This is a genomic window from Paraburkholderia atlantica (assembly GCF_000092885.1).
In the GTDB taxonomy this organism is placed as follows: Bacteria; Pseudomonadota; Gammaproteobacteria; order Burkholderiales; family Burkholderiaceae; genus Paraburkholderia; species Paraburkholderia atlantica.
Map to the genome: position 1 here is coordinate 1,999,542 of NC_014118.1, position 54,750 is coordinate 2,054,291.

57 protein-coding genes and 1 pseudogene (2 of these 58 running past the window's edge) are annotated in these 54,750 nt (G+C 63.1%); 34 read left to right on the forward strand and 24 right to left on the reverse strand.

The window, feature by feature from the left end; all coding sequences use genetic code 11:
- From BC1002_RS25030 to BC1002_RS25040, 3 genes are all read left to right on the forward strand, one after another.
- A protein-coding gene (locus tag BC1002_RS25030; protein ID WP_013092791.1) for a TAXI family TRAP transporter solute-binding subunit crosses the window boundary here: on the forward strand, window positions 1–93 show its final stretch. It extends 1,206 nt beyond the left edge of the window; 93 of the gene's 1,299 nt are visible here — the last part of the coding sequence; its start codon lies off the left edge, out of view; it ends in the stop codon at window positions 91–93.
- A gap of 237 nt (window positions 94–330) precedes the next feature.
- On the forward strand, window positions 331–534 hold the full coding sequence (locus BC1002_RS25035) for a DUF3562 domain-containing protein (protein ID WP_013092792.1): 204 nt from the start codon (window positions 331–333) through the stop codon (window positions 532–534).
- Between the two features lie 142 nt (window positions 535–676).
- Entirely contained in the window at window positions 677–1,138 is a 462-nt protein-coding gene (locus BC1002_RS25040; RefSeq protein ID WP_013092793.1) for a GNAT family N-acetyltransferase, read from the forward strand.
- 70 nt (window positions 1,139–1,208) lie between these two features.
- Here BC1002_RS25040 and BC1002_RS36680 read toward each other — a convergent pair.
- A pseudogene (locus BC1002_RS36680) lies at window positions 1,209–1,707 on the reverse strand (IclR family transcriptional regulator domain-containing protein); the annotation flags it as partial.
- A gap of 111 nt (window positions 1,708–1,818) precedes the next feature.
- Between BC1002_RS36680 and BC1002_RS25050 the strand changes: the two are divergent.
- The 9 genes from BC1002_RS25050 to BC1002_RS25090 all read left to right on the forward strand — a co-directional run bounded on the left by BC1002_RS25050 (window position 1,819) and on the right by BC1002_RS25090 (window position 8,972).
- On the forward strand, window positions 1,819–2,115 hold the full coding sequence (locus tag BC1002_RS25050) for a hypothetical protein (RefSeq protein ID WP_013092794.1): 297 nt from the start codon (window positions 1,819–1,821) through the stop codon (window positions 2,113–2,115).
- Between the two features lie 101 nt (window positions 2,116–2,216).
- Window positions 2,217–3,929 (forward strand): acid phosphatase, encoded by a 1,713-nt coding sequence (locus BC1002_RS25055; protein ID WP_013092795.1) that lies wholly within the window; start codon window positions 2,217–2,219, stop codon window positions 3,927–3,929.
- Window positions 3,930–4,146: 217 nt separating this feature from the next.
- Window positions 4,147–4,506 carry a DUF3564 domain-containing protein gene (locus BC1002_RS25060; protein WP_013092796.1) on the forward strand — a complete coding sequence of 120 codons (360 nt, stop codon included), beginning with the start codon at window positions 4,147–4,149 and terminating at the stop codon, window positions 4,504–4,506.
- Between the two features lie 319 nt (window positions 4,507–4,825).
- Window positions 4,826–5,575, forward strand: a complete 750-nt coding sequence (locus BC1002_RS25065) for a DNA/RNA non-specific endonuclease (protein ID WP_013092797.1) — start codon at window positions 4,826–4,828, stop codon at window positions 5,573–5,575.
- A complete protein-coding gene (locus tag BC1002_RS25070; RefSeq protein ID WP_013092798.1) occupies window positions 5,568–5,828 on the forward strand; it encodes a hypothetical protein in 261 nt (86 codons plus the stop codon). The genes BC1002_RS25065 and BC1002_RS25070 overlap by 8 nt, the downstream gene beginning before the upstream one ends.
- Before the next feature lie 310 nt (window positions 5,829–6,138).
- Window positions 6,139–7,254 carry a SpoIIE family protein phosphatase gene (locus BC1002_RS25075; protein ID WP_041735200.1) on the forward strand — a complete coding sequence of 372 codons (1,116 nt, stop codon included), beginning with the start codon at window positions 6,139–6,141 and terminating at the stop codon, window positions 7,252–7,254.
- A gap of 12 nt (window positions 7,255–7,266) precedes the next feature.
- Window positions 7,267–7,830, forward strand: coding sequence for a SiaB family protein kinase (locus BC1002_RS25080; protein WP_013092800.1), 564 nt, complete (start codon window positions 7,267–7,269; stop codon window positions 7,828–7,830).
- A gap of 19 nt (window positions 7,831–7,849) precedes the next feature.
- A complete protein-coding gene (locus BC1002_RS25085; protein ID WP_013092801.1) occupies window positions 7,850–8,245 on the forward strand; it encodes a DUF1987 domain-containing protein in 396 nt (131 codons plus the stop codon).
- A 1-nt stretch (window position 8,246) separates the two neighbouring features.
- Window positions 8,247–8,972 carry a GGDEF domain-containing protein gene (locus BC1002_RS25090; protein WP_013092802.1) on the forward strand — a complete coding sequence of 242 codons (726 nt, stop codon included), beginning with the start codon at window positions 8,247–8,249 and terminating at the stop codon, window positions 8,970–8,972.
- 83 nt (window positions 8,973–9,055) lie between these two features.
- Here the strand turns inward: BC1002_RS25090 and BC1002_RS39060 are convergent, their stop codons facing one another.
- Window positions 9,056–9,301 (reverse strand): hypothetical protein, encoded by a 246-nt coding sequence (locus BC1002_RS39060; protein ID WP_238537968.1) that lies wholly within the window; start codon window positions 9,299–9,301, stop codon window positions 9,056–9,058.
- Here BC1002_RS39060 and BC1002_RS25095 point away from each other — a divergent pair.
- The 4 genes from BC1002_RS25095 (at window position 9,287) to BC1002_RS25110 (ending at window position 12,864) form a co-directional block, all read left to right on the forward strand.
- On the forward strand, window positions 9,287–11,104 hold the full coding sequence (locus BC1002_RS25095) for a putative bifunctional diguanylate cyclase/phosphodiesterase (protein ID WP_238537969.1): 1,818 nt from the start codon (window positions 9,287–9,289) through the stop codon (window positions 11,102–11,104). The two genes, BC1002_RS39060 and BC1002_RS25095, sit on opposite strands and share 15 nt — an antisense overlap.
- A 148-nt stretch (window positions 11,105–11,252) precedes the next feature.
- Window positions 11,253–11,639, forward strand: a complete 387-nt coding sequence (locus BC1002_RS25100) for a hypothetical protein (RefSeq protein ID WP_013092804.1) — start codon at window positions 11,253–11,255, stop codon at window positions 11,637–11,639.
- A 241-nt stretch (window positions 11,640–11,880) separates the two neighbouring features.
- Window positions 11,881–12,195, forward strand: a complete 315-nt coding sequence (locus BC1002_RS25105; protein ID WP_013092805.1) for a hypothetical protein — start codon at window positions 11,881–11,883, stop codon at window positions 12,193–12,195.
- 129 nt (window positions 12,196–12,324) lie between these two features.
- A complete protein-coding gene (locus tag BC1002_RS25110; protein WP_013092806.1) occupies window positions 12,325–12,864 on the forward strand; it encodes an Mpo1 family 2-hydroxy fatty acid dioxygenase in 540 nt (179 codons plus the stop codon).
- Window positions 12,865–12,878: 14 nt separating this feature from the next.
- On the opposite strand, the gene rarD is transcribed toward BC1002_RS25110, so the two are convergent.
- Complete coding sequence (gene rarD / locus BC1002_RS25115) at window positions 12,879–13,775, reverse strand: EamA family transporter RarD (protein ID WP_013092807.1); 897 nt, start codon at window positions 13,773–13,775, stop codon at window positions 12,879–12,881.
- A 557-nt stretch (window positions 13,776–14,332) separates the two neighbouring features.
- On the opposite strand from rarD, the gene egtD reads away from it, so the two are divergent.
- Window positions 14,333–15,316, forward strand: a complete 984-nt coding sequence (gene egtD, locus BC1002_RS25120; RefSeq protein WP_013092808.1) for an L-histidine N(alpha)-methyltransferase — start codon at window positions 14,333–14,335, stop codon at window positions 15,314–15,316.
- A gap of 103 nt (window positions 15,317–15,419) precedes the next feature.
- Here the strand turns inward: egtD and BC1002_RS25125 are convergent, their stop codons facing one another.
- Complete coding sequence (locus BC1002_RS25125; protein ID WP_013092809.1) at window positions 15,420–15,713, reverse strand: acylphosphatase; 294 nt, start codon at window positions 15,711–15,713, stop codon at window positions 15,420–15,422.
- Window positions 15,714–15,851: 138 nt separating this feature from the next.
- On the opposite strand from BC1002_RS25125, the gene hpnA reads away from it, so the two are divergent.
- Window positions 15,852–16,862, forward strand: coding sequence for a hopanoid-associated sugar epimerase (gene hpnA, locus BC1002_RS25130; protein WP_013092810.1), 1,011 nt, complete (start codon window positions 15,852–15,854; stop codon window positions 16,860–16,862).
- Window positions 16,863–16,961: 99 nt separating this feature from the next.
- Complete coding sequence (locus BC1002_RS25135; protein WP_013092811.1) at window positions 16,962–17,537, forward strand: hypothetical protein; 576 nt, start codon at window positions 16,962–16,964, stop codon at window positions 17,535–17,537.
- Window positions 17,538–17,628: 91 nt separating this feature from the next.
- On the opposite strand, the gene BC1002_RS25140 is transcribed toward BC1002_RS25135, so the two are convergent.
- Both BC1002_RS25140 and hpnC read right to left on the reverse strand, forming a co-directional pair.
- Window positions 17,629–18,801 (reverse strand): glycosyltransferase, encoded by a 1,173-nt coding sequence (locus BC1002_RS25140; protein ID WP_013092812.1) that lies wholly within the window; start codon window positions 18,799–18,801, stop codon window positions 17,629–17,631.
- Window positions 18,801–19,667 (reverse strand): squalene synthase HpnC, encoded by an 867-nt coding sequence (hpnC, locus tag BC1002_RS25145; protein WP_013092813.1) that lies wholly within the window; start codon window positions 19,665–19,667, stop codon window positions 18,801–18,803. Before hpnC ends, BC1002_RS25140 begins: the two co-directional genes overlap by 1 nt.
- A gap of 379 nt (window positions 19,668–20,046) precedes the next feature.
- On the opposite strand from hpnC, the gene ispH reads away from it, so the two are divergent.
- Both ispH and hpnH read left to right on the forward strand, forming a co-directional pair.
- Entirely contained in the window at window positions 20,047–20,991 is a 945-nt protein-coding gene (gene ispH, locus BC1002_RS25150) for a 4-hydroxy-3-methylbut-2-enyl diphosphate reductase (protein ID WP_013092814.1), read from the forward strand.
- Between the two features lie 10 nt (window positions 20,992–21,001).
- Window positions 21,002–22,156: an adenosyl-hopene transferase HpnH gene (hpnH, locus tag BC1002_RS25155; RefSeq protein ID WP_013092815.1), complete on the forward strand. Its 1,155-nt coding sequence runs from the start codon at window positions 21,002–21,004 to the stop codon at window positions 22,154–22,156.
- A 115-nt stretch (window positions 22,157–22,271) separates the two neighbouring features.
- On the opposite strand, the gene BC1002_RS25160 is transcribed toward hpnH, so the two are convergent.
- Entirely contained in the window at window positions 22,272–22,874 is a 603-nt protein-coding gene (locus BC1002_RS25160; protein WP_013092816.1) for an MlaC/ttg2D family ABC transporter substrate-binding protein, read from the reverse strand.
- Window positions 22,875–23,084: 210 nt separating this feature from the next.
- Between BC1002_RS25160 and hpnN the strand changes: the two genes are divergently transcribed.
- Both hpnN and BC1002_RS25170 read left to right on the forward strand, forming a co-directional pair.
- Complete coding sequence (hpnN, locus tag BC1002_RS25165) at window positions 23,085–25,700, forward strand: hopanoid transporter HpnN (RefSeq protein ID WP_013092817.1); 2,616 nt, start codon at window positions 23,085–23,087, stop codon at window positions 25,698–25,700.
- Between the two features lie 2 nt (window positions 25,701–25,702).
- Entirely contained in the window at window positions 25,703–26,722 is a 1,020-nt protein-coding gene (locus BC1002_RS25170; RefSeq protein WP_013092818.1) for an MlaA family lipoprotein, read from the forward strand.
- 96 nt (window positions 26,723–26,818) lie between these two features.
- On the opposite strand, the gene BC1002_RS25175 is transcribed toward BC1002_RS25170, so the two are convergent.
- Entirely contained in the window at window positions 26,819–27,304 is a 486-nt protein-coding gene (locus tag BC1002_RS25175; RefSeq protein ID WP_041735413.1) for an acyl-CoA thioesterase, read from the reverse strand.
- A 262-nt stretch (window positions 27,305–27,566) separates the two neighbouring features.
- Window positions 27,567–28,043, reverse strand: coding sequence for a DUF3828 domain-containing protein (locus tag BC1002_RS25180; RefSeq protein ID WP_013092820.1), 477 nt, complete (start codon window positions 28,041–28,043; stop codon window positions 27,567–27,569).
- Between the two features lie 583 nt (window positions 28,044–28,626).
- On the opposite strand from BC1002_RS25180, the gene BC1002_RS25190 reads away from it, so the two are divergent.
- The gene (locus tag BC1002_RS25190) at window positions 28,627–28,809 is read left to right on the forward strand and encodes a hypothetical protein (RefSeq protein ID WP_013092821.1); all 183 of its coding nucleotides are present in this window, start codon (window positions 28,627–28,629) and stop codon (window positions 28,807–28,809) included.
- A 53-nt stretch (window positions 28,810–28,862) separates the two neighbouring features.
- Here the strand turns inward: BC1002_RS25190 and BC1002_RS25195 are convergent, their stop codons facing one another.
- The 7 genes from BC1002_RS25195 to BC1002_RS25225 all read right to left on the reverse strand — a co-directional run bounded on the left by BC1002_RS25195 (window position 28,863) and on the right by BC1002_RS25225 (window position 35,997).
- On the reverse strand, window positions 28,863–29,621 hold the full coding sequence (locus tag BC1002_RS25195) for a phosphorylase (RefSeq protein ID WP_013092822.1): 759 nt from the start codon (window positions 29,619–29,621) through the stop codon (window positions 28,863–28,865).
- Window positions 29,622–29,624: 3 nt separating this feature from the next.
- Complete coding sequence (gene shc / locus BC1002_RS25200; RefSeq protein WP_013092823.1) at window positions 29,625–31,709, reverse strand: squalene--hopene cyclase; 2,085 nt, start codon at window positions 31,707–31,709, stop codon at window positions 29,625–29,627.
- Window positions 31,706–32,974: a hydroxysqualene dehydroxylase HpnE gene (gene hpnE, locus BC1002_RS25205; RefSeq protein WP_013092824.1), complete on the reverse strand. Its 1,269-nt coding sequence runs from the start codon at window positions 32,972–32,974 to the stop codon at window positions 31,706–31,708. Before hpnE ends, shc begins: the two co-directional genes overlap by 4 nt.
- A gap of 4 nt (window positions 32,975–32,978) precedes the next feature.
- Window positions 32,979–33,827, reverse strand: a complete 849-nt coding sequence (hpnD, locus tag BC1002_RS25210) for a presqualene diphosphate synthase HpnD (protein ID WP_013092825.1) — start codon at window positions 33,825–33,827, stop codon at window positions 32,979–32,981.
- Between the two features lie 241 nt (window positions 33,828–34,068).
- On the reverse strand, window positions 34,069–35,019 hold the full coding sequence (locus tag BC1002_RS25215) for a sensor domain-containing diguanylate cyclase (RefSeq protein ID WP_013092826.1): 951 nt from the start codon (window positions 35,017–35,019) through the stop codon (window positions 34,069–34,071).
- Window positions 35,016–35,639: a chemotaxis protein CheC gene (locus BC1002_RS25220; protein WP_013092827.1), complete on the reverse strand. Its 624-nt coding sequence runs from the start codon at window positions 35,637–35,639 to the stop codon at window positions 35,016–35,018. Before BC1002_RS25220 ends, BC1002_RS25215 begins: the two co-directional genes overlap by 4 nt.
- The gene (locus tag BC1002_RS25225; RefSeq protein WP_013092828.1) at window positions 35,632–35,997 is read right to left on the reverse strand and encodes a response regulator; all 366 of its coding nucleotides are present in this window, start codon (window positions 35,995–35,997) and stop codon (window positions 35,632–35,634) included. Before BC1002_RS25225 ends, BC1002_RS25220 begins: the two co-directional genes overlap by 8 nt.
- A gap of 607 nt (window positions 35,998–36,604) precedes the next feature.
- Between BC1002_RS25225 and BC1002_RS25230 the strand changes: the two genes are divergently transcribed.
- On the forward strand, window positions 36,605–38,899 hold the full coding sequence (locus BC1002_RS25230) for a hybrid sensor histidine kinase/response regulator (protein ID WP_013092830.1): 2,295 nt from the start codon (window positions 36,605–36,607) through the stop codon (window positions 38,897–38,899).
- 237 nt (window positions 38,900–39,136) lie between these two features.
- The gene (locus tag BC1002_RS25235) at window positions 39,137–40,309 is read left to right on the forward strand and encodes a hypothetical protein (protein WP_013092831.1); all 1,173 of its coding nucleotides are present in this window, start codon (window positions 39,137–39,139) and stop codon (window positions 40,307–40,309) included.
- 104 nt (window positions 40,310–40,413) lie between these two features.
- On the opposite strand, the gene BC1002_RS25240 is transcribed toward BC1002_RS25235, so the two are convergent.
- Complete coding sequence (locus BC1002_RS25240) at window positions 40,414–40,971, reverse strand: NADPH-dependent FMN reductase (protein ID WP_013092832.1); 558 nt, start codon at window positions 40,969–40,971, stop codon at window positions 40,414–40,416.
- Window positions 40,972–41,260: 289 nt separating this feature from the next.
- Here BC1002_RS25240 and BC1002_RS25245 point away from each other — a divergent pair, with 289 nt between their 5' ends.
- Window positions 41,261–41,476 (forward strand): hypothetical protein, encoded by a 216-nt coding sequence (locus BC1002_RS25245; RefSeq protein WP_013092833.1) that lies wholly within the window; start codon window positions 41,261–41,263, stop codon window positions 41,474–41,476.
- Between the two features lie 82 nt (window positions 41,477–41,558).
- Here BC1002_RS25245 and BC1002_RS39420 read toward each other — a convergent pair whose 3' ends face one another.
- Entirely contained in the window at window positions 41,559–41,693 is a 135-nt protein-coding gene (locus BC1002_RS39420; protein WP_013092834.1) for a hypothetical protein, read from the reverse strand.
- A gap of 453 nt (window positions 41,694–42,146) precedes the next feature.
- On the opposite strand from BC1002_RS39420, the gene BC1002_RS25250 reads away from it, so the two are divergent.
- The gene (locus BC1002_RS25250) at window positions 42,147–42,755 is read left to right on the forward strand and encodes an RNA polymerase factor sigma-70 (RefSeq protein ID WP_013092835.1); all 609 of its coding nucleotides are present in this window, start codon (window positions 42,147–42,149) and stop codon (window positions 42,753–42,755) included.
- Window positions 42,736–42,948 carry a zf-HC2 domain-containing protein gene (locus BC1002_RS25255; protein WP_193373048.1) on the forward strand — a complete coding sequence of 71 codons (213 nt, stop codon included), beginning with the start codon at window positions 42,736–42,738 and terminating at the stop codon, window positions 42,946–42,948. The genes BC1002_RS25250 and BC1002_RS25255 overlap by 20 nt, the downstream gene beginning before the upstream one ends.
- 24 nt (window positions 42,949–42,972) lie before the next feature.
- On the opposite strand, the gene BC1002_RS25260 is transcribed toward BC1002_RS25255, so the two are convergent.
- Window positions 42,973–43,263 (reverse strand): DUF1272 domain-containing protein, encoded by a 291-nt coding sequence (locus BC1002_RS25260; protein WP_013092837.1) that lies wholly within the window; start codon window positions 43,261–43,263, stop codon window positions 42,973–42,975.
- Window positions 43,264–43,552: 289 nt separating this feature from the next.
- On the opposite strand from BC1002_RS25260, the gene BC1002_RS25265 reads away from it, so the two are divergent.
- A complete protein-coding gene (locus tag BC1002_RS25265; protein WP_013092838.1) occupies window positions 43,553–44,536 on the forward strand; it encodes a sulfonate ABC transporter substrate-binding protein in 984 nt (327 codons plus the stop codon).
- A gap of 54 nt (window positions 44,537–44,590) precedes the next feature.
- Here the strand turns inward: BC1002_RS25265 and arsC are convergent, their stop codons facing one another.
- Window positions 44,591–44,950: an arsenate reductase (glutaredoxin) gene (gene arsC / locus BC1002_RS25270; RefSeq protein WP_013092839.1), complete on the reverse strand. Its 360-nt coding sequence runs from the start codon at window positions 44,948–44,950 to the stop codon at window positions 44,591–44,593.
- A 727-nt stretch (window positions 44,951–45,677) separates the two neighbouring features.
- Here arsC and parA point away from each other — a divergent pair.
- Together parA and BC1002_RS25285 are read left to right on the forward strand one after the other, a co-directional pair.
- Entirely contained in the window at window positions 45,678–46,340 is a 663-nt protein-coding gene (gene parA, locus BC1002_RS25280; RefSeq protein WP_013092840.1) for a ParA family partition ATPase, read from the forward strand.
- 24 nt (window positions 46,341–46,364) lie between these two features.
- Window positions 46,365–47,420: a ParB/RepB/Spo0J family partition protein gene (locus BC1002_RS25285; protein WP_013092841.1), complete on the forward strand. Its 1,056-nt coding sequence runs from the start codon at window positions 46,365–46,367 to the stop codon at window positions 47,418–47,420.
- Window positions 47,421–47,479: 59 nt separating this feature from the next.
- Here the strand turns inward: BC1002_RS25285 and BC1002_RS25290 are convergent, their stop codons facing one another.
- Window positions 47,480–48,829 (reverse strand): replication initiation protein, encoded by a 1,350-nt coding sequence (locus BC1002_RS25290; RefSeq protein ID WP_013092842.1) that lies wholly within the window; start codon window positions 48,827–48,829, stop codon window positions 47,480–47,482.
- Between the two features lie 1,978 nt (window positions 48,830–50,807).
- Here BC1002_RS25290 and BC1002_RS25295 point away from each other — a divergent pair.
- A complete protein-coding gene (locus BC1002_RS25295; protein ID WP_013092843.1) occupies window positions 50,808–52,037 on the forward strand; it encodes a DNA-binding protein in 1,230 nt (409 codons plus the stop codon).
- A 70-nt stretch (window positions 52,038–52,107) separates the two neighbouring features.
- Here the strand turns inward: BC1002_RS25295 and BC1002_RS25300 are convergent, their stop codons facing one another.
- From BC1002_RS25300 to BC1002_RS25310, 3 genes are all read right to left on the reverse strand, one after another.
- Complete coding sequence (locus tag BC1002_RS25300; protein WP_013092844.1) at window positions 52,108–53,190, reverse strand: tyrosine-type recombinase/integrase; 1,083 nt, start codon at window positions 53,188–53,190, stop codon at window positions 52,108–52,110.
- 117 nt (window positions 53,191–53,307) lie between these two features.
- Window positions 53,308–53,706 (reverse strand): DUF2471 family protein, encoded by a 399-nt coding sequence (locus BC1002_RS25305; RefSeq protein ID WP_013092845.1) that lies wholly within the window; start codon window positions 53,704–53,706, stop codon window positions 53,308–53,310.
- Between the two features lie 67 nt (window positions 53,707–53,773).
- Window positions 53,774–54,421 (reverse strand): helix-turn-helix domain-containing protein, encoded by a 648-nt coding sequence (locus BC1002_RS25310; protein ID WP_013092846.1) that lies wholly within the window; start codon window positions 54,419–54,421, stop codon window positions 53,774–53,776.
- A 137-nt stretch (window positions 54,422–54,558) separates the two neighbouring features.
- Between BC1002_RS25310 and BC1002_RS25315 the strand changes: the two genes are divergently transcribed.
- Window positions 54,559–54,750 carry the start of a glycine C-acetyltransferase gene (locus BC1002_RS25315; protein WP_013092847.1) on the forward strand. It continues 1,014 nt past the right edge of the window, so only the first 192 of its 1,206 coding nucleotides appear in the window; the start codon lies at window positions 54,559–54,561; its stop codon lies beyond the right edge, outside the window.

The following is a 54,750-nucleotide window of genomic DNA, read 5'->3' on the forward strand; positions in this document are numbered from 1 at the left end:
TACCGCTACTTTCAGGACGTTTACGCGCTGAAGCAGGCAATCGGCGTCGTGCGCGACCGGATCGCCCATGTGGCGCAGAAGGTGGAGAAGTAAAGACGCCGTTCGCTTAGCCCTGCGCGTTTCCCGGGTATTCACCACCGCCGTACCGGTTGATTTTCCGCGCGCCCTCGCCGCAGCGTCGCTTGCCGTAGGGCAAGAAGAAAATCTCTGTGAAATCGGTCGAACGATAGGTCGATTCAATTGGCGTGCTCGCGAATCACATCCTGTAATGGACTCCTGCCGCGCGCGTACCGTCCATCCAGTCGGCCGCGGACTATCCGGAGAGCGCCCATGTCGCAGCCTGAGCCGAATGTAGACGAAGTAGTCCGCAGCATCGCCGAAGAAACCGACACGCCGACCGAAACGGTGTCCCGCATGTACGCCGATTCGCTCGCCGAATTCCGGAACGAGGCTCGCGTGTTCGACTACGTTCCGCTGTTCGCCGCGAAGAAGGTCCGTAACGAGCTTCGCCAGAAGCATCCTCGCAAGCACTGACTCGCGACAGGCGGTGATGCATCGGCTCACCGCACTGTCGCACGCGTCGTGGCTCCAGATTTTGCGATCATGGTGGAGCTAACAATCGCGTCGCAAATTTTTTATGCTGGCGGTTCCACAGCTTTCAAAAGGAGCCGCCCACATGTCCGCCCCGCTGCAGATTCGCGCCGTCACCCGTGACGATTTCGATGCATGGCTGCCGCTATGGGATGCCTACAACGCGTTTTATGGCCGCTCGGGCGAGACCGCGTTGCCGCGCGAGATCACGCAAATCACGTGGAATCGCTTTTTCGATGGCTACGAGCCGATGCATGCGTTCGTCGCCGAACGCGCCGGGCAATTGCAGGGCATCGTGCATTTTCTGTATCACCGCCATACGACGATGGCGGGACCGATCTGCTATCTGCAGGACCTGTACACGCTCGATAGCGAGCGCGGCAAGGGCGTCGGCCGTGCACTGATCGAGGCCGTCTATGCGCGGGCAAAAGCCGACGGCGCGCAACGCGTCTACTGGCAAACGCACGAGACGAATCACACCGGGATGCAGCTCTATGACAAGGTCGCGGAAAAGTCCGGCTTCGTGGTTTATCGCAAAACGCTTTAGCGCACAGCGCTTCGTCAGGGCCCATCGAAGACAAAAGGCGCGCCAACCGGTGCGCCTTTCGTTTCACTGTTCAAGCGGTCACGGCGAGTCCTGCCGCGCAATGCAGCAGCACTCGCCGACAGATATGAAATAAGTATTTGAAGTAGTCGCGCCGTGAAGTCAGCGCGCGGTCAATGTGCGGCAAGGCGATGATCAGGAGCTCGCGCTCGCCGGTCTCGCCGGTCTCCGAACGCACGCGGCGCTCTTGCCGCTCTGCTCGCGCACCGGTGCGTTCACCACCGAAATCCCCCGCTCGAACGACATCTCGCTGGCCGCATAGCCGGCGTGCGCTCGGTGAAGCGTTCGAACTGCGGCTCCGGATACGGCTGGCGCAACTCCTCGAAGCTCAGATCGCCCATCAGCACCTGGCCATGCATCGTTGCATGCGCGGGCAGGCGCGTGCCGACGTGCACCTTGACCGAGCTGTACATCGGCTCGGGGGTCTGCGCCTTCGCGACGAACACGACGTCGCGCTAAACGCGGATCAGCAGATGCATGCCGCGCCCGGTCGCGTCACGCAGGCGTTCGATAGCGCGAAGCATGCGGCGAATCGGCTACGCGGTGCTATGCTTTGATCCGGTCCAGCGGCGCGGTGTGTCCCAGCCGCGCGCTCGCGCCGTCCAAGCGTAGGAGGCCACGTCATGTCCAACGCGATCCAGATTCAGGTTGCCGACTCGCATCTTTATCCGGGCTGCGCGGTGCGCATCGCCGATCTTCCCGAACCGGCCGGCACGCCGAACCTCGCCGAGGCACGCGTCGAGTTCGCGGATGGCTCCGGCGCGCACGCCACCTGTCATCGGCGCGCGCATGACGAACTTGAATTGACCGTCGATCGTTACGCGACGCAAAAACGTCATCCGATCGACGCAAGGCACTGGCTACTATTGGCTGTCGATGCCACGCATCACAGCTGGCGCGTCAAGCGTCGGCTGCCGTAAAGCCGCGAGGCCTGCCGGCCTCGGCGGACCCGTAACCGGTGTCGCGCGCGCCGCCTCCAGCGGCGCCGATGCGACCGTCACGTCTCCTTCGGAACTCACCGATGACCGACCACGATCCTCACCTGCTGCCGAAACTGGACAACCCCGATTCAATCGACAACACCAACGACGCCCCCGACGATCCCGAACGCCGGCGCGTCCTGACCGGTCTCGCGGCGGTCGGCCTCGGCTTCGCGTTGACCGGCTGCAAAACGGGCGAGGGACTCGCGGGCAACGGCCCGCCGCGGAGCGCCGCCGACTTGCGCCTCGACGCCGCGCTGCACGATCAGGTGAAGAACATCGTGGTGATTTACGCGGAGAACCGCAGCTTCGCGAACCTGTACGGCAACTACCCGGGTGTCCAGCATCCGCTCGACGCCGTCACCGCCGAGCAGTACGTCCAGCTCGACCGCGATGGCAAGACGCCGCTGCCGCGGCTGCCGGCGATCTGGGGCGGGCTGGTGCCGCAGGCCCAGGAAGTGGACGGCAAGCGCTACATGATCGGCGAAAAGGATCTCGATCATCTGCGCAACCGGCCGTTCCAGATCGTCGATGCGCGCGGCGCGCCGCTGCCGACCGGCGTGATCACCCGCGACCTCATTCATCGCTTCTATCAGAACCAGATGCAGATCAACGCGGGGCGCAACAACCAGTTCGCCGCGTGGGGCGATTCGGGCGGCCTCGTGATGGGGCACTACCGCAATTCCGCCGACACGCTGCGTCTGTGGAATCTGGCGCAGCAGTACACGCTGTGCGACAACTTCTTCATGGCCGCTTTCGGCGGCTCGTGGCTGAACCACATCTTCCTGATCTCGGCGCAGGCGCCGTATTACCCGGACATCCATAACAGTCCGGCGAAGAAGATGGTGTCGGTCCTGGAAGGCGACGATCCGACCGGCACCCGTTTGAAGCTCGCGCCCAATTCGCCCGCGTCGGCGCTCGACGGTCCGCCGAAGTTCGTCAATGACGGCGCTTTCACCGCCGACGGCTACGCGGTCAACACGATGGCGCCGCCGTATCAGCCGAGCAGCGTGCGTCCGGCCGAAGGCGGCGACCCGGCTTTCGCCGATCCGTCGGACCCGCGCGTGATGCCGCCGCAGAATTACGCGACGATCGGCGACCGGCTGACCGCCAAGGGCATCGACTGGGCGTGGTACAGCGGCGCGTGGCAATTCGCGCTCGATCATCGCGATACGGGATCGATGCCCGACTTTCAGTACCACCATCAGCCGTTTAACTACTTCGCCAATTACGCGCCGGGCACCGCCGCGCGCCGCCGCTATCTGCGCGACGGTGGCATGGGCAACGACGCGTCGACCAATCGCCTGATCGCCGACATCGACGCGGGACGTTTGCCGACCGTCACGTTCTACAAACCGCAGGGCGACCTGAACATGCACGCGGGCTACGCGGACGTCGCCTCGGGCGACCATCACATCGCGACGCTGATCGAGCATATTCAGCGCGGCCCGCAATGGCAGAACACGGTCGTCATCGTCACCGTCGACGAAAACGGCGGTTGGTGGGACCACGTCGCGCCGCCGATCGGCGATCGTTGGGGGCCGGGTTCGCGCGTTCCCGCGCTGGTGATCTCGCCGCTTGCGAAGAAGGGTTACGTCGATCACACGGTGTACGACACGAACTCGATTCTGCGTTTCATTAGTCGTGTGCATGGACTCGCTCCGCTCGAAGGCGTGGTCGTGCGGGACAAGGCATTCGCCAGCAACGGACTCGCGCCGCTCGGCGATTTGACCGCTTCGCTCGATCTCGCTTGAACGCCTGTCAGCTGCGTTGATTTGCCGCGGCTCGCGAGGTGGATGTGGTCGTTACAGCATGCATGTCGCGTACGCCGCGCCGCGTTGAGCATGCACCGTACCTTCCCACCCGGTTTGGTGAATTATTTTTCCGTTCGCAAATCATGCCTTTGTCTTGCATAAAGCGCCGCGCCGCCTAGACTGGTAAAGCCCTTCGCAATTTATGAACGGAACTGCTATGCGACTGACCATCCTGATTAACGGTTCCGATCCCACCGTAAGCCATGATTACGCTGTGCTCTGGCTCGATACCGATGAACATCGGTGGTCGAGAGAAGCGCATCAAGGGATCGATTTGCCCCCTTGGGGTGAGCTGCGCGACGAGAACGGCGTGACCACGCTGTGCGCACCGAGCGCCGACGCGCCGCTCTGTACGTTGCGCGGTCTGCACGTCGATCGCAAGGAACGAGTGAGCGCCGCTCAAGGCGCCGCAGCATGGACCGCGCTGCGAACCCGCAAGGCGACTAGCGGCTTCTGGCGTTTGCAGGCGGTGGATCGTCAAAAAACTCGCGCTGAAAACAGCGTGTTCGGTAATTAATCTCTGGCGCGCTTTGCCGCGCTCTCTTTTCCGGTCGAAACTTCCGGCTCATTGCGCGAGCACTGTTCGTACGTGTAATCCTGTTCGTGCGCAAACGAACATAACGTACCGCGATATCGCAAGCCTTAAGACCTTCTTAAGCTTGCGTGAGTAGAGTCGGAAGTCCACGCATTCGGGTCGCTGCAAAGCGGCCCACTTTTTTGTGCGGCGCACGCCGCCTCTTCTGTTTCCCATCCCCTTTCCTTGATTCGCATTGCCCGGTCGCTCGATGCGGGCCGCGACGCTATACTTGCGTCCCCTTTCATCGAACCACCGACACATGAAGAAGTGGCTTGCCTGTCTGTTCCTCGCCGTCGCCGCTCATGCAGGCGCGGCGCCCTCCTGCACCAGCTTCACGCCGAATGCGCAATGGCCCGTCCTCATCAATCAGAAGATGGCGCCCAAAACGCGCATGCTTTGTTATAGCGATTTCGCGGTGCTGCATTCGGGTATCACGCACGGTCCGCTGTGGTCGGCCGAGCATCTGACGCGTGAGCACATCGAAGAAGCGAAGGACATGGTGCGTACCAACAAGTTCTTCGAAGACGCGCGTCTGCCCGAAGGTGAAGGCGCGACACTCGCCGACTACAAGCGCAGTGGCTTCGATCGCGGCCATATGAGTCCGGCTGGCAATCGCTGGAACAGTGAGGCGATGGCGCAATCATTCTCGCTCGCGAACATCGTGCCGCAAGACCGTCAGAACAACCAACGATTGTGGGCGCGCATCGAAACCGCGGTGCGTAAGATCGCGCTCGCCTACGACGACACGTACGTCGTCACCGGACCGCTGTTCACCGGTCAGCAATTGCAGACGATCGGACCGACGCGCGTGTTCGTGCCGACCCAGTTGTACAAGGTTGTCTATGTGCCGTCGCGTCAACTGGCATTCGCAGTCGTGGTTGATAATGTGGCGACCAACCGCTACGACATGCGCACGATTCACGAGCTCGAAGCGATGTCGGGCATCCGCTTTCCGGGCATTCCGGATAACCTGAAGGACCAGCGGCCAGGAGGACTAAAAGGTGTTTAAGCCCTATTCGAACGATGACGACGTGCTCAACATTCAGGGTGATGCGCTGACACTCACCAACGGCACGACGCGTGTCGTGCTGAACGGCACGCTCGAATTGACGCGCGATCAACGCGGCCTGAAGGCGGCGCTCGCGCTGAAGGAAGCGCTCGATGCAATCGTCGCGAGTCTGCAGGCGCAGAAGGATTTGCCGGCGAAGGTGCAGGACGAGCCGGATGCCAAGCCGGGTGTCGTGCAGAATCCGTTTCAATGACTAGACCCGTCGGCGTTGCATTTGCGCAACCTCGCAGCTCGCAAGTTTTACTGATGGTGGTCACGCAAACCTTTGCGTGACCACTCGTTTTCTAATCTCGCGCCAGTAGAGCGGATCACCGCCGCTCTGTCACATAATGTACATAGAGAAACCTTAGCGTGCGAGGTTTCTTCATACATCGACTGGCGTCGCCATGCATCCAGCGTTCTCGAGATTTCGCCGCTCTTCCGCACAGGGGAATCCGCGCACTGCCGGAGACTTGTGCCAGGAAGTTCCAGCCGTAGACGTTGAAGATCCCAACTCCGTGGTCATGGAGATCTTCTCGGCGCGACGCGACATGCAGAGTCTCGCTGTCATCAATGACCAGCGTCCCATCGGCCTGATCAACCGCGATATCTTCATGTCGCAGATGAGCAAGCCGTTCCATCGCGAGCTTTACGACAAGAAGAGCTGCATCGCGTTCATGGACAAGGACCCGCTCATCGTCGATGCCGACGTGAGCATCGAAGCGCTAACCTTCAGGACCGTCGAGGCCGGTGAAAAAGCACTGGTCGATGGTTTCATCGTGACACGCGAGGGACTCTTCGCGGGTCTCGGCAGTGGTCTGCAACTGATCAGCGCAGTCGCGGAAATGCAGGCGGAGAAGAACCGCCAGATCATGCAGAGCATCGAGTACGCCAGCGTGATCCAGCGCGCCATGTTGCGTGCTTCGAGCGAGACGCTGTCGATGAAGCTGCGCGACGCGGCGATGGTCTGGGAACCTCGCGACGTCGTCGGCGGCGACTTCTATCATTTCGCGGCCTTTCCGAACGGCTGGTTCGGCGCCGTTGCCGATTGCACCGGACATGGCGTTCCCGGCGCCTTCATGACCTTGCTTGCATCGGCGTCACTGTCGAAGGCGCTCGAACAGATTGGTCCGCGCGACCCCGCCGCGCTGCTGGCGGCCGTCAATCGCAACGTCAAGGGCTTGCTGGGGCAAGTGAACAGTGCCGACGAAGGAACCCAATCCAACGACGGCCTGGACACGGCGCTCTTCTGGTTCGATGCCACGGAGAACGTGCTGCATTTTGCCGGCGCGAGGATCGCGCTGCACATCCTGTCGCCCGACGCCGCGGAGTTCGAAACGATCAGCGCCGACCGCATGGGTGTCGGCTATGTGGACAGTCGTGCCGACTATGCGTGGAGCTTGCGCTCGATCCCGGTCACCGCGGGTAGCCTGCTGTTCATCTATACCGACGGCCTCGCCGATCAGATCGGCGGTCCGCGCAATATTTCTTTCGGCCGGCGCCGTGCGCTCGACCTGATCCTCGAAAATCGCGCCGAAACCCCCGCGACGATTTGCGAGCGTGTCCGACTCGCGCTCGCGGAGTGGCAAGGCAATCAAACGCGCCGTGACGACATCACGCTTTTCTGTGCCCGCATTTAGTGAATTCCCAGAATGTCTCAACTACTAGAACAAGACAGCGCCTTTTTCGAACTCGCGCAGCGGCGCAACGTGCTCTTCTATCACAAGGGCTACTTCTCCCATAACATCGTCGCGTCGATGGGCGAAGTCGTGAAACTGCAACTCGAAGTCGCCGGTGTCAGCGGTCCTACCCGCCGCAAACTTTTCTCGTCCTTTATCGAGCTGGCACAGAACATTGTCCATTATTCGTCGAACGCGCTGGAGTCCGGCGGCGAAGGAGCAGGCGCGATACGCGAGGGCACGGTGTGCATCTCGCGACACGGCGAGCATCACGTGATGTTGTGCGTCAATCCGATCGCGACCGCCGAGGTCGAGGGCCTGCGCAGCAGGCTGGAGCCTCTGCGCAACATGTCGCTCGAAGAAATCAAGCAGGCGTACAAGGTGACATTGCGCACCGACGCTCCGAAAGACAGCAAGGGCGCCGGCCTCGGCTTCCTGACGATGGCGCGCGATGCGAGCGCGCCGCTTGAATTCGCTTTTCATCCGCGTGCCGACGAACCCGGCACCACGCTGTTTTGCCTCATGGCCATCATCTGAGCAGGAAGGCACAAAAACAATGGAAAACCTACACATCCCCGCGACGACGACGTCGCCCGAAGTCGATTTTCGCTTCGACCAACACACGTTGTCGATCAAGGGTGAGTCCTACCCGGAAAACGCAGCCGCTTTTTACGCGCCGATCATCGAGCAGATGCGCAAGTACCTCGCCGCGAACGCTGGGGCCGAAATCACGATCGACGTCGCGCTGACGTACTTCAATAGCTCGAGCACCAAGATGCTGTTCAGCATGTTCGACGCGCTGGATCAGGCGGCGGAATCGGGAAGCCGCGTGTCGATGAACTGGTATCGCGACGAGGAAGACGAGACCATTGCCGAATTCGGCGAAGAACTGAAGGCCGATTTCCGCGCAATCAAGTTCACCGATCGTCCTATCGCGCAGCAGGGAAAATAAGGTGCGTTCGACCACTTCCCGTGACGTGTCCTCGGGCGGCGCACCCGATCTGTTCCAGAACGAGAGCACGGCGCTGGCAAAGGCTCGCGCGATGCATTCGAACATCGATGCGGATGCCGCGGAGTATCGCCAGTCGCTGGGCGAACTGATCGAGCACTTCCAGCGCCTGATGCGCGAAACACGGCGCCTGATCGGCCGCAGCGACCGGGCTGAACGCGAGATGCAGGTGCTGGCCCAGCAGTTGGCGTATCGCGCATCGCACGACGCGTTGACCGGCGTACTGAACCGCAGCGCCGTGATCGAGCGGACCACCAAGGTATTGCGCACCAGCAGCGCGGTGATGATCATCCTCGACATCGACGAATTCAAGCGGATCAACGACGACTACGGCCACCCCACTGGAGACGCGGTCATTTCGGGGGTCGTCGATTGCCTGCGCAGAATCGTCGGGGAACAGGGCTTTATCGGGCGAGTGGGCGGTGAGGAGTTCACCGTGCTGCTGCCCGGCCATGAACCGGCCAGTGGCGCCATTCTTGCCGAGCGCATGCGAGAAGCCATCAGTGACTCGCTGGTCGTTCCACCGGTCGAGCGCCGCATCACGGCCAGCTTTGGCGTCAGCATCAACGCAGTCGGAACCTGCTTCGACACCGCATACGGTCTCGCCGATGCGGCTCTGTACCGCGCCAAGCGAAGCGGACGCAACCGCGTCGAATTTGCAGATCGATAGGCGGATAAGCAGAGCCATAGCGCGCCGTTATCAGCTGGATCCCCAGCGCCCTAAGGCAAGTCATGCAGCCACCTGAACATTCACTATCCGGGCGGGCCGGTTTTCGCCCGTGCCGCGTTGACGGAAAGGGAAGCGCCTTGGGACAGGAAGTAGCGCGCAAAGCCGGTACTGTCATAGCCGTGCTTGCCATTCTCGCTGTCATTGCGACGAGTACCTTCCTCGCAATCCGCCAGAGCAGCGAGCAGGACAGTTCGCTTCGGACGATCCAGGCTTCCGGGCGGCTGCGCCATGACCTCGACCAGGTTCAGCACGTCATGCTCGATGAGCATGCGACGCTCTACACCTCGATAGCGACGGTGCCGCTCTACAATCGCGCCGCTTATAGCTTTCCGATGCTGGAACTGCTCGCGTTGACGCGCGACGCGCGCGAGAGTTGCAGCGAGAACCACGAATGCGTATCGCGGCTGTCGGATCTGGACGACATGATCGGCAGACTCAGCGAGCAGAGCTTCGGTCTTGCGCGCATGATCGCGGAGCATCCCGGCAGCGTGGCAGTAGGCGACCCCAGACTCGAGGAAATCGACGCATATTTCTACAGCGTCCTCGAGCGGGTCGTCGACGTACGGCTCGCGGCCGACGCCAAGGTCGCTTCAGTCGTCAGCAAATCGTCGTTGGATGCGAAGTGGTTTACGCGCATGCTACTGGCCTGCGGCGTCGCTTCGGCCTTGTTGCTACTGTCGTTGATTCACTGGAACGGCCGCATTGGAGCGCATCTTCGCCGCTCGCTCAAAAGACTCGAGCATCAAGCCAAATACGATGCCCTGACCGAGTTGCCGAACCGGGTGCTGCTCGGCGAACATCTTTCGGAGTCGCTAGTGCGCGCGGCCGCGACAGGCCAGAACGTTTCCGTCCTGTTCCTCGATCTCGACCGTTTCAAGGACGTCAACGATTCGCTCGGACACCGCGTCGGCGATTTGCTGCTGCAAGCTGTGGCGCGAAGGCTTCAGCGCCTGCTGCGCGCGACGGATTTCGTCGCGCGCTACGGGGGCGATGAATTCGTCATCATCGCGGAACGAGCCGACGTGAAGCAACTCACCGAAATGCTGGACACGCTGATTCACGAGATGAGCGAGCCGTATCGCATCGGCGAGCACGAGCTTTATCTCGAAGCAAGCATCGGCGTCAGTACTTATCCACAAGACGGAGCCCAGCCGGAACTGCTCACGCGCAATGCCGATGCCGCGTTGTACGTGGCGAAATCGCGCGGGCGAAACGGCTATCAATTCTACGAGCCGGAGCTGAGCCGGGCGGCCGCCGAAAAGTTGCGGCTCACGACGCGACTGCGGCGCGCGGCGAAAGCCAGCGAGTTGTATCTCGCGTATCAACCGCAGATCGACATGAAAAGCGGATGCATCGTCGGCGCCGAGGCGCTGTTACGGTGGCACGACGACGAACTCGGTGAGGTGTCGCCGGCCGTCTTCATCCCGCTTGCCGAAGAAACCGGTTTGATCCAGAGCATCGGCACCTGGGTATTGCGGCAGGCGTGCCTGCAGGCGAGCGCGTGGGTACGCTCGGGGCTTCCGCCCGTGCGCATCTCGGTCAATGTTTCGCCACTTCAACTCGAACGGGCAGACCTTCCAGGTGTGGTGCGCTCGGCACTCGAGGACGCCAATTGGCCCGCCGAACTGCTGGAACTCGAAGTCACCGAGGGCACGCTGATGCGCAACGCGGAAGAAGCGCAACGGGCTTTTCGCGAACTGCGCGAACTCGGTGTGTCCATCGCTATCGACGACTTCGGCACCGGTTATTCGAGCCTCAGCTATCTGAAACGCTTTAGCGTCGATCGCATCAAGATCGATCGCGCCTTCGTTTGCGAAATCGGCAGAGACAAGGAGCTAGAAGCGCTGTCGCTTGCGATCATCGCGATTGCCGAGACGCTGAGCTTCGATGTCGTCGCCGAAGGAGTCGAGCTCGATGTCCAGCGCGAGTTTCTGGTCCGCCACGGATGCACGGTGGCCCAGGGTTTCCTGTTTAGCCCAGCGGTCTCGCCGGAGGCTTTAGCGCAATTGCTCGGAAAGACGGCGGTCGCGTCTTCATTGAGCGCGGCGACTTTCCGCGGATTCGCTCTCTAAGCCGCAACATGTATCCGCGCTGACGCACTACTTACGTTTTGTCACCAGCGCAGCGTCAACTCCTGTATTCCGCCCCACGTTAAACCGGCAGCGCTGAAATAATTCAGCCGCGACAAACGAATCCACCGATTCAACCAGGAGTCACATCATGAAGACGCTTTTCGCCGCTGTTGCTTCCGCACTGCTCGTGTCGACCGCATTCGCTCAAACCGCCGCACCGTCCGCCGCACAACCCGCACAACCCGCGCAAGCCGCGCAGTTGCCGGCCGCCGGCCAGGCGAATCTGAAGGCGAGCACCGCGGTGCAAGCCGGCGCAACGGACGACAGCGCGACCGCAGCGAAAGCGCCCGCCGAAGCCGCCACGCAAAAGCACGTGAAAAAGACTTCGGCCCATACGAAAAAGGCCCATAAGTCCACGGGCAAAAATGCCGTCGAAACGAGCGCCGCGAAGACTAAAACGGAGAGCGCGAAAGAGGCCAGCACTGCCCCGGCGAAAGCCGACGGCGCACAAGCCGACACGACCAAAACGCAATAACACGTGATCGGTTTCGGCGCTGACCGGCCATGCAGGTGCTGTTCAAATAGAAGTTGATCGAAGCCGGACCGTGCCGTTCAGGGAGGGCGAGTCTTATGACTCGCCTTTTTTTATACCGCGTGTCACGCCGTGTCGTATTTTTTTGTCGACAGACGCGCGAATTTTTGCACCGTCTTTACACGCGGGCGATTACTCTCGAATTGTTCCAATTCACCATCGCGTTACACGAACGCCGCATCACATGGCTCTCACGCAATCGCTCGACAAGCTCTCGCCGCAATCTGCCAGCAAGCAGATTCAACACAGCAACGTCATTCCGTTTCCGTCGCGCGCGCTTCTACTCGTGACCCTGCCGCACGCTCACTTGCGCGCACTGCTTCATTCGCCGCTCGGCGTCTATGTCATCAACACGGAAATCGTGCGCGGAGAAGACCGCGTGCAACTCGACATCGCGCGCGAAGATCTCGACTTCACGTTGCACATGCTGCTCACCACGTTGCCCGCCGCGACGATCGGCCCATTGAAACGTCGCGTCGGGCACCCGAGCGCGCGTTGAATGCGCTCGACGAGCACAGTACAAAGCATGGACAGCATCAGTGGGCGATCGTCGCTGATTGCCGGCTACCCGATGGTTTGAAAATCCGCCGCCCTCGATTATGCTGACTTTGACACGGGAGGGGCACTGATGAGAACGCTGACGCAGCACCTGACGCAATACGCGGCCTACCACCGCGACCGGCGCAATATCGCCACGCACTTCGTCGGCATTCCGCTGATCGTGCTCGCGCTCGCGGTGTTGTTGAGCCGCCCGTCGTTCGGCGCCGCGATGTTCCCGGTCAGGTTGTCCCCAGCGTGGCTGTTGTTCGTCGCGGCGACCGTCTACTACCTCGCGCTCGATGTGCCGCTCGGCGTGCTGATGGCCTGCGTGTCGGCGCTTTGTGTCAGATTCGGCGAGTGGATCGCCGCGCAAACGACTCTCATGTGGCTCGCGACCGGCATTGGGCTCTTCGTGATCGGCTGGGTGTTCCAGTTCGTCGGTCACGTCGCGTACGAACATCGCAAGCCGGCCTTCGTCGACGACGTAATCGGCCTGTTGATCGGGCCGCTATTCGTGCTCGCCGAGGCGCTGTTCGGGGTCGGCTGGCGTCCCGAGCTGCGCGACGCGATCGAGGCGCAGGTAGGCCCGACGCGCATCAATCCACGGCGGACCGAAGCGCATCGCTGAGCGGGCGTCGCCGTTCAGCTCGACGCGAACCGAACGAAGCGCACGCTGTGCAACGCTGTCAGCGCGACGGCGACCCAGATTGGCACATAGGTCGCGAGTTGCGCGACGCTCAGCGTTTCGCGCAGCAGCGTGATCGATACGAACACGAGCAGCACCGGCTCGACGTAGCCGAGGATGCCGAACAACGCGACCGGCAACAGGCGGCTCGCCTTCAGATACGAAGCGAGCGCGAGCGTGCTCAACGCACCGAGGCCCGGCAACAGCAGCAACCACATTTCCGCGCGTGCGGCGATCGCTTGCAGCGAACCGCCGCTGACGATGAACACGATCGCCACCGGCAACAGCAAGGCCATTTCGACGGTGAACATCGCGAGTGAATCCTGATTGATCTGACGGCGCAGCAGGAAATAAGGCGGATAGCCGAGCGCAACGACCAGCGTCGGCCATGAAAACGCGCCGGTCACCCACAGCTCGTGCGCGACGCCAACGGCCGCGCAAGCGACCGCGAACCACTGCAACCCGTCGAGCCGTTCGTGATAGTGGAAGCGACCGACCAGCACCATCACGAGCGGCAGCAGGAAATAACCGAGCGACACTTCGAGCATCCGCCCATGCAGCGGCGCCCACAGAAACAGCCATAGCTGCACGCCGAGCAAGCCAGCGGCGACGATCATCGCGACGCCGAGCTTCGGCTGCTTCATCATTCGGACAACGAGTGCGTGCAGAATCGGCAGACGCTTGCGCACCGCGACGAGCAGCAGCGCGCCCGGCACGGTCCAAACGATGCGCCACGCGAAGATGTCGAGGCCCGAAAGCGGTTTCAGCAGCGTCGCGTAAGCGGACAGTAACGCGAACATCGCCGACGCACCGACCGACAATGCGATCCCTCGCCTGAAGTCGTTGTGGTTCATGGCGTGGTCCGGAATCGGCGTGACGCGTGGGCTTGCGGTGCGCGACGCAGGCTCGCGGCGTTCGTTGTCGTCATGAATAAGATGTCTCGTGAGCAGGCGGGCGTGCGTGCAAAACGGCCGACGCTGCGTTGTTGTTTTGAAGCGGCTGTGCAAAACCGCAGGAAAACGGGCATTCTAGACGGGTTATTCGCCGACGGACCTGCGCTTTTTCGTCAATCGGCTGCAATTAGTCGTGCACATCGCCCGTCGATGCACTAGAACATAACTTCGTGCGCGCGGCCGGCGAAGCCATTTCCGGTTCGTCAGCGCCGTGCGCGAATCTTGCTACCAAGTTTTGCACGCTGTGGCCGCATCACTCGCGACAACGACGGCCACAGCAGCACGAAACCAGCAGCACCCACGAGCCGGGTCGGCGAATGCAACTCTGAGCGCAGTCTTGGAGGCCGCCATGAACCGACGTCCGCGCATCTCGCCCACGGCATGCGTCAACCGCGTTCATCGCGCATGCCACCACCCGGCAGCAATCCCGCTCATCGAATGTGACTACTGGAGCCAGCATGACCCAGCCAGCCCTATCGCTTAGCAACTCGCCTTCCGAACTGCGCCGCGCCTTCGCCGCCGACGTGCACGCCGGCCTCACCCACACGCCACAAAAAGAGCTGCCGTCGAAGTATCTGTACGACGAAGTCGGCTCCGCACTTTTTGAAGTGATTACCGTATTGCCCGAATACGGCGTCACGCGCGCCGAAGAACGGCTGCTCGCGAAGCACGCGGCCGATATCGTCGAGCATTTGCCGCATGACGTGACGGTCGCCGAACTCGGCAGCGGCAGCGGCCGCAAAACGCGGCGCATTCTCGAGGCACTGTGTAAAAAGCGCCCCACTTCTTACTGCCCGATTGAAATTTCGCGCAGTGCATTGCAGTTGTGCCGGCGCGAACTCGGTGACATCGAGCGGATTTCGATCGTCGGTTATGAGCGCGACTATCTGGCCGGTCTCGCCGAAGTGAGCCGGCAGCGCGCGCCCGGCGACCGCTTGCTCGTACTCTTTCTCGGCAGCACGATCGGCAACTTCGGCCGGCTCGCGGCGACGCGTTTTCTGCGCGACATCCGCAACATGCTCGCGCCCGGTGACGCGTTGCTGCTCGGCACCGATCTGATCAAACCGACGCCCGTGCTGATCGCCGCCTACGACGACGCGGTCGGCGTGACCGCGTCGTTCAATCTGAACCTGCTCGCGCGCATCAACCGCGAACTCGACGCCGACTTCCCGCTCGATGAGTTCGAGCACGTCGCGCGCTTCAATCCGGATGCTCGCAGCATCGAGATGCATCTGCGCGCAAAGCGCGATATCACCGCTCACGTGCGCGCGGCAAAGCTAACGGTGTCGCTGAAGGAGGGCGAGACGATCTGGACCGAAAGCAGCCACAAGTATCGCGCGGAGGAATTGCCCGCGATCGCCGATGACGCCGGCTTCGTGTGCAGTCATCAGTGGATCGAGGATGAGTGGGGATTCGCGGAGAGTTTGCTGGTTGCGCGCTAAGCGCTGACTACGCGGCAAACCACGGCCGATCAAGGCATCAACGAAAAAGCGGCGCGCCCTCCTCTGGAGGGCGCGCCGCTTTTTTTACCCGCTTGGCTCGAACTCAATGCTGCTCGAAGCGCTCGTACCGCTTGTCGGTCGCGCGCTCCTCGCCGCTCACCTCGGTCACGCGCGCCGCCGGCGGTCCGTGACGCAGCCACGACAGCATCCGGTCGATCTGATTGGCCGGTCCCTGCAACATCGCCTCGACCGAACCGTCATCGAGATTCGCGACCCATCCCTTGATGCCGAGCGCGTGCGCCTGGCGCACCGTCGCGAGGCGAAAGCCGACGCCCTGCACTGTGCCGCGCACCCGCGCGTAATACGTTTCGATCCGCTCATCCAGATCCGGGGCCATGCCGCTACCTCCTTTTAATGCCTGACTGTCTTTCAAGCCGGCATTCTAGTCGTGTCACGGCGAGCGTGCTCGACAACACCCATCCGTCGCGCGCGCCACGTACAATCCGTCGACCGTCACGCAGGAAATGGAATCAGAATGACCGAACAGAATCGCGATCTCGTGCTCGTGACCGGCGCATCCGGCTTCGTCGGCTCGTCGGTGGCGCGCATCGCGCAAAGCAAGGGCTTTCGTGTGCGCGTGCTGGTGCGCGCGACGAGTCCGCGCCAGAACGTCGAATCGCTCGATGCGGAAATCGTCGTCGGCGACATGCGCGACGAAGCATCGATGCGCAACGCGCTGCGCGGCGTGCGCTATCTGCTGCACGTGGCCGCCGACTATCGGCTGTGGGCGCCGGACCCTGGCGAGATCGAGCGCGCGAATCTCGAAGGCACCGAGGCGACGATGCGCGCGGCGTTGAAGGAAGGCGTGGAACGCATCGTATACACGAGCAGCGTCGCGACGCTGAAGGTGACGAGCTCCGGCCAGTCCGCCGACGAAACCTCGCCGCTGCGCGCCGATCAGGCGATCGGCGTCTACAAGCGCAGCAAGGTGCTCGCCGAGCGCGCGGTCGAGCGCATGATCGCCGAGGACGGCCTGCCCGCGGTGATCGTCAATCCGTCGACGCCGATCGGCCCGCGCGACGTGAAGCCGACGCCGACCGGCCGCATCATTCTGGAGGCGGCGCTCGGCAAGATTCCCGCGTTCGTCGACACGGGGCTGAACCTCGTGCACGTCGACGACGTCGCCGCCGGCCATTTCCTCGCGCTCGAACGCGGCAAGATCGGCGAGCGCTATATTCTCGGTGGCGAAAATCTGCCGCTGCAGCAGATGCTCGCCGACATCGCGGCGTTGACCGGCCGCAAGGCACCCACACTGAGCCTGCCGCGCTGGCCCTTATATCCGCTCGCGATGGGCGCGGAAGCGGTCGCCAAGTTCACGAAGCGCGAACCGTTCGTCACCGTCGACGGACTGAAGATGTCGAAGAACAAGATGTATTTCACATCGGCGAAGGCAGAACGCGAACTGGGGTATCGCGCGCGGCCTTATCGCGAGGGTCTCGCCGATGCGCTCGAATGGTTTCGGCTGGCGGGGTATCTGAAGCGGTAAGCGACAGCCGTAAGCATTTTGTTACAAGTCCCGCGCCGGCGACGGGTCCAAGCCCGCGCGCAGCAGGTAAAATCGCGGGTCCTACCTGAGAAACCTCGCATGAATCTTCACGAACAGCTCGGCGCGCTGGAAATGGGCGTCGATCAGCTCATTCAGGCTGTCGTGGCCACGCAGGCCGAGAACACTCCCGAGACAAACGCTGACGCGGCATCGGCCGTGGCGGTGGAGCATGCCGCGCACGACGCAGCGGCAGAAGCGGCAGCGGAACAGCCCGCGAGCCCCGCAGCAACGGCCGAAGCAAACGTCGAAGCAAACGCCGAAACGATCGATAAGCCGGCCGCCCCGCAAATCCAGCCGACGCTCGAAATCAACCGCCCCGCGCGTGACGAAATCACGATGACGATCGGCAACCAGACCGTCGCGCTGCGCCCGGAACAGATCAGCAGGCTGATCGAGGAACTGTCGAACGCGCGCGCGTCGATGACGCCGGAGCAGCCGCAAGGCATCCCGCGGGGCTGGCAATTCGTGTCGACGAAGAATCCGATGATGGCCGTGCAGAAGCAGTCGAGCGGCGACCGTTTGCTCGTGATGCGCCACACCGGCCACGGCTGGGTGCCGTTCACGTTCTCGCCCGACGTCGTGATCCAGATGTACATGATGCTGACGAACGCGTGATGAGAAGCGCGTGACGAAAAAAAGCGGCCCGGAGCCGCTTTTTTTACGTCTGCATTCTGCATCCGACGAGCGCCTCGGCCATCGCCCGAATTTAACGCTCCTGGACCGGCGCTTGCACGCGCGCCTTCCACTGCCCACCCTTGCCGCGCCAGTAACGCACCGCCGATGCGAACGTCGCGCCGACATAAAACAGCGCCACGAGCGGCAGAAACGGTGCCCACAGCGGCGAGCGCCGGTAGTAGACGAGCATCGGCGCATACGCGCAGCACATCGCCGCCCACGCGATCCAGGCCGGCCAGCCGAGCGGCCCGAGGATCAACGCCGCGACCGGCGGCAACAGATAGATGATCGCCATGCCGACGAGCGTGCCTGCGAGCAGCAGCGGCGAGTAGCGCAACTGCGTGAACGCGGTACGGGCAATCATGTTCCAGATGTCGCGCCAGCTATCGTACGGACGCAGCGACACGCTCTTCGCCGCCACGTCGAGGCGGATCGGATGACGCCCGGTGCCACGATGCTTGATGCGCGCGGCGAGGCTGCAATCGTCGATCAGCTCGGCGCGGATCGACTCGATGCCGCCCGCCTCCTCGAGCGCCGCGCGGCGCACCAGCATGCAGCCGCCCGCCGCGGCCGCGGTACGGTTGCGCGGATTGTTGACCCACGCGAACGGATACAGCTTCGCGAAGAAGAACACGAAGGCCGGAATCAGCGCCTTTTCCCAGAACGAATCGCAGCGCAGCCTGACCATCAGCGAGACGAGGTCGCGCTTTTCGGCATCCGCGCGCGCGACGAGTTGCGTCAGTGCCTCGGCGGGATGGCCGATGTCGGCGTCGGTCAGCAACAGGAACTCGGCCGGCAGATCGAGCGTGCGCACCGCCTCGATGCCCTGCGACTGCGCCCACACCTTGCCGGACCAGCCCGGCGGCAACGGCTTCGCGCTCAGCACGGTGAGGCGCTCCGGACATTGCTGCTGCAGCGCGGCAGCCCGCGCGGCGTCGGCTGTGCCGTCGGTGCTGTGATCGTCGACGACGATCACGTGGAACGCGCCCCGATAGTCCTGCTTGAGCAGCGACGTGACCGCCTCGGCGATCACGTCGACTTCATTTCGCGCCGGCACGACGGCCGCGACGGCCGGCCATGCGTCGCGCGCCGCGATGGTCAGCGGCGCGGCGGGACGCGCGCGCCAGAAGCCGCCGCGCGCGAACAGCAGCACGCACCAGATCAGCAGGGAAACACACGAAAGAATGAACAGGACCGCCGCCATTAAGCATTACCCTCGATTGAACGCGTCGCCATGCCGACGCGTCTGGACAGTTGCATTGTCAGGGTGCGTGCCGCCACCACGCACCAGTCGAACAGATTGAGCAGCGGGCGCTTGCGGAACACATCGTAGTCCGCGCGCTCGATGCGCTCGAGAAACCGCAGTCCGGCATGCACCGCGCCGCTCAGCTCGATGCCGAGCCGCCCCGGCATGCGCAGCGCGAGCGGCGCGCCGCTGATCAGCGTGGCACGCACGAACGCGATTTCGTGCGCCATCAGCGCGCGCCACGCATCATCGACGACACCATCGGCAATCTGCGCCTCGGTCACGCCGAAGCGCAGCAGATCGGCTTGCGGCAGGTACACGTGCTGTCGTTGCCAATCGGCGGCGACGTCGAGCCAGAAGCTGATCAGCTGCGACGCCGTGCAGATCGCGTCGGCGTCGGCGAGATTGTCCGGCGTCGCCGCACCGACCAGATGCAGCAGCAGATGCCCGACCGGATGCGCCGAACGGCGGCAATAGTCGACGAGTTCGGCGCGATCCGCGTAGCGATGGGTATCGATGTCCTGCGCGCAGCCGTCGAGCAGATCGTAGAACGGTTCGAGCGGCAGCTCGTATTGCGCGATCACGCCAGCGAGCTTGCCGAACAGCAGCGCATGCACGGGCGCGGCGCGCCGTTGCGCGATCGCGTCGAGCCCGGCGCGGAAATCGGCCAGGCGGGCATGCCGCTCGGCGGCGTTCCACTGACCTTCGGCGGAGATATCGGCCGCGGTGCGCACGACCTGATAGATAATACCGACAGGCGCGCGTAGCGCCTTCGGCAGCAACACGCTCGCGATCGGAAAGTTTTCGTGTTGATCGACGTCCATCCAGCGAGCCTCGAAACCATTCTGTAATACAGCGCGATGTCCGCGCAGCAAGGACCGGTAGTTTAAGGGTTCCGCCGTGGCGGTGCAGTGTGCGGTCATGGCCGGGCGCATTGCGAGGCGATCTGGCGCTGGCTCCTTACATCGTTGTAACGCTCCTCGTAGCCCCGGTCCTCCGCAAGCCCCAGCAAATGCGGCAAGCGCCCAACACACGGGCCGCACTAGAAAGCAAAGCGGCCCCGATAGCGTTAGAATGCGCGTTTGGTTTTGCTGTACCGGCCGGTCGCCGGGGCTCAAGACGTCAACTAATCAAGATGAGCGCGGCGATAAAGTCAGCTTCACGACTTCTTCGAAACCCGCGTTAGTCGGAGTTCGCCAACTTATGCGAGTCATCCTTGCCCAGCCGCGCGGCTTTTGTGCGGGCGTTGTCCGCGCAATCGAAATCGTCGATCGTGCGTTACAGCAACACGGCGCGCCCGTGTATGTCCGCCACGAGATTGTCCATAACCGTCACGTGGTCGACAATCTGCGCCAGAAGGGCGCGCGTTTCGTCGAGGAACTCGATGAAGTGCCGCAAGGTGCCGTGGCGATATTCAGCGCGCATGGGGTTGCGCAAACCGTCGAACGTGATGCCGAAGCGCGCGGCCTCGACGTGCTCGACGCCACCTGCCCGCTCGTGACCAAGGTGCATGTGCAGGGTCGCCAGTACGTGGCCGCCGGCCGCACGCTGATCCTGATCGGCCACGCCGGCCATCCGGAAGTGGAAGGCACGATCGGCCAGATTCCCGGTACGGTGCTGCTGGTGCAGAGCGAGGCAGAAGTCGCGAAGCTCGAGTTGCCGGTCGATACGCCGCTCGCCTACGTGACGCAAACCACGCTGTCGGTCGACGACACACGCGGCATCATCGACGCATTGCTGCGCCGCTTTACCGACATCGTCGGTCCCGACACGCGCGACATCTGCTATGCAACGCAGAACCGCCAGGCGGCAGTGCGCGAGCTGTCCAAACAGGTCGACGTCCTGCTCGTCGTGGGTGCCACCAACAGCTCGAACTCGAACCGGCTGCGCGAAATCGGCAGCGAGAGCGGCGTGGCGAGCTACCTCGTCGCCGACGGCTCCGAAGTGAAGACGGAATGGTTCGCAAACGTGCGCACGGTCGGCATCACGGCCGGCGCGTCGGCACCTGAAGAAATGGTCGAAAACGTAATCGATGCGCTGCGCGCATTGGGGCCCGTCGATGTCACGACGATGGCGGGCCGTGAAGAAAAAGTCGAATTCAAGTTGCCATCGAAACTGATGCAACCACTCGCTGCACGCGAAGTTTAAGGAGGACGCCTTGTCTATTCCGCTGCTACAGAAAGTCCGCGTCGGCGCATACATCATGCGCCAGCATCTCTCCGGCAACAAACGCTATCCGCTCGCCCTGATGCTGGAGCCGCTGTTCCGCTGCAATCTCGCCTGCAATGGCTGCGGCAAGATCGACTATCCGGATCCGATCCTGAACCAGCGTCTGTCGCTCGAAGAATGCCTGCAGGCAGTCGACGAATGCGGCGCGCCGGTCGTGTCGATCGCCGGTGGCGAGCCGCTGCTGCACAAGGAAATGCCGCAGATCGTCAAGGGCATCATGGCGCGCAAGAAGTTCGTGTACCTGTGCACGAACGCGCTGCTGATGGAAAAGAAGATGGACGACTACGAGCCGAATCCGTACTTCGTGTGGTCGGTTCACCTCGACGGCGACAAGGAAGCGCACGATCACTCGGTGTCGCAGGAAGGCGTGTACGAGAAGGCCGTCGCCGCAATTCGCGAAGCGAAGCGCCGCGGCTTCCGCGTGAACATCAACTGCACGCTGTTCAACGACGCACAGCCGGAACGTGTGGCGAAGTTCTTCGACACGCTGGGCCCGATGGGCGTCGACGGTATCACAGTGTCGCCGGGTTATGCATATGAGCGCGCGCCGGATCAGCAGCACTTTTTGAATCGCGACAAGACCAAGCAGCTGTTCCGCGAGATCTTCAAGCGCGGCAACAACGGCAAGAACTGGTCGTTCAGCCAGTCGGCGATGTTCCTCGACTTCCTCGCGGGCAACCAGACCTACGAATGCACGCCGTGGGGCAACCCGGCGCGTACCGTGTTCGGCTGGCAAAAGCCGTGCTATCTGGTCGGCGAAGGCTACGTGAAGACCTTCAAGGAACTGATGGAAACCACGGACTGGGACAAATACGGCACCGGCAACTACGAGAAGTGCGCGGACTGCATGGTCCACTGCGGTTTCGAAGCGACGGCCGTGATGGACACGGTTGCGCATCCGCTGAAGGCGCTGAAGGTCAGCATGCGCGGTCCGAAGACTACGGGCGCGTTCGCGCAAGACATCCCGCTCGACAAGCAGCGTCCCGCCGAGTACGTGTTCTCGCGTCACGTCGAGATCAAGCTCGAAGAAATCACGCGCGCCGGCAAGGGCAAGAAGGTGGAGACCGCGACGGCGACGCACTGAGGCGTTCCACAGGAGGCGGCCGGGCGCCGCCTATGAAGCATGAAAAAAGCGCAGTGGCCAAGCAAGGCCACCGCGCTTTTCTTTTACCGATTACAGCTTCCGTCGACCGACCCGCTTACGCGCCGCGCGCATTATGCTCGGTCAGGAACTTGATCAGCCCGTCGATGCCGCCTTTGGCGATCTGATCGGCGAACTGCGTCTGATACACCTGGATCAGCCATGCGCCCATCATGTTGATGTCGTAGATCTTCCAGCCCGACGGCCCCTTGGTGAGGCGGTAGTCGATCGCATCGTCGCCGCCGGTGCTGATCACGTGCGATTGCACGACGATGTCGGTCGCGCCGCTTTGCACATTGACCGGCGCAAACTGGAACTTCACCTCCTGGTTGCGCAGCTGCGACAGCGACGCGGCATAGGTACGCGTGAGCAGCAGCGTAAACTGCTCGTACAGTTGCTTCTGCTGCTCCGGCGTCGCGGTCGCCCACGGCTTGCCGACAGCAATGCGCGTGGTGCGCTGGAAGTCGGTGGCGGGCAGGAAGTGGGTCTGGACGACCTGGGTGATCTTCGCCATGTCGCCGCCGCGCGCCTGCGGGTCAGCCTTCATTGCAGTCACCGTGCCCTGGACCGCACTTTTTACCACCGCGTCGGGTGCGCTCTGCGCAAACGCCGCAGTGGATACCACGGCCGCAGCCACAAAAGCAGTCAGATATCGTTTCATACGCTTGTCATGACTCGAAAGAAGTAGCGCCGGCGGGCCGTAGCCCCACGGCTAAAGAGGGTAGACCAGTATAGCGGGGATTACGTTCCCATCCTGGCGAAGCTGTCAGGAGCCGTACTTGCTACCGAAGTCGGGCTTGCTTGCCCGGGCTCTGTATACTTATGCACCTTCGTCAAAAACAACACCCGTGATAAGGCCACGTCCGCCTACATGCTGAAGCCATATATCGTCCGTCTCGTCGCGTATTCGGTGCGTCATCCGCTCAGGATCATCGCGCTGTCGATCGTGCTCGCTGTCCTGAGCGGCATATACGTCGCGCATAACTTCAGGATCAACACGGACATCAGCCGTCTCGTCGAGACCGACAAGCAATGGGCGGCAGCCCAGAATGCGATCGACGCCGCCTTCCCCGACCGCGGCGACACCATGCTGGTGGTGGTCGAGGCGCGCGCGCCCGAATTCGCCGACGCCGCCGCCAACGCGCTGACCGCCGCGCTCAGAGCCGATACTAAAGAGTTCACGTCGGTCTCGCAGCCCTCCGGTGGCCCGTTCTTCGAACACAACGGCCTGCTGTTTCCGTCCACCGACGAGGTGATGTCCACCACCTCGCAACTCGTGCAGTCGCGCCCGCTCGTCAATCAGCTTGCGCATGATCCGAGCCTGACCGGTCTCGCCGGCACGCTGACCACGAGCCTGCTGCTGCCGCTGCAACTCGGCCAGGTCAAACTCCCCGACATGAGCCGGCTGCTTGCGCAAAGCGCGAACACGCTCGATCGCGTGCTGGCCGGCCAACCCGCCGCGTTCTCGTGGCGCGCGCTCGTCGATAAAAGCGCCGCTACCGATCCGGCGCGCGCGTTCGTGGTCGTGCAGCCGGTCGTCAACTACGACGCGCTGGAGCCGGGCGCGAGCGCATCGAGGGCGATTCGCGCGACCGCGGTGTCGCTGCATCTTCAGGAGCGCTACGGCGCGACGATCCGCCTGACCGGCGAGCAGCCGCTCGCCGACGAGGAGTTCGCGTCGGTGCAGGACGGCGCGGTGCTGAACGGCATCGGCACTTTTATCGTCGTGCTGATCATTCTGTGGCTCGCGCTGCGCTCGGGCCGCATGATCGCGGCCGTGTTCATCACGCTGTTCGTCGGTCTCGCGATCACGGCCGCGCTCGGCCTGTTGATGGTCGGCGCGCTCAACATGATTTCGGTCGCGTTCATGGTGCTGTTCGTGGGGCTCGGCGTCGATTTCGGAGTGCAGTTCGGCGTCAAGTATCGCGAGGAGCGCAATCGCGACGACAGGCTGTCAGCCGCGCTGATGCACACCGCGCACAGTATCGGCGTGCCGCTCACGCTCGCGGCCGTGGCAGTCGCGCTGAGCTTCTTCTCGTTCCTGCCGACCGCGTATCGCGGCGTGTCGGAGCTTGGCCAGATCGCGGGCGTCGGCATGTTCGTCGCGTACTTCACCAACATGACGCTGTTGCCAGCGCTGCTGAAGATCTTCAATCCGCCGGGCGAAGTCGTCTCGCCGGGTTTCAAGCAGCTCGAACCCGTCGACGACTTCCTCGACCGCAATCGCAAGCCGGTGCTGATCGGCACGCTGATCGTCGTGATCGGCGCAACGCCGCTGCTCGCGCACCTGCGGTTCGACTTCAATCCGCTGCATCTGAAGGACCCGCATACGGAGTCGATGGCGACGTTGCTGTCGCTGAAGGATTCGCCCGAAGCCGCGGTCAACAACGTGCAGGCGCTGGCGCCGTCGCTTGCCGACGCCGACGCGATGGCCGAGCGATTGCGCAAGCTGCCGGAAGTGGGCCGCGTCAACACGCTGAGCACCTTTGTGCCGGCCGACCAGCAGCAGAAGATGATGCTGATCGCGAGCGCCGCGCAGCAGCTTCTGCCGGCGCTGCAACAGCAGCCCGCGCCGCAAGCCACCGACGAGGTGCGCGTTGCCGCCTTGAAGCGCGCGGCGAATCAGTTGTCGCTCGCCGCCGAGGACCATCCGGGACCGGGCGCGGCGGAGGCGCAGCATCTATCGGCGACCTTGCAAAAGCTCGCGGCCACCGACGCCGCCACGCGCGACCGCGCCGAAGTCGCGATGTCCGACACGCTGCGCATCGCGTTGAAGCAGCTGGAGAATCTACTGCAGCCGACCGAAATCACTCGCGAGACGCTGCCGCCAGGCATCACCGCGATGTGGATCGGCAAGGGCGGCCACGCGCTCGTCGATATCGCGCCGAAGGTGCTGCCCGGCGTCGATCCGAACGACGACCAGATGCTCGCCCGCTTCGCGCGCGCGGTGAAGAAGGCCGAGCCGGGCGCGATCGGCGGACCCATCTCGATCATCCATTCGGCCAACACGATCATCAAGGCGTTCCTGCAGGCGGCCGTCTATGCGCTGCTGTCGATCGCCGTGCTGCTGTGGATCGCGCTGCGCCGGATCGGCGACGTGCTGCGCACGCTGGTCCCGCTGCTGGTCTCAGCGCTCGTCACGCTCGAGTTGTGTGTGGTGTTCGGCATGCCGCTGAACTTCGCGAACATCATCGCGCTGCCGCTGATGCTCGGCGTCGGTGTCGCGTTCAAGATCTACTTCGTGATGGCGTGGCGCCACGGCCAGACTGGCCTGTTGCAGTCGAGCCTCACGCATGCGGTGCTGTTCAGCGCTGCCACAACGGCCACCGCGTTTGGTAGCCTGTGGCTGTCGCACCATCCGGGCACGTCCAGCATGGGGAGGCTGCTCGCGCTTTCGTTGTTCTGCACGCTGATCGGCGCGGTGGTTTTCCAGCCGGTGCTGATGGGCAAGCCGCGTCAACGTCGCGGGAAGCAAAAAGGAATATAAGCATGAAGCTGCGTAACACCGCGCTGGCCCTCACCGCCGCGGGTCTCATTTCCGGCTGCGCGACCGCCCCGGACCGCAAGCCGGGCGATCCGTTCGAGCCAGTGAACCGGGCAATCTTCACTTTTAACGACGGAGTCGATCGCTATATCGCCGTGCCGGTCGCGAAGGGCTATCAGAAGGTGACGCCGCAGCCGCTGCGCACCGCCGTCAGCAATTTCTTCTCGAACCTCGGCGACCTCACCAACGCCGCGAACGCGTTGCTGCAGTTGAAGATCACCGACGCGACCGAAGACATCATGCGGTTCGCGTTCAACTCGGTGTTTGGTATTGGCGGCCTGCTCGACTGGGCGACGCCGGCCGGCCTGCCCAAGCATCATCAGGATTTCGGTCTGACGCTCGGGCATTGGGGCATTCCGTCAGGTCCGTATCTGGTGCTGCCGCTGTTCGGGCCAAGCACGGTGCGCGACAGCATGGGGCTCGTCGTCGATGTGAAGTTCAATCCGCTGAACTATGTCGAGCCGGCGACCCGTAATCCGCTGTACGTGCTGCAGTTCGTCAGCACGCGGTCGGATCTGCTCGGCGCGACTAGCCTTCTGGAACAGGCTGCGCTCGACAAATACTCGTTCGTGCGTGATGCCTATGTGCAGCAGCGCCTCGCGCGTCTGCGCGGCACGAGCAATAACCCTGCGCCGCTGCCGGAGTACGACGATCACGGCGATACCGGTCCGGCTGCTGCCCCCGCAGCAGGCGCGCCGGCGGGCGGCGTGCCGAATTACTCCGATCCGGGCGATGTAGGCGAGACGCCGAATGGGGATTCGGGAGCGGGTGGCGCGGCCAAGGGCGCGCCGGGCGCACTGCCGAATTACAACGATCCGGGTGAGTCCGCACCGGCGCCCAATGGGGCTTCCGGTGGAGCCACCAAAGCGCCTGGCGGGGATCTGCCGAACTACGCCGATCCGGGGGACAGTGGCGCGGGTGCTACGCCAACTGCGCCTGCTGTGCCGGCGTCGTCCCCGCAATAGCGCCCCAAAGCACAACGGGGCGCCGTAGATGGGCGCCCCGCGTGGAAGTACAGTCAACCATCGCCCGACCAAACCCGCGGCTTTACCACAGGCCGCTCAGTGCAGGCTCTCGACCTCGCTGCGCGCCGCGACCCGGTCTTCCTCGACCGCAGCGACTGGTGCCGTTTGCGGCACCGGCTTGGAGTTCGCGCGATAGTGAGCGAACTGCTCGTCCGCGTAACGGATACGCGTGCGGCCGTGCGGCGCCGGGTCGCCGTTTTCGTCGAGATTGACGAACACCATTTTCTCGACCGTCAGAATGCTCTTGCGTGTGATCTTGTTGCGCACTTCGCAGCGCAGCGTGATCGACGTGCGGCCAAAATGCGTGGCGGTCATGCCCAGTTCGATGATGTCGCCCTGGCGCGCCGAGCTGACGAAGTTGATCTCTGACATGAACTTGGTCACGACCCGCTGGTTGTCCAGCTGAGAGATCGCGTAGATCGCGGCTTCTTCGTCGATCCAGCGCAGCAGGCTGCCGCCGAACAACGTTCCGTTGGGATTCAGGTCTTCGGGCTTGACCCATTTTCTTGTGTGGAAATTCATTTGGTACTCCGTGTCGAGGCTCCCGGGCCGACGCGTCATGCGTCAGAACCTAGGGTTAACGCTAGCATTGTACCAAAGATAGGGGTTTTCCCTAGTATTTCAACGATTGCATAATTAATCGTGCTGAAAGCTTGGATTCGTCCGAGCGGCAGTCGGCCACTGTGCCGGTACGAGCGGCTGCGCAACCGCTTAACGGACTCGCGCTGGCGGGACAGACTGAAAAGCCCGCTCGACAGCGGGGGTGTAGGTTGAGAGGTATTCCCTAATCCATCGGGTCATACTGGTGGAATCCTTGGTAGCCGGTTGTGTCCTCTACCTTGGTTATCCGCCAGTGTCCGTTTTCCTTTGCGACGAATACGACCAGATTCTGTTTTTCCCCTAACCCGAAGGTCAACGGAATTACCACCGTTCCGCCGAGCGCGATAGCGGGATGCAAACTCATCGTTTTGAGCCATATTTGTGGATCGATGTCTTGTACTCGCGTGAAATAGTCCGCACCGCCCGGCAAGCGCTTATGGCGATAGTCGTCCCGCAGATTATCGACGGTTGGTTTCGCCACATAGCTGTAAATGTGGCTATCGGTCAATTGATAAACGCTGCCCTCCTGCTGCAAATACCAGGTGTAAAACGCCTTCACAGCGGTTTCTGGTGAATCCGGAGTCGCTGCGATGGCTACACCCGGCTCGAGTGCCAACGCAACAGCCAGTGAGGCAAAAACACGCAAAATGAATTTAATCATTGTCAGTCGTGCCGGAATATTTTGTATGCAGGTTTGATGGTTCGATACGCCTGCCCCGGATAAAAGCCATGCAATTGTCGAAAGTCCGATATCCACATCTGACCGTCAAACATCGCCATGTGGCCGTACGGATGACCCGTAATGGCCTGTATAACTACCACGTCCGCGCTGCGGAGTACCGTGTACCTCGCGAAACCCCGCTCTGATGAGCGACGAGCCGTAATCTTTCGCGTGCGCCGTGTGCGCAATCCGCAATCCTCCCGCTTCAATCGCGCGCCTCGTGTACTCCGCACATCGGCTCTGGCTCGATGGCCTGGCGCTATCTTGCAGGTATCGTACGGCGTCGGCTTTGCTCCATGGCATTTTAATCAGACTCCTAAATATGGGTGAGCCTGATATTTACCGTCAATCGATAGGCAAGTCGATTATTAATATAGAATTTGACCAGAATTTACAATTAGATTCGCCGCTTTTATTGCTGAGGATGCAATTTTAAAATAAAAAGTGTGCATTCATCGGCTAGAATCTTCTCGCTTTTTTAACGGGAGTACGCCGCCCTGGCGCTCCACCGAACTGAACTGTTATGAATTGGATCGTCGACAAAGCAGCGCTTCTGCTCGCCGCTATCGCCTGTGCGGCCCTCGCATGGGCGCTGATTCACTACAGCCGCCAGTGGTTTGCGGTGCTGCTGTTCATACTGGCAATTGCGGGGCTTCTCGCGGACAACCAGCGGCTGCGCAACCGGGGCGGCTCACGCACACGCTAGCGACTTGCTGCCTGCCCGGACGCGATCGGGATGGAACCACCCTCCCCCGTCGCTCAATCGGCGACACCCGTGATCCGCAGCACGCCGCCCTTCCCCAACGCCTCCCGCGTCTGGACCAGCGTAGTCCGCGCGGCGCGCGCATCGCCGGCGAGTCGCAGCAGCGCACCGAGTTGCGATGGCTGCCGCAGCAATTCGCGCAGAATCGGCCCGAGCGCGGTGGTGCCGTCGTCGCGCAAACCCGCTGTCGCGGCCGGCGGCAGCGTGCGCCAGGCCGGATCGACCACCGCTCGACACACGGCGAACGGCAGACCGTGCGCGGCAGCGGTCGCCCCGGCGATGTGCGATTCCATGTCCGCCGCTAGCGCGCCGGTCGATTCGTGCAGCGCGCGTTTGTCTTCGGCGGTGATCAGCGGCGCGGTGACCGCCGCCGTTGCGCCACGGCGCACACGTCCCGCGAACCCTTCTGGCGTCCTGACGTCAGTTACCGCGGCGGCAATCCGCTCCGACCACTGCCGATTCGTGTCGATGCGTCCAGATGGTCCATGCACCGCATCCGCGATAATCAGCGCCCCCGGCTCCAGATCCGGCGCGAGCCCACCCGCCGTGCCGAAACTGACGATCCCCGCGGCGCCGCGAGCGATCGCCGCGCTGAGCGCGCGCTCGAGCAGATCGGCGCGCGCCGCGTACACGACCTCGACGCGCTCGCTGCCGTCGCCACGCGCGATGCGCGCCTCGAACGCCATGCCCGTCACGACGATCACCGGCAAACTGCTATCGGCCGTCCCGACGGACGGCGTCATCGACACGGACATCCGTCACATCCCGACCGTGACGCGCGTGAGCCCATTGCGCTTCAGATGACGGAAGCGCGCGAGCGCCCACAGCGGGAAGAACTTGCGATAGCCGTGGTAGCGCAGATAGAACACGCGCGGAAAGCCCGTCGCGGTAAAGCGCGTTTCGTCCCACAGCCCGTGCTCGCGCTGCTCACGCTGCAGATAGTCGATCCCGCGCGCCACCGCGTCGTGATCGACCTCGCCCGCCGCCATCAGCCCGAGCAGCGCCCAGGCGGTCTGCGACGCGGTGCTCGGCGCGCGCTCGTAGCCGCGGTAATCGAGCTTGTAGCTCTCGCCGCCCTCGCCCCAACCGCCGTCCTCGTTCTGGATCGACACGAGCCATTGCACCGCGCGCCGCATGCGCGGGTCGTCGTGCGACATGCCCGCCGCGTTCAGCGAGCACAGCGCGGTCCATGTGCCGTAGATGTAGTTCAGACCCCAGCGGCCATACCAGCTGCCGTCCGACTCCTGCTCCTGCAGCATGTAGTCGAACGCGCGCTGCGCCGGCTCGCTGTTTTGCGGCAACTCGCCGATCTGCGCGAACATCGACAGACAGCGGCCCGACACGTCCGCGGTCGGCGGATCGAGCAGCGCGGCGTGATCCGAGAACGGGATGTTGTTCAGGTAGTACTGTGTGTTTTCCGGCTCGAACGCGCCCCAACCGCCTTCGCTGCTTTGCATGCCGACTACCCATTCGCGCGCGCGCGCAATCGCTTCGCGATCGACATCGGACTTCGTGAGCGCCGCCGAACGATGCATCGCCATCGCGACCACCGCGGTATCGTCGACGTCCGGGTAATGCGCGTTGTTGTATTGGAACGCCCAGCCGCCCGGCCGCACGTTCGGGCGGCGCGAAATCCAGTCGCCGCGCACGTCGAGAATCTGCAGAGGACGCAGCCACGCGAGCCCGCGTTCGGCCGCCTGTTCGGCGCGCGCTTCACGGGTTTCGAGCAAAGCGTGCGCGACGAGCGATGTATCCCACACCGGCGACAGACACGGCTGGCAGTACGCTTCGTCTTCCTTGATCACGAGCAGCTTGTCGAGCGACTTGCGAGCGATCGCGCGGTTCGGATGATCGGCCGGATAGCCGAGCACGTCGTACATCATCACCGAGTTGGCCATCGCCGGGAAAATCGCGCCGAGGCCGTCCTCGCCGTTCAGCCGTTCGTCGACGAACGCGACCGCCGCGCGGATCGCGCGTTCGCGGCTCGCCTTCGGCAACAGGCCATCGACCGCGCGCAGCACCGTATCGACACAGCGGAAAAAGCCGAACCACCCCGCATGCTGATGCGGTGCACGCTCGTTCATGCCGGTGTTCACCGGCGCGCCGCGGAATAGTTCGTCGATACGCACCTTGCGCGGGTTGCGCGCGAGCGGCCGCTTCGCGTTGAGCACGAGCAGCGGCACGATCACCGTGCGCGCCCAGTACGACACCTTCGACAGATGGAACGGGAACCACATCGGCAGCAGCATGATCTCGACCGGCATCATCGGCACCGCGCGCCACGACACCACGCCGAACAGCGCGAGCAGGATTCGCGTGAACACGTTCGCGTGTTCCGCGCCGCCGTGCGCGAGGATCGCATCGCGCGCGCGCACCATGTGCTCGGCGTCGACCGGGTCGCCGATCATCTTCAGCGCGAAGTACGCCTTCACGCTCGCGCTGATGTCGAGCGCACCATCGGTGAAGAGCGGCCAGCCGCCGTTCGGCAACTGGATGCGGCGCAGATAGCGCGCGATCTTCTGTTCGAGTTCGAGGTTCGGCGTCTCACCGAGATAGTGAACCAGCAGCACGTATTCCGCCGGAATCGTCGCATCGGCTTCGAGTTCGTAGATCCAATGGCCGTCGGGCTGCTGCGCGGCGAGGATCGCATCGGTCGCGCGCGTGATCGACACGTCGAGCGGGCTCGCGCCGGCAGTTTGCATGGGCGACGGCGTTGCGGTTGCCAATGCGTCCGCCACGGCGGGCGCGTTGGCAACCACGGCAGCTTCGGCCAGGTTCGACGCCGCATCGGCGGCTTCGGGCAGCACCGCGTCGAGCGGTTGGGTTTGAGATAAGTCGTTCATCTGCGTTCCATCGGTTGATTCAGCAGCGTATCCGCGGCCTTCCGGCCGGAGCGGATGGCACCTTCGAGCATCGCGGGCAGGCCGGTGGACGTCCAGTCGCCCGCGAGCAGCAAATTGTTCCAGCGAGTGCGCGTGCCCGGGCGCAGCGTCTCCTGGTCGGGCAGCGCGGCAAACATCGCGCGCGGTTCCATCACCACCTGCCAGCGCGGTAGCGGCGCGAGCGGCAGGTTCGCCGCCTGTGCGACCTCGGCCCAGACGGTCTCCGCGAGTGCCTCGGGCGGCATGTCCAAGAGCCGCTCCTCGCCATTGAGCGTCACCGACAGGCGGTCGTCGAACGCAAACAGCCATTCGGCCGTTCCGTTCAGCAGCGCGCTGATCTGCGGCAGGCCGAACGGCGGCTCGACCGCAAAATGCACGTTCAGCGCGGCTCCGAAACGCGTCGGCGCACGTAGCCCCGGCACCAGCGCCGCCGCGGCGTCGGGCGGCAGCGCCAGAATCACCGCCTCGTTCGCGCCGAGCGTGAGGCTCTCGTCAGAGAAATGCAGCGCCTGCACGCGCGCCGGGTCGGCCGCGAACGTGATGTCGCGCAAACGCGAACCGAGCCGGATCGTCGCGCCGCCATGCTGCAGGAGCCGTAGCGCCGGTTCGACGAACGCACTGCCAAGACCATTGCGCGCGACGAGCGGCCTGCATGCGAGCCCGCCCGCGAGCAGCGTTTCGCGCACGAGCGCGCCGGTCAGCTCGGCCGACGCGTCGCGCGGCTCCAGATTCAGCAGCACATGCAGCAGCGGCCGCAGCAGCCGGTCCCACAGCGGACCGTCACAGCGCATCGTCTGCGCGACGCTGCGGCCCGGCTTCGCGAACAGCAGCGGCACGAGCGACAGGTAATCGGTCGGTACCGTGTTCGGCACGCGCGCATGCGCATCGAAAATCCACCACGGCAAACGCCCCGGCGACAGGCGCACGCTCCAGCGCGAACGCGTGGCCAGATCGACGAACGGATACTCGGGCTGCGCGGGGCCGACCAGTTCGTCGGCGGCGCCGATCGCGCGCACGTAGTTCAGCGTCGCGGCATTGGCCGACGGCACGATGTGATTGCCGCTGTCGAGCGTCGCGCCGAGTTGCGCGTCGTAGTACGAACGGCAGCGGCCGCCCGCGAAATCCTGCGCTTCGTGCAGCACGACCCGCGCGCCGCGCCGCTGCAACTGCACAGCGGCGGCGAGCCCGGCCACGCCCGCGCCGACCACGTGGACGAGCTTCGGCATCAGCTCAGAAAAGCGCGTAACGCGCGACGATCCACAGCAGGCGCAGCTTCGGCTTGCTGACCTTCGTGCGCGGAAGGTCGAAGCCGCGCTCCAGCGTACGCTCGAGCAGCACGCGATAGACGCCCGACATGATGCGCGGCGCACGCACTTGAGCGCGCGGCTCGCGATCCATGATCGCGTCGGACGCGGCGAAGTGCTGCTTCGCGCGCTCGGCGAGCGTCGCGCAAACGCGCGGCAGCGTCGGGTCGTCGGCGATCTGCCGCGGGTCCGTGGCCGCGATGCCTTCGCGCGCGAGCAGCTCGCGCGGCAGATAGCAGCGGTTGATGTCGGCGTCTTCGTCGATATCGCGCAGGATATTGGTGAGCTGCAGCGCGCGGCCCAGATGGTGCGCGAGCAGCCGGCCCGGCTCCTCACGCATCCCGAATATCCTCACCGATAGACGGCCGGCCGCGCTCGCGACTCGGTCGCAATACAGGTCGAGCGTGGCGTCGTCGGGCGCGCAGATGTCGGCGGCGGCGTCCATCGCCATGCCGTCGATCATCGCGTGAAAATCCTCGCGTTGCAGATGAAACGTGTGAATGTGCCGCGTCAACGCGCGCAGCGACGCGCGCGGCTGGCCGGCGTAGCACGCGTCGATGTCGGCGCGCCATTGCTCGAGCCCGGCCGCGCGCTCGGCGCGCGGCAGGTCGCTGTCGGCGATGTCGTCGACGGCGCGGCAGAATGCGTAGACCTGATACATCGCATCGCGCTGCGCCGTCGGCAAGATGCGCATAGCGAGATAAAACGAGCTGCCGGACGTGGCGGCAGCGGCGTCGATTTCAGTATCGTCCACGACAAGATTGGAAACAGCCAAGACGATCTCCGCTGGAGGCGCCCGCTGAAAGGCGTTCAAAGAGGTTTTTATGCCGACCCGCAGGGCAGTGTGCCCGCGCGCGCGGACACGCGCGAAACATCCGGCTGGGCGGCCGGAAACGGCGAAAAGTATAGCAATCTTTGCCGGTGACCGCAGATTTGGCGGCCAATGGGGACGGAAAGGAAGGCGGCTGGGGGCGGGGGACCGCAGTGGATTGGAACCGCGCCGCCCCGCTAGCGAATCAGGCCCCGGCGAGCCGGAACGCGACCGCGCAGTTGCGGCCCTGGCGCTTTGCTCTGTACAGCGCCGCGTCGGCCTCGTTGATCAGCACGTCGTACGCGGGTAACCCCTCGCGCGCCGACGCGCCGCCGAGGCTCGCGGTGACCGGCACGCTGGTGCCGATCAGCTCGACCGGCGTTTCCTCGATCACGCGACGGATCTTCTCCGCCACCAGCATCGCATCGTCGAGCGGCGTGCACGGCAGCAGCAGCGCGAACTCCTCGCCGCCGAAGCGCCCGAACGTGTCCTGCGCGCGCACCACGCCGGCGACACGCTGCGCCATCACGCGCAGCACCGTATCGCCGACGCCGTGACCGAACTGGTCGTTGATCTGCTTGAAGTGATCGAGATCGAACAGCAGCATCGACATGTCGCCGCCGTAGCGCTGCCAGCGCGTGAACTCGTCGCGCAGCCGCGCTTCGAAAAAGCGCCGGTTCGCGATGCCGGTCAGCCCGTCGCGATTCGCGTACTCCTGCAGCTTCGCGACCGCCTCCTCGCGTTCGCGCTGCACGATGCTCACATGCGTCACGTCGGAGATCGTCACGCACACCGCCACCACTTCGCGGCCGCGCATCAGCGGCATGAACGTGCAGTCCTGCTGCATGAAGTCGACCCCGCCGGTGATCGGCCGGTCGTGATCGAACTTGAACAGATACGGGCGCTGCTCCCACGAGCTGAACGCAAAGCTGCCGAGCTGAAACACGCTCTCGATCTTGCGCGACAGCCACACGCGCGGCAGCTCCGGAAAGTTCTGGTAGATCGAGCGGCCGACCACCTGCTCAGCCGACAGGCCGCTATGGTCCTGCATGAAGCGATTCCACATCAGCACGTTCAGTTCGCGATCGAGAACGAAGATGCCAAAACCGACCCGCTCGACCACGAGGTCGCTCAACGATTCCACTGGGACATTCATATACTGGACAGCAGCGCATCGAGCGCTTCGTTCATGTGACGGATTGAGTCTTCGGCCATCAGCATCACCAGATGCGCGCGAAAACTCCGATGTTCGAGCGCGAAGTTCACTTCGACGAGCAGCGCGACCTGCCATTGCAGCACGCCTGGCTGGAACACTTCGTCGAGCGTCAGCGTGTCGCCGAGCACGCCCGGCGCGGAAAACACCGGTGTGCGGCCGAGCTGGTCGAGTATCGACGACACGCAAGCGCCCGACAGCAGGTTCGCAACGTCGAGCATCAGTTCACGCTCGCCGATCGCCTCGTAGCTCGAGCGCGCGTACGGGTCGCTGACGAGCGAACACAGCTGCGCGATGCTGTCGCTGCGACAGATCACCAGCACCTCGCCCTTGATGTCCGAGCGAAAGCCCTGACGCACCGCGCTGACCGTGTCGTCGATGTGGGTCATCTCGCGCAGCGTGCGCGCCGCATCGCTCACCGCGACCATCTTCACGCGCGGCACCGACAGCTCGATAAACGAATCGAGCAGCCCCGCGAGCCGCGTCGCGGCCCGGCCCATCGCAAGGTTGGCGATTTCCTGAAGCGCGTCGCGCTGGTCTTCGGTGAACGCGGGCTCAGACATACAAGCCGTACTCCTTGAGGATGGGCAGGACCGCCTCCGACGTCACCGGCTTGGCGATGAACGCGATCGCACCGAGTTCGCGCACGCGCTCCTGGGCGAGCGGCTGCACGTCGGCGGAAACGACGATCACGAAGGTATTGAGGTCCTCGTGCTGCAACGCTTCGAGGACCTGGTAGCCGGTCATGTCCGGCATCGTCAGATCGAGGAACATCACCGAGGCCTTGCCCTCGCGATACAGCGCGAGCGCCTCGCGCCCGTTCGTCGCATAGGACACGTCGACGGCCCAGTCGGGCGGCAGTGCCTTCGTGAGCAACTTGCGGGCGAGCAGCGAATCGTCGGCGATCACAATGGGCAGCATGGCAACGGCGGGTCGGGCGGTTTTTTGGGCGGGTCGGATAAAGGAATCGGCTCGTTCGTCTGCGCGTTTTCCGCGCCCGGTTGTTTGCGATTTTCGTACGTCCCGACAGCGAAGGGCGGCACGCCTTCGCGTGATGCCGCCCGATGCGCGACCAGGTACGGTGGCGCCTGTCGAATTGCAAATGCCTATGGCGAGAGGGGTGCGAATGCAGCAGGACGCGTTTTGGCGGACCTTGACGATCCGGCGCACAGAGGCGGCAACGGCCTTTTATCGTGGCGAGGATTGTCGAAGCAAAGCCGCGCAAAAGCAACTCGCCAGAATCGCCGACGGTAACGATCTGTTTCTATGCTAGGCGAATTTAAGAAATAGTTTTATCGTCAGGACCGGCATTTTTTTATCTTTATACTTTTGTGTACGTTTGCGCTTCCCGATTCGTCGCTGTTTTAAAGCCGCTTTTAAAGAACGACCGGCACGGTGGACGCCCGTTCCCCACGCTTTGCGGCGAGTTTTTCCGCGCTGCGTCTATGCTTGTTCTGAAGGCGGCATGGTGCCGGCAATGGCCCGATACGGGGCTGCCACATTCGAACGACTTTTCGCGTCAACGACAATGACATCAGACCAGGTCGAGTCCGCCCGAGCGGGCCGCCTTTCGGGTCGTCCTGCCCGCGAGCAGGACGACGCGTCGTTTCCCGCCGTGCCGGAACAGAACTTCCAGGTGCGTCGCATCACACTGATCGCGCTGCTGACCGCCGCGATCGTGCTCCCGTTCGTCTACGTCGCGGCGATGGCATTCACCGATCTGCGCTCGCGCGAGGCCGACGCGACCGAGCTGGCGCTGCGCACCGTGCGGGTCGCCGAAGAACACGCGTTGAAGGTGTTCGACATGAACGAGACGCTGAACTCGCGCATCGTCGATCTGACCGAGGGCCTCGACGACGAGGGCATTCGCGCACGCGAACACACGATTCACGACAAGTTGCGCACGATGGGCGGCGGCTATCCGCAGGTGGCTTCGGTGTCGATCTACGGCGAACAGGGCGCGCTGCTGGCGAGCAGCCGGCTGTATCCGGCGCCGGAAATTTCGATCGGCCAGCGCGACGATTTCGTCGGCATCCGCGGCGGCAACGCGATCGAACGCGTGTCGAAGGTGATGACGGGGCACGTCAGCGGCGAGCAGGTGTTCAACATGGGCGTCGAGCGCCAGCAACTCAACGGTTCGTTCGCGGGCATCGTGTCGATCGCGCTGCGCCCCAGCTATTTCGACGCGTTCTATCGCGAACTGCTCGGCAACAGCGACGACACGCCGATCATCATGAGCCTCGTGCGCACCGACGGCGCGGTCCTCGCGCATTACCCGCGCGGCCCGCGCGAGCCGACCGCGCTCGCATCGGATTCGCCGTTCGCCGAAGCGGTCTCGCACGGGCAGCGCTCCGGCGTCGTGCGGATGCACTCGAGCTTCGCCGGCGGCAACCTGATCGTCGCATTCCGGCACGTCGGCTCGTACCCGGTCTACGTGCTGTGCGGCTATCGCACCTCGGCGATCTGGGCCGCCTGGTACAAGCACCTGAGCGTGCTGATCCTGTCGATGTTCACGCCGTCGATCGCGCTGTGGTGCGTGATCTGGCTGTCGCTGCGCCGCCTCGGCGCCGAAGAGGAAGCGTGGCAGCGCTGGCAGGCCGAGGCATCGATGCGCCGCTCGATCGAATCCGCGTACCGCCAGTCGCGCAAGATGGAAGCGCTCGGCACGCTGGTCGGCAGCGTCGCGCACGACTTCAACAACCTGCTGATGATCCTGTCGGCCAACGTGCAGATCGTGCGACGCCGCGGCGTCGGCGGACTGGAGCGCGAACTGTCGGCGATGGAGCGCGCGTTGAAGAGCGGTCAGTCGCTGACTCGCCAACTGCTCGGCGTCGCCCGCAAGCAGCCGCTGCGCACCGAGACGCTGTCGCTCGAACGCTGGCTGCCATCGTGCCGCGAGCTGCTGCGCGCGTCGCTCGGCGCGAAGGTGTCGCTCGTGATCGATAGCGGCGTCGATACCTGGCCGGTGCGTGTGGATGTCGCCGAGCTCGAGCTCGCGCTGATCAACGTCGCCGTCAATGCGCGCGATGCGATGGCCAACGGCGGGCGCTTCACCGCACGCGCGAGCAATGTCGTGTTACGTCGCGAGGATGGCTTTCCGCTGACCGGCGAGTTCGTGCAACTGTCACTCGAGGACACCGGCGCCGGCATGGCGCCCGACGTGCTCGCGCACGCGTTCGAGCCGCTGTTCACGACCAAGTCCAAAGGTATGGGCACAGGGCTCGGATTGCCGCAGGTGTTTGCGTTCTGCGAGGGCTCGGGCGGGCTCGCGGCGATCGACAGCGCGATCGGCGCGGGCACCTCGGTGCGGCTCTATCTGCCGCGCGCGTCGACCGAACCGCACACTGGCGGACCCGTCGAAGCGCTCGCGCCCGCAAGCGACGCGCGGCACGGTCTGCGCGTGCTGCTCGTCGAGGACAACGAAGAAGTCGCCGCCGGCACCGAAGCGCTATTGCAGATGATGGGCCACCAGGTGACCTGCGTGTTCAATGCCGACACGGCGCTGCGCGTGCTCGACGACGCCCGCGCGAAGCGCGCGGACACCGGCGAGCCGCTGCCGTTCGATCTGGTGCTGTCGGACATTCATATGCCCGGCAAGATGAATGGCATCGATCTGGCCGAAGCGGTGCTCGGATTCGATCCGCAGCTGCCGGTCATTCTCGTCACCGGCTACGCGGAAGAACTCGACCGTGCGCAGCAGGTGAACGTGCACGTGCTGTCCAAACCATTCGATATCGGACTGCTGGAGCAGCTGCTCGAAACGATCCAGCACAACGCCGTGCCGACGAGCGCCGACACCGCCACGCATGCGGCCGATACCTGAGCTCCGCGTCGTCCTTGCGGCATTTACCTGCCCTTGTAAAAAGCGCGGCGCTCGCACGCTGCGCTTTTTTTCGTCGCGAGTCCGCGTCATGCGTGGTGCGCCGCGCATCGCGGCCGGGCATGGGACGCAGCGCCGCCGCGCGGCGGTGCGGGGGCATGATCGTTGCGTGGCCAAAGACGGCAAGGGGACGACGCCTCGGGCGCCGCCCGTTCCAGCAGAACATGTCGGGAGACAACCATGCAACATCTCGTGATTGGTTTATTCGACACTTACACGCAGGCTGAAACCGCCCGCGACACGCTCGTGCAAACCGGTTTCGCGCGCGAGAAGATCGAGTTGCAGGCGAACGCCGAACCGTCGGTTGGCTCGGCCACCAGCGAAGTCGCCAATGCGGGCGTGCTCGCGAATATCGAGCGCTTTCTCGCCAGCCTCTTCTCGACCGGACCGCGTCCGTCGGACACCGCCCGTTATGCCGAGGCGATGCGGCGTGGGGCGGTGCTCGTGTGTGTTCATGCCGCGAGCCAGTCGCATGCGGAACTGGCGCGCAACACGCTCGTGCGGCTCGGCGCGACCGATATCGGCGACCGCCTGCCCGAGACGGACACCCCGGTCGCCCCCAACCGCGATCACTCGGTGCTCGATGAGTTGGGCATCGGCGCGGTGATGCCGGGTACGCCGCGTACGTCGAGCGTGACGACCGAGGCGGGCGCGACGCGCGGCACGCGGGACACCACGGCAACACCGGGTGCGGGTGTGAGTTCGAGCAGCGGCGCGGCGGGTGCGGCGGGCGTGAACGAATCGACCGGAATCGCCGGCGCAACGGGCGCCACTTCGGCAACCGGTACGACCGCACCCGGCACCATGCCTGCTGCCGCCACTCCGCGACCCGATCCGCTGACCGCCATGCCGCCGCCGGACATCGGCGCCGCCGCCGAGCCGTACGCGCCGCCGCCGATCAGCGAACGGCCGATGAGCGATTCGGTCAACGAACCCATCGCCGATCCGCTCACCGGCGATGCGGGGCGCAGCGCGATCGCCGCCGGCTCCGTGCCGGGTTCGGGCGCGGTGATGCAGCCGCAGCCGCCCGACATCGTCCCCGAAGGCGGACAGCCGGGCACCGGTCCCGGCGCCCAGATGCCGAACGAATATCTGGAGTACGAAGAGGACTTCCGCACGCACTACGACGATCAGTACGCAGCCGAGAACGCGCGCTACGAAGACTACGTGCCCGCCTATCGTTACGGCGCGGAGATCGGTCGCGACGCGCGCTTCCGCGATCGTCCGTGGGAAGAAATCGAGCCCGAAGCGCGCCGCCATTGGGAAACCACGTCGCCGGAGAGCACGTGGGAGCGCTTCAAGCTCGCGGTGCGTCATGGGTGGGAGCGGGTGACCGGGCATCACGACGTGTAAGTGATGCGGAAAGCGAAGCGGGCGCGGCCGCCTCACGCGGCGCGCGCCGTGTTCTCGTTGCTTCGGCGGATGGTCAGGGCGCGGTCGGCGCCGCTAAGTCCCGGCTACGCCACCGCCCCATGCCGCTTGATCCACGTGACGTAGCGGTCCATGAACGACTGCAGGAACTTGCGCGTGCCGTCGTTGACGATCTCGCCTTTTTCGTTGATCACCGACGGATCGTGCTTGATGAACACCTCGGGCTGACCCATCGTCGCGACGTCGAGATAGGCGAGCACGTTGCGCAGATGCTGTTGCGCGAGCGCCGTACCGGTGGCGCCGACCGAGGTGCCGATCACCGCGCCGGGCTTGTTGCCCCACGAGTTCGTGCCCCACGGCCGCGAGCCCCAGTCGAGCGCGTTTTTCAGCACGCCCGGTATCGAGCGGTTGTATTCGGGCGTCACGAACAGCAGACCGTCCGCGGCTTGCACGCGCTCCTTGAGCTTCTTGCCGACCTCCGGATAGTCGGCGTCGTAGTCCTGTGAGTACAGCGGCAGAGAGCCGATATCGATGTATTCGAAGGTGAAATCGGCTGGAGCGAGGGAAATCACCGCCTGAGCCAGCTGGCGATTGAACGAATCCCGCCGCAGGCTGCCGACGACTACTGCAATGTGATAGGCCATGTTCGCTTCCTCAGTTAGTGCGCTCGACGCGCGGAGAGTCGGACTGTTCATGATAGGCAAAAGCTGCGTGAAACGCCTGGCGACTGGCGGATTTGGCGAGGCGATAGCGGATCGGGAAGGGTTCTTGCGGCACCTGTCGGTGGATAACCTCGCAGCTCGAAAAGTTATCCACAGAATCGCTGAATAACCTTGTGGATAAGTAGAACTTTTGCCTTGTCAATCAAGCATGCCTTCGGGCCAGGGCGATCTGAGGCAAATGGGCACCATCGACCTTCTGGAGGATCGGATCATGAGTCTCGACTACGCAGGAAAATCTCACGACGAAGCGGTCGCCGCGCGCAAGAAAGCGCGGCAGCGCGCGCAGGAACCGGCGGGCGGCGAGATGGCCGTCGACGGCGTCGAAGCCGATGCCACGCATAGTTGCGGCGAGTTGTCGGAGCAAGGCAAGCAGGTATGGCGCACGGGCGCCGGGCTCGATGGCGGAGGCAAGGCGCCGAGCCGCTAGGGGCCGAACGCTGAATGCAAAAAGGGCGCCGTTGCCGGCGCCCTTTTCTTTTGCTTGCTTGCTGCGTATTTCGACGTGCCGCTCAGTTGCCGAAAAATACGTTGCAGTACGACGCCGGGCCGTTGCAGGTCGAAGCGGGAGCGTCGGCGTGAGCGACGCCCGAAGCGGCTGCGAACAGTGCGACCGAAGCGATCAGGGCGGAGAAAATGCGTTTCATGGTTCGGGTCCTCGTTTGCGTATAGGTGCGCGATCTGATGCGATCGATGGCGTGAAGAATAGCGAGCGGGCCCGCGTCCACAAACAGCGAAGATGAGAAGACATTTTTTTATAAATTGAAATAATCGTTGTTATCTGAGGGCGCGGAATTGGTGGTCGATCGCGAGGCATTGATTGACCGATGCGCCGATTCAAAAGCCTTCTCTCGGGCCGGCTCGAAATATCGTTTCTTGCAACAATCAATTTCCGATGTCATAAGCCGCCGCGCCGCGCGACCAAGCTCCTCGGGCCATCGATCGCCAAGGGGTATATGTTCAATACCGATTCATTAGGGCAGGAACGTGAGGGACAATGGCGCACGCATCCGCAAATCGTGCGAGGACGACCTTCCGCTCATGACTCACAACGTTTCAGGGCAACACGCGCAGCCGACAGCGCCGCGACGGAGCACGCCGTGACGAAGCCAGGCGGTCCGTCGCTCGACGATCCCATCTATCTAGCGCAATTGCGGCGCGACCTCGTGCGCTTCGCCCGTCTGCAATTGCGCGATGCCGCGGCCGCCGAGGACGCCGTGCAGGAAGCGCTGACCGCCGCGTGGACTCAGGCCGGGCGTTTCGCCGCGCAGTCGGAGCACAAGACCTGGGTATTCGGCATCCTGCGCCACAAGCTCGTCGACACGCTGCGCGCGCGCCAGCGCACGGTCAATTTGTCAGCGCTCGAAGCCGAACTCGACGGAGAGGCGTTACTCGATCGCGAGCTATTCAAGGACAACGGCCACTGGTCGCGCGAGACCAAGCCGCGTCCATGGCCGACACCCGAAACCGCATTGCGCCAGCAGCAGTTCTGGACGTTGTTCGAAATGTGCCTCGAGCATTTGCCCGAGCACATCGGACGCGTGTTCATGATGCGGGAGTTTCTCGACCTCGACATTGCGGCGATCTGTGCCGAACTGCAGATCAACGCGAATCATTGCAGCGTGCTGATCTATCGGGCGCGGCTGCGGCTGCGCACGTGCCTGAGCGAAAAAGGCCTATCCAGCGAGGATGCGAATGGGGAAGTGTAAGGACATCACGCGGCTGCTATCCGACGCGCTCGACCGCTCGCTGTCGACTGGCGAATGGCTCGCGATCCGCCTGCATCTGCCGACTTGCAGCGGGTGCCGGAACTATCGCAAACAGATCCGCCTGCTGCGGGTCGCCGCGCATGTGGCGAGCGGAGTCGCGAACGCCGATGGAGCGGAGAGCGGCGACGAGTGATTTGCCGCTTTGTCCCATCGAGGTTCAGCGCTCAACGGGCGGCACGTCGCGATAGCGTTCGAAAAAGCGGGCATGCGACGCTTCATCGATGCCGACAGGATGTGCATCGGCACGCGCGGGATGTTTGGCAAGTTGCGCCCGCGTGCGAATCGGCCGATGCGCGAAATTGCCGCCGCAATTCGGACACACATTGCGCAGCTTGGTCAGCGCGCAGACCTCGCAGAACGTGCATTCGTAGGTGCAGATCATCGCGTCGGCCGCGTTCGGCGGAAGTGACTTGCCGCAGCCTTCGCAGGTTGGTCGCAATTCGAGCATGACGGAGGTTCCTGTTAGTGGCGACGCGATGTGCGGGTTGCGTGCCAAGGGTTGCGAGAGGATCGATGCAGCGGCGAGCTGGTGGCCGCCGGCGCTGCTGTGCCGGTCGATTGTAGCGGGAAGGGATGGACTGGGCGTTCGGCGTTCGGCGTTCGGCAATGCTTCGCGAGTGCCGCATGATTTGCTTATGCGAATTAATCGGTTCGTCCAAGCGGGCAGACGAATTATCGTCGGAGCCAATCGGACCGTCTTTTGGTGTCCGTCAAATTCTCCTTCGACGAGTATTCTCATGTCCCGTGATCCGCTGCTGACGCGCCGTACGTTTCTCGCCGGCGTAGGCGCAACGCTCGCCGCCGCCGCGTTGCCGGTCTTTTCCCCCACTGCATTTGGTGCCGATGAACATGCAAAAGAACTTCGTATCGGATACCAGAAAGCCGCGAGCACCCTGGTATTGCTGAAGGCGCACGGCACGCTCGAAAAGCGGCTAGCGCCACTCGGCATCACGGTCAAATGGACCGAGTTTCCGGCTGGGCCGCAATTGCTGGAAGGGCTGAACGTCGGCGCGATCGATTTCGGCTACGTGGGCGAAGCGCCGCCCGTGTTCGCGCAGGCCGCGCGCGCCAATTTCGTCTATACCGCATATGAAATTCCGACGCCGCACGCCGAAGGCATCCTCGTGCATCCGGACGCGCCAATGAAAACCTTGGCCGATCTGAAGGGAAAGAAGATTGCCCTGAACAAGGGCTCGGATGTGCACTGGTTTCTCGTCGCCGCGTTGCAGAAGAACGGCGTGAAGTTCAGCGAGATCCAACCCGTGTATTTGCCGCCCGCCGATGCACGCGCGGCCTTCGAGCGCGGTGCGGTCGATGCGTGGGCTATCTGGGACCCGTTTCTCGAAGCCGCCAAAAGGCAGACGAACGCGCGGCTGCTTACGGATGCCGAGGGTATCGTCAGTCACCACCAGTTCTTTCTGAGCGCGCGACCCTTCGCACAAAAGAACGGCGACGTTCTTGCGATCGTGATCGATGAAGTCGGCAAGGAAGGGGAGTGGGTGCGCGGTCATTACAGCGAGGCCGCCGCACAACTCGCGCCGATTCAAGGGCTCGACGCGAGCGTGATCGAATCAGGCTTGCGCCATTACGCACACATCTATAAGCCCGTAGACGCGAACGTGCTCGCGGAACAACAGCGCATCGCGGACACGTTCACCGAACTGCACCTGATCCCGACGAAGATCGTGACCAAGGAAGCCGCGCTGTCGGGCAAAGCCTAGCGCGGCAATTCGAGTCCGCATTGCGCACGTCGGTTGACTTCGACGCTCGCGCGATCAACCGAAAAGCACGGCGGCATTTTCCGGCGGGCGGCCGATGACGGCACGCCCGTTTCTGACGACGATCGGTCGTTGCAACAGAATCGGATGCTTTGCCAATGCTTCATAGAGCTGGGCATCCGTCAGCGACGGGTCGGCAAGATTGAGATCTTTATATTCGGCCTCGGTGTCGCGAATCATCTCGCGGACGGGACAGCCAAGTTGAGCATTGAGATTCTTGAGCTCTGCGACGGTCAACGGCTTCTTCAGATATTCGACGATTTCCGTCGCTTCATTTGAGGGATTGTAGATGTTCGCGACGAGTTCGCAGGTGGCGCGCGATTTGGAGCAGCGCGGGTTGTGGTAGATGGTGATCATGGCTGGGTTCAGGGCTTGCGCCGTCGAAGGTTGCTGTGACGGTTAGAAGGGTTCGGGAATTTTAGCGGTTGACTTGATGGCGTGGCGCAGGATGAGTGCGCGACCTGCGCGTTGTTTGAACATCGGTGGGGGTCGGTTGGTTTATGCGCATAAACCGACGCTGCTTTCCGATATGAATCGGCATCGTTTCATGCTGGAAGCGTGAGTTCTCGTCGCGTCTGCGATTCGCTCGCGCGGGGCTCAATACAAACGACAATCTCGACCCCCACGCAGATGAACCGCCGACGGCACGTTGGCCGCTTGTCGCCAAGTTCGGGCAAGAGCAGCGCCGGACGACTCGATGGCGAATGCTCCATCAGGCCAATTACCGCGCGAACTTTATGCGCATAAAGTCTCGCACCCCTTGGCCGCCCAGATGCGTGCTCTCCTTTTTCTCTCCCCCGATCTGCCCGAGAACCGCGAACAGTCGGCGATGACTGAGCACGCAGTACGCGAGCTCACGTTTCTTTCCTCCGATCCCCTCCGGGAGACAGCGATCAGCAACGCTCAGGCCTCAATCCAAGCTTGCTCTGATATCCCGCAAGACCCCAGGCAACTCTCCGATGCCTCTTTATGCGCATAAACCCTTTGCCGAATGGCCAATTCCCGAATTTCGCTTACTCAAATCATTTGAAATAGCAATTCAACCAGGTAAAATCCATTTGCGTCTAAAAAGAGGAGGTGAAATTTGGCGGCAGAAATCATCGCGGTAACACAGCAGAAAGGCGGGGTCGGGAAGAGCACCATCGCGATGCATCTCGGCGCTGCATTTCACGAGAAAGGCAAACGCGTTCTCGTCGTCGACGCCGATGGCCAAAACACCCTGATTCATTGGGCGAGCGCTGCCTCCGACGGCGACATCGGTATTCCATTCGCCGTCGTCAACCTGTCCGAAGCAGGTAGCCAGATCCATCGCGAGATCAAGAAGTTCGTGGCTGACTATGACATCATCGTCGTCGACTGCCCGCCCTCCATCACCGAAAAAGTCTCCGGCGTCGTCCTGCTCGCAGCGAGCGTCGCGGTGATCCCAACTTCGTCGTCCCCCGCCGATTACTGGTCGAGCATCGGCCTTGTCAAACTGGTCCAGCAGGCGCAGGTCATGAACGAAGACCTGCGCGCCGTGTTCCTGCTCAACAAGACGGAAGAGAAACGGATGCTGACGCGCGAGCTGAAGCGCGCGCTCGAAGAACTCGGCTTCCCTCTCCTCAAAACCCAGATCCCCACGCGCGAAGCCTACAAGCAGGCAATGGCGTTGGGGCAAACGGTGCTTCAGATGAACGACCGCGGCGCGAAGCTCGCCGCGCTCGAAGTACGAGCGTGCGCCAACGAGATCGCCGCCTTGCTCCCGTGAATTTATGCGCATAAAGGACCCTGAATGAAACCGTCCCAATTCGCCAAAGGCTTTCAAGCACGTCCTGATACGACCAGCAGCGAAAAGCGCACCGCACTCGACCGTCTGAATGCGATCGACGGCCTGGTCAAAAACGAGTCGAAAACTCCTGCGATCGCCGGGCGTCCGATTCCGGGCGTCGTGCCATCGCGCCTGCAGGACGCCGAGATTCCTGATCCGGACAACGAATCAGCGGCCTACCGCGCTTGGCGGCTCGAGCACGGCTATCGTCCCGGCCAGGTCATCGAACTGGCGCTCAAGACCATCAAGCCCAGCCCGTTCAATCCACGGTACTTCTATGTGAAGTCGTCGATTGCGGAGCTCGCCGTCAATCTGGCGAAGCAGGGGCAGCAGCAGGCGATTCACGTCATTCCCGACTACGACAACCCTGGTACCTACTTCGTCAGTGACGGCGGCCGGCGCGTGCGCGCGCTGAAAGAAGCGAACAAGGAGTCGGTGAAAGCGATCGTCATCGATCTGCCGATCGGCATCCAGAGCTACAAGCTCGGATACGACCTCAACGTGCAGCGCGATTCTCAGACCGTGTTCGACAACGCGGTCGTGTGGCGACGCTTTCTCGACGAGCGGCATTTCCAGAGCCAGAAGGAACTGGCCGAACATCTCGGGCTCGATGAATCGACGGTCGCAGTCGCGCTGTCCATCGCAAAGCTGCCGGAAACCGTGATGCAGGAGATGGTCGCGCGCCCGGACCGCTTCGGCTCGAACATGGCGTATCAGGTGGGCCGCTATCACACGGCGCGCGGTGCGGACGCGACGCTGCGACTGATCAACCGGATTCTTTCCGACGATCTGAGCACACGCCAGGTTGCCGACATCGTCAAAGGTCGAGCGACCGCGCAGGAAAGCGCCAAGCCGGCGGGCCGGCAGCGCTATGCGCAACGTCTGGAAATCAAGCTTGGTGGTGTGTCGGTCGGTGATCTGAAGTCGTATGGCGACGACCGACTCGAGTTGCGTCTGAAAGGCCTCACGCGAGAGAAGCGCGACGACATCCTGCGGCAGATTGAGAAGATGCTGAAGTAAGACGTGACGGGCGGTGCGCGTGCACCGCCGCCTGGATTTCCAAGGCCGTTACCGACCCATCAGGCCGCGCGCGACTGGCTCAGCGTGAAGGCGAGCAGATCGCCGTCGGTGGGTTCGCCCCAAGTCCTGCGCGCGAGCCAGTCGAAGAACGCCGTTTCCACGATCTTCGAATCGAGCCCGCGACGCCGCCAGTCGTCGCGCATGTGCGTTCCGAGCCCCGGCAATTCTTCTTCCTCGAACGACTGCCGCGCGATATCACGCTCCGACTCGCCCTGTTCGTTGTACAACTCGTAGGCCTGCTTGCGACGGTAAGCCGAATACTCACCCAGCAGACGCGCCTTCAGATCGTCGGCCGGTGACACCACGGCCTTGCTGGTGCCGCCACCTGCGGGCAGCGCCTCGACCGGCGGCGCATAGCCCTTCTTCAACGCATCCTTGAACAGCGCCGGCGCGCTGCGCACCGGCGGCAGCGACGTGCTGCGCATCCGTTGCTCGGTCATCTGCAACGCAGCGCGGATGCGATTCTCTTCGCTGTCCGCGTAGAGCGTCTGCGCTTCCTTCAGCGGAATGCCGATCTTTACCATCCGGTCGACCAGCGTGCTGTCGAACACGTTCGGATGCTCGTCGAGCGCGAGCATCGGCTGCTTGCGCTCGGTCACGCGGAACTGGATTTCAGCGACGCGCCGACCCTCGCGGTGCTCGATCAACTCGACAAAAATATTCGTGACCGCGTTGACCTCGGCGATGGCCGGGCGCAGGTAATCGCGCTTGAAATACTTGTACTCGCGCTTGGCCTCGTCGCCGGCTTCGGTATCCGGCGTGCCCGACAGAATCGGCCGCCACCATTCCCAGGTCTCGCGCATCGTCAGATGGCTGGGGTTGGTCAGATAGCGCACGCAAATTTCGTAGAGCGCGAGGCCCGCGCTGCTGCGCAACTGGCTCTGGAATTGCAGACTCAGCCGCGCGTACTGAACCGGATCGAGCAGCTTCTTCTTGATCTTCGGCGCAAACGAAAACTCGACCCAGACGCGACGCGTGGTGGGATCTTCGAGAATTTCCGCGTCCGCGATCAGCGTCGAAATACCCCATTTGCGGCCGGGCTTCTGACTCGAGGTGCCGGTACTCCACTCGACCTGCACCGACACCATGCGGCGCAGGTGCTCCTTGACGAGCGCAGTGTCATTGGAATCGAACGCGGAATTGGCGACGATGTCGGACAGCAGCGCCCGATAGGTGTCGCCCGATTCATCCGCTTGCTGGGCCACCGCGAGCAACACGTTAAAGAGCTTACGCGTGAGCAACGTGATCTTGCCGCTCTTGGGCTGGATCGCGATTGCCTCGACGGCTTTGCGCAGCTCAGCCGAGCTCGGGCTGACAACATCGGTCTTTTTCGCGCGCTTCGTGGCCATGCGTCGGGGTGAGGGAGGGGATTTCGCGAGAGCATACCGGCTGTGGTGATACGCGTCTATAGCGCCCATCTCACCATTGCCGGTGAAGCGAGTTTACGAAGCGCACCTCACCTCGAGCAAGTCCCGAAAACCCTCACCTCGGCTGCAGTCACCAGGATCGGGCTATCCTTGCCGGTCGCGGCGTTTGCGAATCCGGCCCGTTTCGGTGCGTACGGGAATGGGGAGCATTTGATCCCGAATCTTCTCACCTCAAAAATTTTCGCGGATTTTTTCGGGACGTCGTGTAAACGGACGGTTTCTGGGGGGATGACTTCGTCGCGCGGCCTCTTCACGGTTTCGTCGATCGTCGCTTGGTGCCGGGTGACGCAAAGTCCGGATCAGTAGATGGAACGCCCGCACGGTATTGGACTCGCGGCGCGGAGCGGGCCATCAGGCTTCAATTGCGGGCCTGCCGTTCGACTGCGTTGTGCCTCTACCGACGAGTCAACCCTCGCCGCAGAGGACCTGCCCGTCAACCAGCGCTTGCGACTTCGAGCTTCGACCGAACTGCGGTAAAAAGGGAGATCGAGCCCCAAGCAAATCCTCACCACTCCGATGCTCCCGAAAACGCTCACCATAGCACCGCCGAAAGGGACAACACGGCACGCGCGCATGCCGCGCCACTACCGCATTTCCCCACTGTGACCTCCTGAAAAGCCTCACCTTTGCGGTTTCTGGAAGCCCCAACGCCCCCATCGAGAGACCTCCTGAAAATCCTCACCTTTGCTGTTGGAAAAACAAAACCGCCATAATTTCAAAGACTTGCGACAATCCCACGAAACGGTCGAAGCACGGGTAGCCCCGTAAAATCTCACCTTAAGCCTGTTTTTTCGCAGCGCAGCACTTTCATTGCGTCGCCACGGATCTCCCGAAAAGCCTCACCTTTGCGATCTCAGTGTCGGTTTACGGACCGCCGCCAACCGCCATCAGCCGGGCATTTCCGGCCCGCAGCCTCCATTTCGGTCCCGAATTTCCTCACCTTTGCGCCCAGAACCCTAGCCAGAGCGTCCCGAAAAGCCTCACCTTTGACCGAATCGCCGGCCAAACCAGCTCGCGGATCTGGCTCACCAGCCGGCGCCCCGAATCCCCTCACCTCTCCCAGCACCGGGGTTCAGGCCGGGGCATTCTTTCGGATGATCGAGGCGTCGCAATCCATCTTCGCTCCCGTAAAACCTCACCTCGGCGGTGTGGATGCTCAAAAAGAAGGCAAATCGGCCGCCGTGCCCCGAAAAATCTCACCTTCGTTTCACGTTTTCTCCCGCCACGGCTCACCAAAGCGGTTAACCCCCCTAAAAAACCCCCAAAAAACCTCGCTCGCGAGCTTCCCGAAAACCCTCACCTTGGCGCAGCCCAAACCGAACGGGCACTTTCGAGGACTATCGGGCGCTCCGCCGCCACTCGGTCCCGCAAAACCTCACCTTTGCCCGGACCCCACGTATACGTCGTTTCCTGAACCCGCTCACGTTCCTTCCCGGACTCGCTCACCGAGCTCCCCGAACCTCATCACTCGAGTTCCCCGCAGATCCTCACCAAGTCTCCCGTAAAACTTCACCTTGCCAAGCTGGAAGCCCCACCAGACAAGGGTTTGCCGAGTCGTTAACGTTTTTAACAAGGGTTCAAAGGTGTTTACTTTTATTACTCTCAAGCCTCACACCCCGCGAGTCCCGTGAAACACGGGTCCTACAACCCGCAGCCATGAGCCATCACTCGTGAAACAGTGCGCGATCGTATGAAAATCAAATAAAGCGCTTCTAATACAATGGCTTATTGGCTATTCTTCGTTTTGTTTCACGAAAAAAAACGCATGGACGTGTTTACGGTCACAACTTGGCCACAAAAGCCCGTCTGTAAACGCCAATCCGCTCGCCACTGACAAATTGGTAGCAAACGATACGTAAATTGTTATGATCCATCCAATTCGAGCCATATCGAGGTAAACATGAATCTGGATCAGGAGCGGCAAGCCATTCGCAATGAGCTTGAATCAATGCGTGCGCAGGGCGTGCGCCGCCAGGATCTGTCACTGCATGCATGCAAACGGCTCTTTTTCGATCTCGGCATCCGGCCATCGATGGCGGCCGTGCGAGATCTCACGCAAACCGGCAGCGCGAGCGATATCCCAAAAGACATCGATCATTTCTGGGAGCGCATCCGCAAGGTTTCGCGGGTCAAGGTCGGAGCAGGCGCGATACCCAAGGCACTCGAAGATCGCGCCGGCGAACTGCTGGGCGCGCTGTTCGAAGAAGCAGTGGTGCAAGCCAAAGCGTCGCTCGATGCCGAACGTGAAGAAATCCGCGCGCAGATCAGCGCCGCCGAACTTCGCGTACGCGACGCTGAAATTCGTCGGGATGCGGCCGACGACTCCATGAGGCGCAGCGAAGCGCGCGCCGAAGCCGCGTGGGAGCGGGTTCGCGCGCTTGAAGCTCAATTATCGAGCGCAACTACGCACGGCAGCGTTCACCTCGAAGGTATGCAGGCAACCATGCGCCGACTCGACCAGGAAAACGAGGCGCTGCGGCAACGGCTCGAAAACGAACAGACCACCAATGCTGCATTGCGCGACCGAATCGACGCATTGCACGTCGAATTGCGGCAAAGCACCGAGCACTATGCGCAGCAGATCAAGGATGCGGTGGCCGAAGCAGAGCGGCGCGTCAAGCCGATGCTGGTCGAACTCGATTCGCTGCGCAGCATGGCCGCGACGTACCAGTCCGGCGTGCGCGACGCGAGCCGCAAGGAATTCGAATTCATCCAGCAGATTGCCGCCGCCAAGGCGCGCGGCGACCGGCTCGACGCGCAACTGCGCGAGCAGTCCGACGAAGTCGATGCGCTGACTAAAGAAGTCGCCGCCCTGCGTGGCCAGCAGGGCATCGATCCGGCCATCGCGGTGCTGCTGTGCTCGCTGGTCACTGAGGGGCGGCTCACGAGCAAAGAGCTGAGCATGATCGGCACCGCTGCCGACGGCCACGTGACGCTGCCCGCGCGATGCCCGAAATGCGAGGAAGGTGAGCCGGAGCTGTCGCAGGTCGATCACCGCTTTGAACTGCTGTGCCCGGAATGCGAGCACTCTTCCGGCCTCGGCGAATCGAGACTCGCGGCGGTGAACCGGTTTCTGTCGAACGATGGGTCCACCGCGCCGTCGTCCCGCTCCGTGCAGACGATGCGCTAACCGGTAGCCGTCAATCGAACGGAAAAAACCTCAAAGGTGAGGAAATTCGGGAGCGTGACGGTGAGGTTCTTCAGGGCTCGCCGGCGCCCGTTTTCCTCGTCAAACGCCCGTCACGCCGGGGCTCGGCCAACGGCGGCGCCGCCGGATCGGGCTCCTCCGTCGCGCGCGGATCCTGCTGATCGATCCACGTTTGCCACGCGCGATACAGCCGGTTCGCGGACACCGCCTGCACGAAACCGAGCCATTGACCGACCTGTTCAGCCTCCACCCCGCTTTCGAAAAGGTCCGCCGCAAACGTGTTGCGCAAGGTCTGCGGACTCGCGCGCGATTGGCGCGAGGCGGCAATTCCCGCTGCGTCGACGAGCGCATCCACCGCGCGCAGCATCGTCGCCTTGTGCATCGGCCTGCCCGAAGGCGACGCTGGAAACACGAGGTTGCCCGCTAGCTCCGTTAGCCGACGCTCGGCGAGCCAGGCGTCGAGAATCGCCGTTGCGAACGGTGCGAGCCGTGTGCGCCGCGTCAGCATCGGATTCGGCGATTCGATCGTGACCCACGGCGAGCCCTCTCTCACGCAACTAACCGTAAGCGCTCCCGCTTCGCCTGTCTTCAGTCCTCCGCCAAGAAACACCGCGATCAGCGCGCGATCGCGTCGCTCTCTCCAGCGTTGCGCGGTCGACAATGCCGGCAACGGCGCGAACAGCCGCGCGATCAACGCAGTGCGTTCCGCATGCGTGAGAAACCCGGTCGGCTCATTGTCGCGCGCATTGCGCCACGCGGCTTCTCCGTCCTGAGCAATGAAACGAGCCGGGTTGGTCGACGCCGATTCGATCTCGCGCACGTGATCGAGCACGCGCTCGATAAGCCGTAAATAGCGGACCCGTTGCGTTCTGCGGATCTCGAGGCTGGCGACGAATTCGGCGATTGCGGGCGTGTCGACCGTCGCGAGGCTTTGTTGCCGCGCGCCGAGCCAATCGAGAAACTGCCCCCACTGCGCCTGATAGACCAACGCCGAAGAGCGGCGGAATTGCTGCCTCGCGAGCCACGCATCGAACGCGACCTGCGGGTCGCGACGCCAGTCTTCGCGTTGCTGATCGAACAGATCGGTAGAGGGTGCCGGGCGCGGAACGGGGTCGGACAGATGAGGGGGCGACATGAGCATTTCTTCCGTTAGTTGCAGCGTTTGATCCCCGCTATTGTAGGCGCTAACCGGAGCAAGACCGACTTGGACGAACGGATGAAAATCCGGGCGATCCCCACGTGGCGCCCCCCATCAGCCGCCCCACGCCCGGGCGCGCTTCAAAGGCGCATCGACCGGCCTTGGCAGCGCTGCCCGGCGCGCGGCTTCCTCGTACGCATTGACGGCAAACGCAAAAGCGGCGGGCAACGCATTGGACGTGCCGAAATCCACGCCGTCATCGGTTTCGGGATAAGGCAGATCGGACGGGCGCTGGAACAGCCCGAGCATCAGCGCGTCGTGCCGGCTGGCAAAACCGAGGTCGGCCAGCGCCTCGGCTTCGATGGCATGGAGCAGACGCCACGTAAGCGGCACCTGCTTGACGATGTAGCGCGCGGCGATGCTGCGCACGATATGTTCGAGATCGCGCGCGGCGGTCTGATAGCGCAGCGCGGCGAGGGTTTGATCGGTAGGGTCGGTTTTCAGGTTGTTCATTCTCGGCTCCAAACGACACTTGATACTGTACAAACATACAGTACCAGGCGCAACCTGGCCGAACGGCCTAGCCGTGAATCACCACCAGCAGCGCTTTCGCCTCGCTCTTGCCGACGTTGCGGATCGCGTGAGGTTCATCCGCGACGTAGCGCGCGGTGTCCGCGACCTTGAGGCGCTTCGATGCGCCAGCCGCCTCGATTTCGATTGAGCCATGCAGCACGGTCAGGTGCTCGCGCGTGCCAGGCTCGTGCGCGTTCGACACCAGCGCCCCGCCAGGCTGCAACGTCAATTCGTACCACTCGAACTTGCCGGCCAGTTCGATCGGTCCCCACACGCGCAACTGGTATTTCGCTTCATGACCGCTTAGCGTAGGAATATCGTGCGGTCCGGAAACGGCGATCGCCTCGGGCGACTTCGGCGGCGCAAACAGCGAATCGAGGCTCACGCCGAGCGCGTTGGTCAGCCGCCATGCAACCGCGATCGTCGGATTGGCCTTGTCGCGCTCGATTTCCGACAGCATCGATTTCGACACGCCGGCCGCGCGCGACAGATCGTCGAGCGTCATGCGCCGCTCGGCGCGCAGCCGCTGAATCTGCTCGCCGACGCGCGGCGGCGCCGCAATCGCCGCATTCGGCGGTAATGCCGCGTTAGCGGAGGGGGGCGCCGCAGTGACCGCGGCGCGGCGGGTACCCGAACTTGCCATTTCCTGACCCATCGTTTAGAGTTTTTCGATATACCGGATTTTAGTTCGGAAAAACGAAATTGTCCGATAAAGCTGACAACCGACTATAACAGGCCGCCCTTCCCGCGCCCATGCGAACGCGGGCGCCGTCACCCTCAGGAGTCCCGTTCATGCGTGACCAATACCTTGCCCATCTGCGCGGCACCCTCGATCAGATCCGCGCCGACGGCTTCTACAAGAGCGAGCGCGTGATCGCGAGCCCGCAGTCGGCCGACGTGCGTCTCGCCGATGGCAGCGATGTGCTGAACTTCTGCGCGAACAACTATCTCGGTCTGGCCGATGACGCGCGGCTGATCGAAGCC

What these genes read in the sequence shown, in the direction of transcription:
- BC1002_RS25105 (WP_013092805.1), top strand. Translation starts at nt 11,881, where the DNA reads ATGGCTCTCACGCAATCGCTCGACAAGCTCTCGCCGCAATCTGCCAGC.
- BC1002_RS25095 (WP_238537969.1), top strand. Translation starts at nt 9,287, where the DNA reads ATGCTCGATGAGCATGCGACGCTCTACACCTCGATAGCGACGGTGCCG.
- BC1002_RS25180 (WP_013092820.1), bottom strand. Translation starts at nt 28,043, where the DNA reads ATGATTAAATTCATTTTGCGTGTTTTTGCCTCACTGGCTGTTGCGTTG.
- BC1002_RS25230 (WP_013092830.1), top strand. Translation starts at nt 36,605, where the DNA reads ATGACATCAGACCAGGTCGAGTCCGCCCGAGCGGGCCGCCTTTCGGGT.
- BC1002_RS25135 (WP_013092811.1), top strand. Translation starts at nt 16,962, where the DNA reads ATGAATCTTCACGAACAGCTCGGCGCGCTGGAAATGGGCGTCGATCAG.
- BC1002_RS25245 (WP_013092833.1), top strand. Translation starts at nt 41,261, where the DNA reads ATGAGTCTCGACTACGCAGGAAAATCTCACGACGAAGCGGTCGCCGCG.
- BC1002_RS25085 (WP_013092801.1), top strand. Translation starts at nt 7,850, where the DNA reads ATGGAAAACCTACACATCCCCGCGACGACGACGTCGCCCGAAGTCGAT.
- BC1002_RS25225 (WP_013092828.1), bottom strand. Translation starts at nt 35,997, where the DNA reads ATGCTGCCCATTGTGATCGCCGACGATTCGCTGCTCGCCCGCAAGTTG.
- BC1002_RS25100 (WP_013092804.1), top strand. Translation starts at nt 11,253, where the DNA reads ATGAAGACGCTTTTCGCCGCTGTTGCTTCCGCACTGCTCGTGTCGACC.
- arsC (WP_013092839.1), bottom strand. Translation starts at nt 44,950, where the DNA reads ATGATCACCATCTACCACAACCCGCGCTGCTCCAAATCGCGCGCCACC.
- BC1002_RS25190 (WP_013092821.1), top strand. Translation starts at nt 28,627, where the DNA reads ATGAATTGGATCGTCGACAAAGCAGCGCTTCTGCTCGCCGCTATCGCC.
- BC1002_RS25295 (WP_013092843.1), top strand. Translation starts at nt 50,808, where the DNA reads ATGAATCTGGATCAGGAGCGGCAAGCCATTCGCAATGAGCTTGAATCA.
- BC1002_RS25285 (WP_013092841.1), top strand. Translation starts at nt 46,365, where the DNA reads ATGAAACCGTCCCAATTCGCCAAAGGCTTTCAAGCACGTCCTGATACG.
- hpnN (WP_013092817.1), top strand. Translation starts at nt 23,085, where the DNA reads ATGCTGAAGCCATATATCGTCCGTCTCGTCGCGTATTCGGTGCGTCAT.
- BC1002_RS25110 (WP_013092806.1), top strand. Translation starts at nt 12,325, where the DNA reads ATGAGAACGCTGACGCAGCACCTGACGCAATACGCGGCCTACCACCGC.
- ispH (WP_013092814.1), top strand. Translation starts at nt 20,047, where the DNA reads ATGCGAGTCATCCTTGCCCAGCCGCGCGGCTTTTGTGCGGGCGTTGTC.
- BC1002_RS25300 (WP_013092844.1), bottom strand. Translation starts at nt 53,190, where the DNA reads ATGTCGCCCCCTCATCTGTCCGACCCCGTTCCGCGCCCGGCACCCTCT.
- BC1002_RS25195 (WP_013092822.1), bottom strand. Translation starts at nt 29,621, where the DNA reads ATGTCCGTGTCGATGACGCCGTCCGTCGGGACGGCCGATAGCAGTTTG.
- BC1002_RS25160 (WP_013092816.1), bottom strand. Translation starts at nt 22,874, where the DNA reads ATGAAACGATATCTGACTGCTTTTGTGGCTGCGGCCGTGGTATCCACT.
- BC1002_RS25240 (WP_013092832.1), bottom strand. Translation starts at nt 40,971, where the DNA reads ATGGCCTATCACATTGCAGTAGTCGTCGGCAGCCTGCGGCGGGATTCG.
- BC1002_RS25170 (WP_013092818.1), top strand. Translation starts at nt 25,703, where the DNA reads ATGAAGCTGCGTAACACCGCGCTGGCCCTCACCGCCGCGGGTCTCATT.
- BC1002_RS25235 (WP_013092831.1), top strand. Translation starts at nt 39,137, where the DNA reads ATGCAACATCTCGTGATTGGTTTATTCGACACTTACACGCAGGCTGAA.
- BC1002_RS25305 (WP_013092845.1), bottom strand. Translation starts at nt 53,706, where the DNA reads ATGAACAACCTGAAAACCGACCCTACCGATCAAACCCTCGCCGCGCTG.
- BC1002_RS25140 (WP_013092812.1), bottom strand. Translation starts at nt 18,801, where the DNA reads ATGGCGGCGGTCCTGTTCATTCTTTCGTGTGTTTCCCTGCTGATCTGG.
- BC1002_RS25265 (WP_013092838.1), top strand. Translation starts at nt 43,553, where the DNA reads ATGTCCCGTGATCCGCTGCTGACGCGCCGTACGTTTCTCGCCGGCGTA.
- BC1002_RS25125 (WP_013092809.1), bottom strand. Translation starts at nt 15,713, where the DNA reads ATGGCCCCGGATCTGGATGAGCGGATCGAAACGTATTACGCGCGGGTG.
- BC1002_RS25260 (WP_013092837.1), bottom strand. Translation starts at nt 43,263, where the DNA reads ATGCTCGAATTGCGACCAACCTGCGAAGGCTGCGGCAAGTCACTTCCG.
- shc (WP_013092823.1), bottom strand. Translation starts at nt 31,709, where the DNA reads ATGAACGACTTATCTCAAACCCAACCGCTCGACGCGGTGCTGCCCGAA.
- BC1002_RS25060 (WP_013092796.1), top strand. Translation starts at nt 4,147, where the DNA reads ATGCGACTGACCATCCTGATTAACGGTTCCGATCCCACCGTAAGCCAT.
- BC1002_RS25055 (WP_013092795.1), top strand. Translation starts at nt 2,217, where the DNA reads ATGACCGACCACGATCCTCACCTGCTGCCGAAACTGGACAACCCCGAT.
- BC1002_RS39060 (WP_238537968.1), bottom strand. Translation starts at nt 9,301, where the DNA reads ATGCTCATCGAGCATGACGTGCTGAACCTGGTCGAGGTCATGGCGCAG.
- hpnA (WP_013092810.1), top strand. Translation starts at nt 15,852, where the DNA reads ATGACCGAACAGAATCGCGATCTCGTGCTCGTGACCGGCGCATCCGGC.
- BC1002_RS25255 (WP_193373048.1), top strand. Translation starts at nt 42,736, where the DNA reads ATGCGAATGGGGAAGTGTAAGGACATCACGCGGCTGCTATCCGACGCG.
- BC1002_RS25175 (WP_041735413.1), bottom strand. Translation starts at nt 27,304, where the DNA reads ATGAATTTCCACACAAGAAAATGGGTCAAGCCCGAAGACCTGAATCCC.
- BC1002_RS25290 (WP_013092842.1), bottom strand. Translation starts at nt 48,829, where the DNA reads ATGGCCACGAAGCGCGCGAAAAAGACCGATGTTGTCAGCCCGAGCTCG.
- BC1002_RS25075 (WP_041735200.1), top strand. Translation starts at nt 6,139, where the DNA reads ATGGAGATCTTCTCGGCGCGACGCGACATGCAGAGTCTCGCTGTCATC.
- BC1002_RS25215 (WP_013092826.1), bottom strand. Translation starts at nt 35,019, where the DNA reads ATGAATGTCCCAGTGGAATCGTTGAGCGACCTCGTGGTCGAGCGGGTC.
- hpnE (WP_013092824.1), bottom strand. Translation starts at nt 32,974, where the DNA reads ATGCCGAAGCTCGTCCACGTGGTCGGCGCGGGCGTGGCCGGGCTCGCC.
- BC1002_RS25065 (WP_013092797.1), top strand. Translation starts at nt 4,826, where the DNA reads ATGAAGAAGTGGCTTGCCTGTCTGTTCCTCGCCGTCGCCGCTCATGCA.
- hpnC (WP_013092813.1), bottom strand. Translation starts at nt 19,667, where the DNA reads ATGGACGTCGATCAACACGAAAACTTTCCGATCGCGAGCGTGTTGCTG.
- BC1002_RS25220 (WP_013092827.1), bottom strand. Translation starts at nt 35,639, where the DNA reads ATGTCTGAGCCCGCGTTCACCGAAGACCAGCGCGACGCGCTTCAGGAA.
- BC1002_RS25310 (WP_013092846.1), bottom strand. Translation starts at nt 54,421, where the DNA reads ATGGGTCAGGAAATGGCAAGTTCGGGTACCCGCCGCGCCGCGGTCACT.
- BC1002_RS25035 (WP_013092792.1), top strand. Translation starts at nt 331, where the DNA reads ATGTCGCAGCCTGAGCCGAATGTAGACGAAGTAGTCCGCAGCATCGCC.
- BC1002_RS25040 (WP_013092793.1), top strand. Translation starts at nt 677, where the DNA reads ATGTCCGCCCCGCTGCAGATTCGCGCCGTCACCCGTGACGATTTCGAT.
- BC1002_RS39420 (WP_013092834.1), bottom strand. Translation starts at nt 41,693, where the DNA reads ATGAAACGCATTTTCTCCGCCCTGATCGCTTCGGTCGCACTGTTCGCA.
- rarD (WP_013092807.1), bottom strand. Translation starts at nt 13,775, where the DNA reads ATGAACCACAACGACTTCAGGCGAGGGATCGCATTGTCGGTCGGTGCG.
- BC1002_RS25050 (WP_013092794.1), top strand. Translation starts at nt 1,819, where the DNA reads ATGTCCAACGCGATCCAGATTCAGGTTGCCGACTCGCATCTTTATCCG.
- BC1002_RS25080 (WP_013092800.1), top strand. Translation starts at nt 7,267, where the DNA reads ATGTCTCAACTACTAGAACAAGACAGCGCCTTTTTCGAACTCGCGCAG.
- egtD (WP_013092808.1), top strand. Translation starts at nt 14,333, where the DNA reads ATGACCCAGCCAGCCCTATCGCTTAGCAACTCGCCTTCCGAACTGCGC.